Below are 54,678 nucleotides of genomic sequence, written 5' to 3'. Positions count from 1 at the left end.
GCCGGCCTCGAAGGGCGGCAGGGCGCGGTCGCGGGTGAAGGTGTCGCCGGTCTCGCACACCGGTCCGACCACGTCATAGGGGCGGGCCTCGCCCTCGCGCGGCCGGACGGCGCGGATGTCGTGATAGGCGTCATACATGGCCGGGCGCAGCAGGTCGTTCATGGCCGCATCGAGCACCAGGAAGAGTCGGCCTTCCGGGCGCTGGTGGACATGCACCACCTCGGCCAGGAGCACCCCGGCGTTGGCCGCGATCACCCGGCCGGGCTCGAAGGCGAGCTGGACGTCCAGCCCCTGCGTCGCCTGCGCCACGACCTGCGCATAGTCGCCCGGCGAGGGCGGCTCCGGCTGGTTGAAATAGGGCACGCCCAGGCCGCCCCCCAGGTCCAGCCGCTCGACGTGCAGGCCCTCGCCGCGCAGGCGGCGCACCAGGCCCGCCATCTTCTCGAAGGCCTCGGCCATGGGCGCAAGGTCGGTGATCTGGCTGCCGATGTGGCAGGCCACGCCCACGGGCTTCAGCCAGGCGCTGTTCGACGCCATGGCGTAGAGCCGCTCGGCCTCGGCGAAGGAGACGCCGAACTTGTTCTCCGACTTGCCCGTGGCGATCTTGGCGTGACCGCCGGCCGCCACGTCCGGATTGACCCGGAAGGCGATGGTCGCGCGCTTGCCCAGGCGTTCGGCGACCCTGGCGACAGCGGCCATTTCCGGCTCGGACTCGACATTGATCTCGCAGACGCCGGCCTCGAGCGCGAAGGCGATCTCGGCGGCGGTCTTGCCGACCCCCGAGAAGACGATCTTTTCCGGCGGCACCCCGGCGGCCAGGGCGCGGCGGATCTCGCCTTCGGAAACAGTGTCGGCGCCCGCGCCCTGACGGGCCAGAGTCCTGAGGACGGCGAGATTGGAATTGGCCTTGACCGCGAACGCGATCAGCGGATCGACCACGCCGGCGGCGACCAGCGCCTCGCGCAGCACCGTGTAGTGCCGCTCGAGGGTGGCGGTGGAATAGACATAGACCGGGGTCCCGACGGCCTGCGCGATCTCCGCCAGCGGCACGTCCTCGCAGAAGAGCTCGCCCCCCCGCAGCTCGAAATGGTTCATCGCGGATTGGCGTAGGGGTCGGGGAGGGCGCCTTGCGGGCCGGAGGCGGTGGGGTTCGAACCCGTGCCCTCGATGGGCAGGGTCCGCGGCGGCGCCGGATTGGTCGCGCGCACGCGGGGGTCGACCGTGTCCACCGGCTTGTTGGCGGTGGGGCGAGGACCCACGACGCGGCCCGTGGCGGGGTCGCCCCAGATCGGCGGCGGACGTTCCAGCGCGCCGGCCTTGCCGCAGCCCGCCAGGGCCAGGGCGCCCAGCAGGGCGAGGGAGAGGGGGGCCTTGGCGTTCATTTCAGCACGTCCTTCCAACGGGCGATCTGGCTGCGGACCTGATCGGGCGCCGTGCCGCCATAGCTCTTGCGGCTGGCGGCCGAGGCCGCGGGGGTCAGCACCTCATAAACGCCTTCGCCGATGCGCGGGTCCAGCGCCTTCATCTCGTCGAGCGACAGGTCGGCCAGGTCACAGCCCAGCTGCTCGGCCCGCTTCACCGCCGCGCCGGTCACGTGGTGGGCGTCGCGGAACGGCATGTCGAGGGTCCTGACCAGCCAGTCGGCGAGGTCGGTGGCCGTGGAGAAGCCGGCGCCGGCGGCCGCGGCCATGCGCCCGGCGTTGGCCGACAGATCGCCGATCATGCCGGTCATGGCGCCGATGGAGAGGTCCAGCACGTCGAAGGCCTCGAAGGTGGGGACCTTGTCCTCCTGCATGTCCTTCGAATAGGCGAGCGGCAGGCCCTTCATGACGACGGCGAGCTGGGTGAAGGCGGCCAGCATCCGCCCCGCCTTGGCCCGCACCAGTTCGGCCGCGTCCGGATTCTTCTTCTGCGGCATGATGGACGAGCCGGTGGTGAAGGCGTCCGACAGGCGGATGAAGCCGAACTGCGGCGTCATCCAGACCACGATCTCCTCGGCCAGGCGCGAGAGATGCGTGGCGCAGATGGCCCCGGCCGCCAGGGCCTCCAGGGCGAAATCGCGCGAGGAGACGCTGTCCAGCGAATTGGCGGTCGGGCGGTCGAAGCCCAGGGCGCTCGCCGTCGCATGGCGGTCGATGGGGAAGGGGGAGCCGGCCAGCGCCGCCGCGCCCAGCGGACACTCGTTCATGCGCGCGCGCGCGTCGGCGAAGCGGCCGGCGTCGCGGCCGAACATCTCCACATAGGCCATCAGGTGGTGGCCGAAGGTGACGGGCTGGGCCGGCTGCAGATGGGTGAAGCCCGGCATCAAGGTCTCGGCGTGCGCCTCGGCCTGGGCCAGCAGGGAGCGCTGCAGGGCCTGAAGCTGGCCGACCGTGCGGTCGCAGGCCTCGCGCACCCACATGCGGAAGTCGAGCGCCACCTGGTCGTTGCGCGACCGCGCCGTGTGCAGCCGTCCGGCCGCCGGTCCGATCAGTTCGCGCAGTCGGGCCTCCACGTTCATGTGGATGTCTTCGAACTCGTCGCGGAAGGGGAAGGTCCCCTCGGCGATCTCGGCTTCGATGCGCGACAGGCCGTCCTGGATCGCCGCTTCGTCGGCGGCCGACACGATGCCCTGCGCCGCCAGCATGGCCGCATGCGCGCGGGAGCCTGCGAGGTCCTGCGCCGCCAGCCGCTTGTCGAAGCCGATCGAGACGTTGATCGCCTGCATCATTTCGGCCGGCTTGGCCGAGAATCGGCCGCCCCACATGGCCTGGCCCCCGGAGGGACCCTGATCACCCCCCTGGCCAGAGGACCCGGACGTCGCCATATGGTCTGGCGTTTGCGAAGCTTTGGAGGCGTTGTCGGTCATGAGCGGTCAATCTGCGGCGAAACCCGGACCCGACCTGTTGCGGTGGCTCCTTTGGGGCGTCGCCGCGTTCGGCGTCGCCGCGGTGGTCTACATCATCGTTCAGGCAACCACCAATCCCGTTGCGCCGGGCGGTCTGGAGCGTGTGGCGAAGGGCGAGATGGCCGCGCTGCAGACGCCGGCCGAGCCGCTGCCCGCCCCGGTCACCACCATCTATGGACCCGAAGGGGAGCCCCTGCGCCTGGCCGATTTCAAGGGCGAGGTCGTGGTCCTGAACCTGTGGGCCACCTGGTGCCCGCCCTGCGTCGCCGAGATGCCGACGCTCGCCAAGCTGGCCGCCGACTACCAGGGCAAGCCCGTGCGCGTGGTGGCCGTCAGCATCGACCGCGAGGACGATCTCGAAAAGGCCCGCGCCTTCATGGCGAAGAATGCGCCGCTGGCCTTCTACAACGACCCCAACATGAAGATGGCCTTCGACCTGAAGCCCGCGGCGCCGGGCATGCCGACGACGGTGATCTATGGCCGCGACGGCGTGGAGCGGGGACGGCTGGCGGGCGGCGCCGACTGGTCCGGGCCTGACGCCAAGGCGGTCATCGACCACGTCCTGGCCGAAGGGTGAACCGCGTTTTCGATTGACCGGCGTCGGGCTGGCGGCGCAGGTTTGCGCCCGCGACAATCCGAGATTTGGGCCGAGCTACGCTGCGTTTCCCGAGGACTGCGATTGTTGACGGACGTCCGGTGCGCCCGGCGTCACGTTTCGTCAGCTAAGTCGGGAGACGACAGATTATGGCCTCTGGTACGGTCAAGTGGTTCAATACGACCAAGGGTTACGGCTTCATCCAGCCCGATGACGGCGGCAAGGACGTGTTCGTGCACATCTCCGCCGTCCAGCGTGCGGGCCTGCAGGCCCTGAACGAAGGCGACAAGGTCAGCTATCAGCTGCGCGAAGAGCGCGGCAAGACCGCCGCGGTCGACCTGCAGCCGATGTAAGGCCGCCACGGCGAACGCAAGAGGGGCGCGACGGGCAGCCGTCGCGCCCTTTTTTGCGCCCGCTGGAGCTACTCGGCCGCCCAGCGCACGTCCTCGGCGCGCTCCCGTTCGGGGCGGCGGCCGTCGTGATAGGCATAGGTCGCCACGGCCGCGGCGATGGCGGCGGGGCTCTCGGGCTCCAGCTCCGCCGGGCGGGGCCGGACGGCGCGACCGAACATCGCCTCGACGCCCTGGAAGGATCCGCAGGCCGCGAGATCCTGCGCCTCGACCTCGTAGCCGGCCGGCCCGGCGAGACCCAGGCTCTCGCGAAGATGGGCGATCTCTTCGGCGCCGGCCGAGGCGTAGACCCCGACCATCACGCCATAGGGATAGGGGGCGGGCAGGCCCGTCAGCCGCAGGTCCCAGGCGATGTTCGAGGCCAGCGGATAGAGCTTCATGTCCACCATGCCCACCAGGCGCGCCGCGCCGGCCGCGTGGGCGGTCTCCATGGCGGCGAGGAAGGTCTCGGCCACGCGCCGCCCGCCCCGGCGCGCGCGGCGATAGGCGTGGGTCGAGAAGATGCGGCTCATCTCCCAGGCGTCGGGGCCCTTCACCGCCGGCGCGCCGGGCGCGACCATGTGCGGATAGGCGTCGGCCAGGATGCAACCCTCGGTGGTCGGCCGCACCCGCAGGCCCACCTCGATACGGTCCTGCGGATCCAGTCCCAGCAGGTAGACGGCGTGTTCGTCGTCGAAGGCGTCGCGCTCGCCCGTCTCGTCCGACTGCAGGTCGGCCCAGCCGTTCTCCTCCACGAAGTGGACGCGCCGGAACTGGAACATGTCGGCCAGCTGCTCGGCGTAGAGGTGGCGGTTCTGGGCGGTGATGACGTGGATCACGGCGGGCGCTCCCGGACGGCGGATAGTCCGGAAAGCCTGACGCCCGGGCGCGTTCGGCCCTATGGGGAGATCACCCTATCGCGCCCTCAGCCGGGGTGGGGCGGGATGAGTCCCCGCGACATGGCCGCCGTCACCGCCTGCAGCCGCGTGGCGACGTCCAGCTTGCGCTTGGCGCTCTCGACGTGGTGGTTCACCGTCTTGGGCGAGATGTCGAGGATGGCCCCGATCTCCCAGTCCGTCTTGCCCAGGCCGACCCACTGCAGGCATTCCGTCTCGCGCTGCGTCAGCAGCCCGGGGCCCGGGCGGTCGGCGGCCTGCTCGTGGAGCCGCACGGCGAGGGTGGCGAAGACCACGCCGACGCTCTCCAGGAGGGGGCGGTGCTCTCCGCGGAAGCCGGCGAGGGGGCTGGTCATCCGCAGGACGATCTTCTCCGACAGCGGACCCGGCATCTGGACCACGAAGGCGTTCGCCAGGCCCTCGGCGCGGGCCTCACGCCACATGGTCTCGGCGGCGCCGGGCGCGGCGTCGCGCACGTCAGTCCAGGTGAAGCCTGTCTGGTTGGTGGCGATCCAGCGCGAGCACGGGTCCTGCTCGATATAGCGCTCTGTCCAGTAGCGGCGGTCCCAGGCCTCGAATCCGTGGCGGGAAACCACCGTGGGCGTGTCGGCGACCCGCAGGCCCGAGAGGCGGGTGCAGCAGTATCGGTCGAAACCGAACGACTCGAGCGTCCTGCGGAAGTGGGCCTCCAGCACCGGCAGGCTCCGATGCTCGGGCGCCTCGGAGAGGAACGCCCAGCTCAGGCCCTCGATGGTGCTCATCACGCCACTCCCCACACGACGGGGATCAGTTAAGCCGGTTCGCGCACCTTCGTCACCTCGAGGGCGTCGGTCTGGACCCCCATGGCGCGCAGGAAGCCGATCAGCGAGGACCGCGCCTCGGGCGTCAGCTGCTCGTAGGCGGTCAGCAGTTCGAGGGCGCCGGGCGTGCGCATGCGCGAGAGCAGGTCGAGATCGACGCTCGGCTCTTCGTCCGGCGTGTCCAGCACGTCGAGCAGGTCGGTGACGCGGCAGCGCAGGGCGCGCGCGATCTGGACGAGGCGCGAGAAGGAGATGCGGTTGGCGCCGTTCTCGTACTTCTGGATCTGCTGGAAGCTGACGCCGCACTGCTCGGCCAGCGCCTCCTGCGACATGCCGATGGTGCGCCGACGGATGCGGACCGCCGCCCCCAGGGCGATGTCCATGGGATCTGGTGTCTTGGGCGAGGATTCCGTCAAAGCCTTCTCCTTACTTGCGTGGCGGCGCAGGCCCGTTGTGCGAGCTTGGCCGCGGAAGGACGAATGCGCCGAACCCGCAGTCATTGCGAGTTGTCGCTTCGTCACACTACCCGCGTAGCGTCCGTCACGCGTGGGTTGCAAGAATGGCGTTCTACGAAAATGGGTAGATCGGGCCGCGACCGTAGGTCGCAACCGGCGGGCCGGCGCTCAACCGGGCCCGGCGTGCGCCGCAGACGCATCGGAGCCGGGGCTCGAGATCGGCGAGCCGCGCTCCGGCGAGGCCGCGCCGTTCCCACGCGGCGGTGTCGATCGGCGCGCGGGCGCCGCAGGACACGACTTCGCACCGCGCCCACAGGGCGTGGTTCGAGCCGTTCAGCTCCGAAAGGGTCATCCGCAGGTCGGCCGCCGGAGCGGGTCGGGTGTCGTCAGCCATGATCGCGCCTCCTGCGCGAACAAAAGCAGAACATTCGCAGTCCCGCGACTCCGCCCAGGCTGTATCGCCCGGCCTGGCCCGTCCTGGTCGTGGAGAATGCGTGCGAGAGGGTCGCTGATGCGGGCGACGATCCTCGACTGCCGATCCAGCCCCCTGTGACAGGGTACGCCTCGGGACGGATAGACCCTCCGAACCCCTTGAAACGATTCCGCAAATAGTCGCAGCCGCGAACTCAGGCGGCGGCGGTGACGTCTGGCTTCGCCTGGGCGTCGAGGAAGTCCAACAGGTCGGCGAGCGGCAGCGGCCTGGCGATCAGATAGCCTTGCACCAGGTCGCAGCCCAGCTCGGCAAGGGCGGCCTGGGCTTCCGGCGTTTCGACCCCTTCGCCCACCACGCTCATGCCGAGGCCATGCGCGAGTTCGATGGTCGAACGGACGATCAGGCGGTCGCGACGGCCCTGGTGGGCGGAGGCCGCAAGGCTGCGGTCGAGCTTCAGTTCGTCGGCTTCCAGGAGCTTGAGATAGGAGAGGGAGGAGAGGCCGACGCCATAGTCGTCGATGGAGATCTTCACGCCGGCCTTCCGGAAGGCGGCGATGGCCTCCACCGCGGCGGCGGGATTCTCGATCACCGCCGTCTCCGTGATCTCGAAACAGAGGTCGCCCGGCCCGCCTTCGATCGTCGCAAGGACGAAGTCGCGGAAGGCCTGGTCCCCCAGCAGCCGCCCGGAGATGTTCACCGAGACGAGGAGGCGGCGACCGGCCCACTGAAGCTGCTCGACGTCGCCGAGCGCACGGCGGATGGTCCACTCGGTGAGTTCGCGGATGGCGCCGGTTTCCTCGGCCGCGCTGATGAAGACGTCCGGAGGGATCGGGCCCCGGTCTGGATGTCGCCAGCGCAACAGCGCCTCGGCCCCAACGATGCAGCCGTCCTCGGCGCGGGCCTTCGGCTGGTAGTGCAGGCTGAGTTCGCCCCGCTCCAGGCCCTGACGCAGATCGCTCATCAGTGACAGATTCAGGTCCGGATCGGGGAAGGCCGCGGAGTCGAAGACGAGGCGCCGCCGATCGAGCCGTCGGCACTCGTCCAGCGCCGTGGTCGCCTGCTCCACCAGAGCTTCGGCGTCGAAGCCCGGCCCCTCGGCGTAGGCCACGCCGAGCCGCAGGAAGGCGTCGACGGCGAATCCCTGCACACGATAGGCCGGATTCAGCGCTTCCAGCGCTTCGACCTCGGCCTGAAGCGCGGCGAGATCGGGCCGCCGCAGGACAAGCCCCAGAACCCCCGTCGACAGATGCGCCACGCGGCTTTCCCGGCAGGTTCGGAGCAGGCGCGCGGCGATCTCCCGCACCACCTCGTTCGAGAGGCCGTAGCCGATGGCCGCACGCATGGCCGCATAGCGGTCGACGCCGAAGACGATCACCGCCACCGCGCTTGAGTCGCCCTGGCGCATGCGGGTCAGTTCGCTCAGCAGGGCGCGCCTGTTCGGCAGCTCGGTCTCGGGCTCGTGCATGGCCAGGTGGAGCAGGCCGGCTTCGCGCTCCTGGACGATGGCCGCCGCGCGGCGCCGGAGCTCCGAGCGCGCCGCCCAGGCGAGCGCGAGCGCCTGGGCGAGCAGCAGGGGGGCGATGGCGATGCTCACCGGCGTCAAGGCCTGGATCACCACCGGCAGGCCGAGCGTCAGGCCCAGGACGAGGACGTGACGGCGGCCGAGCTCGGTCAGCTGATCGGAGCGACCGCTCGGCCGGACGAAGGCGATCAGCCCCGCCGACAACAGAAAGATCGCTGGCAGGTTGAGGCCGATGAGCGCCCGGCCCTGACGGAGGCTTTCGAAGGCCAGGGCGTGGACAAGCACGCCCGGCAGGACGCCGTAGCGCGGCGTCGAGAAGTTGTCCCCGAGCTCCAGGGCCGTGGCGCCCACGAGGAGGGTCCGGCCGCGAACCGCCTCCGGATCGAAGCGGTTCTGATAGACATCTTCGAAACTCAGGCGTGGAACCTCGTCGACGCGTACGGCGTAGTCGATCCCGAACGCCTCGGTCCGTCCGTAGGGCGCTTCGGACAGCAGGGCGGCCATGGACGGCCGATATCCGTCCTGGGTCTCGAAGCCGCGGATATAGCGCCGCACGCGGCCGTCCCGGTCCACGGGCACGTTCACGCTCGCCAGCAGGGCGTCGTCGGACAGCTCCGCAATCGGCCTGTTCTCGACCAGCTCACCCGATCGGCTGTGGGTGCGAGGCTGCACGAAGGTCGGCAGGATCACGCCGCCGGGCCAGGCGGATATGGCCTGGCCGAGCCGCGCGTCGGCCTTCGGCGTCGAGCGGGCGCTGAAGTCCACGTCGAAACCGACGCTCTGCGCCCCCGCGGCTTGAAGATTGGCGATCGCGCGGGCGTAGCGCTCGCGGCTCCAGGGCCAGCGTCCCGCAGCCTCCAGGCTGGCGGCGTCAATCTCGACGACCACGACCTGGCCGGTCGCCGCACGTTCGGTCAGACGAAAGCGCTGGGCGGCCAGGGCGTCCTCGATCGGGCGCAGGGCGCCGCCCGCCCAAAGCACGACGATCAGCGCCGCCAGCAGCAGGACGGGCAACCCGCCCCTCAGACGGGCGCGCCAGGGGGCGGGCAGGGCGCGCACGACCTAGGGCCTCTGACCGCCGCCCTTGCCGTTGCCGTTCCCGGGGTTCTCGGGCGGACCGTTGCCGTTGCCGTTCCCGGGGTTCTCAGGCGGGCCATTGCCATTGCCGTTTCCGGGGTTCTCGGGAGGGCCGTTGCCGTTGCCGTTCCCGGGGTTCTCGGACGGGCCATTGCCGTTGCCGTTTCCGGGGTTCTCGGGCGGGCCGTTGCCGTTGCCGTTCCCGGGGTTCTCAGGCGGGCCATTGCCGTTGCCGTTTCCGGGGTTCTCGGGCGGGCCGTTGCCATTGCCGTTTCCGGGGTTCTCGGGCGGGCCGTTCCCGTTGCCGTTCCCAGGGTTCTCGGGCGGACCGTTGCCGTTGCCATTCCCAGGGTTCTCAGGCGGGCCATTGCCGTTGCTGCTGCCGGGGTTCTCGGGCGAACTGTTCCCGTTGCCGTTCCCGGGGCTCACAGGCGGACCATTGCCGTTCCCGTTCCCGGGGTTCTCGGGCGGGCCCTTGCCGATGCCGTTCCCAGGGTTCTCAGGGGGGGCGTTTCCGTTGCCGTCGCCTGTGAGCGGCTGACCGACCTGGGCGAGCACCGCCGCAGAGGCGCGCGCCGTGTTTACGGCGGCAAGTTCCCCCCCTGCGACAGCCGGGCCGCCGGGTTCGCCAGCGGTTCCGTTGATCGCGGGCTCGGCCGTAACCTGGGCGTTGCCGGACGACTGGGACGGACCCTGGGCGCCGCCAGCCTGAGCCACGGCCGCGACCGGCCCGGGGCCGGTCAGCAGACCGTCCGAGGCCTGGCTGTAGTCGAGGGCGGGCAGGGACTCCGCCGCCGCGACCGGGCTCGGCGCCGGGTCGGGGCGAGTCACGCCGACCTGGCCGGGCGCATCGCGCGCCACGCGTCCGGTCACCCCGGCGGGAATGTCGCTGGCTTGTCCGCTGCTGTTGGCGCGGACCTCGACCAGACCTTCGGCCACGTGAACGGAGTCGCCGGTCGGCCCCACGGCCACGGTGAAGGTGGTGCCCTTGACCACGGCGGCCAGCAGGGGAGTGTCGACGCGGAAGTGCGGCTTGCCCTTCTTGTCGACCTGGAAGAGCACCGAGCCGAGATCCTGCATCATGCGGGTCATGCCCGATCCGTCGTCGCTGGCGACGGTCATCCGGCTGTTCGGACCCAGGACGACCCTCTGGTCGCCGTTGGTCAGCACCGCACGCGCGCCGCCGGCGGTGGTCAGGTTCGCGCCTTCGGGGACCACGACTCCGCTTGCGGCGTCCGTCGCGGCCTTTCCGGGGGCCGCCAGGCGAACGCGCCCTTCGACCTCCACCAGCCGCCAGTCGGCGGCGAACGCGGCGCCGCTCAGCAGCAGAGTGCTCGCGAGCGCAGTGGCCGAAGCCAGAAGATTGAGCCGCATGTCTCAAGCCTTTCGTGTCTGAACCAAGTTCTTCGGCTCAGTTCGAACGTCGGACTTACACGCAGCAGGGCTAACCGGCCCCTAAAATGGGTACAAAATTATAGTGTTAGCGGCCTGTTCACCAAGTTGAACGATGGTCCTTAACTATGTTCATGAGTTCCGGCCGGGGCTGGCCAGAGGCAATCTCGCGCAGAGCGGCCCCCGTCCTGGCGGGCCTGGCGGCGCTGCTCGCCTGCGGGTTCGGCGGCGGTCCGGCCGATCGCGCCATCGCCCTGCAGGAGGCCGAAGGCGGCGGCTCGTCCCCGCCGGCGCAAGGCCGCGCCGTGCTCACCGCCATGACCATCGACGGCGTGACCGCCTATCCGATGGCCGAGCTGGCGCCCCTCTACGATGATCGGCTGGCCCGCGAAGCCGGACTGGACGACCTGATCCGCGTGGCCGAGGCGATCACCGCCAAATATCGCGCAGACGGTTACTTCCTGACGCGGGCGGCGGCGCCCTACGAGATCGCCGACGGCCAGGGTCGGCTTGTGGTCTATGAAGGCTATGTGGGCGAGGTCGCCTTCGAGGGGGACGCCGTTCCGGCCGTTGGGGCGCTCTTCGCCGATCTTCCCGACCGTCGTCCCCTGAAGCTGCCCGACCTCGACCGCAGGCTTTCCCTGGCCGGCGACCTGCCTGGCGTGAAGGTGACCGCGCGCCTGGAGCCGATCCTGGAAGACCCGGCCCGCCACCGCCTGGTGGTGCGCACCGACGCGCAGCGTCTGACCGCCAGCCTCTATGCCGACAACCGTGGAACGGACTCCGCCGGGCCGCTGCAGGTCTATGCCCGCGGCGCCCTGAACTCCGCAGTGGTCTCCGGCGACCAGTTCGCCGTGGGCGTGCTGACCACGCCGGAGGACGTGGAGGAATTCGCTCAGGCCGATCTCTCCTACTCGATCCCCTTGCGGGGCGGCGCGCGGGTGCGGGCGCTCGTCACCGCGTCGACGGCCGAGGGCAAGGCCGACGGCTTCAACGCCGCCCTCGGCAACGAGAGCCAGTCGGCCTCGGTCCGGCTGTCGGTTCCGGTGGTGCGCCAGCGGGATCGCTCCCTGTGGCTGGCGGCGACGGCGGAGGCGCGACGCGTCGAACAGAACTGGTCCACCGGCGATTATGAGGACGAGATCCTGGTCGCCCGCGCCTCCGTCAGCGGCGACCGCGACTGGTCGGGGGGCTACACCACCGGCTTTGCTCAGGTCTCTCACGGCTTTGGCGGCTTCGGCGGAGAGCCGCCTGACGGGCGCACCCGCTGGGACGCCGACGCGCGCTTCTGGAAGGTCAACCTCTACGGCTCGCACTACCGCGACATCGGCAGCAAGGCCGGCCTGTTCGTCGCGGCGTCCGGGCAGTGGTCGCCCGACCCCCTGCTGTCGTCGGAGGAGTTCTCGGCGGGCGGCCTGCCGGTGGGGCGCGCCTACGACTATGGCGAGGTCATGGGCGACCGCGGTCTGGCGGGGCAGGCGGAGCTCCGCATCGGCTGGGATCCGCACCTGCGGCCGCTGACCTTCTTCCAGACCTACGCCTTCTTCGACGGAGCCAAGGTGTGGAACTACAACGCCGCGCCCGGCTGGAAGTCGGCGGCGCTCACCTCGGCCGGCGCCGGCCTGCGGCTGGTCTTCGACGACGTGGCGCTCCGCCTGGAGCTGGCCAAGCCGCTCACACGGACGCCCTACACGCAGGGCGACCGAGGGCTCCGCGGCTTCGTATCCCTGTCGGCGAACTTCTGAGCGTCCGGGAACAGCGGGGGGCGGCCGCCCGTTCCCGCGCCATGCTGAAAGCCACCGATCACGCTGCGCCGGAGCGGCGACGCTTCAAGGGCCGGGTCGCCGTCGTCACCGGCGCCTCGGCCGGCGTGGGCCGCGCCACGGCGCTGGCCCTTGGCCGCGAGGGCGCGCGGGTGGGCCTCATCGCCCGCAACGCCCAGGCGCTGGAGGCGGTCGCCCGTCAGATCCGCGCCGCCGGCGGCGAGGCCCTGGCCCTGCCGCTGGACGTGGCCGATGCGGCGGCCGTGGAGGCGGCGGCCGAGCAGGTCGAAAGCCGCTTCGGCCCGCTCGACCTGTGGGTGAATGCGGCCATGGTGACGGTCTTCTCGCCCGTCTCCGAACTCGAACCCGACGAGGTGCGGCGGGTGACCGAGGTCACCTATCTCGGTTCGGTTCATGGCGTCCTCGCCGCCCTGCGGCGAATGCGGCGGCGCGGACGCGGGACGATCGTGCAGGTGGGATCGGCGCTCGCCTTCCGGGGCATTCCCCTGCAGTCGCCCTACTGCGCGGCCAAGCACGCCATCCGCGGCTTCGTCTCCTCGCTTCGGGCCGAACTGAAGCACGAGCGGAGCCGGATCCGCCTCACCGAAGTCCACCTGCCGGGGGTGAATACGCCCCAGTTCGGCTGGGCGCGCACCAAGATCCCGCAGCAGCCGCGGCCTGTGGGCCAGCCCTGCCGGCCGGAGGTGGCGGCCGACGCCATCCTCCATGCGGCGCGCCACCCCAACCGCGACTGGTGGCTGGGCTCGGCGACCGCCCAGACGGTGCTCGGCCAGGCCGTCGCCCCGGCGCTGATGGACAGGATCATGGCCGCCAAGGCCTGGGAGGGTCAGTTCACCGGCCAGCCGGGCGAGGCCCGCCCGGGAAACCTCTTCGAGACCGTCGCCGAAGGCCATGCCGTCTCCGGGCCCTTCGCCGCCGAGGCGAAGGGCGAGGCGATGCTCACCGAAGGCCCGATCACGCGCATGGCCGCCGTGGCCGCAGGCGCTCTCGGCTTCATGCTGCTTGGCGCCCTGCTCGCGCGCCGGTGATCGCCTCAGTCGCGGGTGCGGCGCTCCTCGGCCGGCCCGCGCGTCCGGGAGAGGTTGTAGGCGGCGTCCACCAGCGAGAGGTGAGACAGGCCCTGGGGAAAGTTGCCGAGGAAGGCGCCGGTGCGCGGGTCAACCTCCTCGGGCAGCAGTCCGACGTCGTTGGTGAAGGACAGCAGGCGCTCGAACAGGGCCTCGGCCTCCTCGCGCCGGCCCTGCATGGTGTAGGCGTCGACGAGCCAGAAGCTGCAGGCCAGGAAAGCCCCTTCGCCCGGCGGCAGGCCGTCGTCGTTCGTGGCCGTGTCGTAGCGGCGGATCAGGCCGTTCCAGGACAGATCCTGCTCGATCGCCTCGACGGTGGCGAGCATCCGCGGATCGTCGGGGGCCACGAAGCCGACCTGCGGCAGGAGGAGGAGGCTGGCGTCCACCTCCGCCGAACCGAAGGCGCGGGTGAAGCCGCCCCGCTCAGGGTCGAGGCCGTCCCGCAGGATGGCCTGCCGGACCTCCTCGCGGCATGTGCGCCAGAGCTCGGCGTCGCCGCGCAGCCCCTGCTGCTCCACCGCCTGCACGCCGACGTCGAAGGCGACCCAGGCCATGACCTTCGAATGGGTGAAGTGCTGCGGCGGGCCGCGGACCTCCCAGATGCCGGCGTCCGGCTCGCGCCAGCGCTCCACCAGATGGTCGATGAAGGCGCGCTGGAGCGGCCAGCTGGGGTCCTGAGGCGCCTGGCCGTGGCGGCGCGCCTGGTGCAGGGCGTCCAGCACCTCGCCGAAGACGTCGAGCTGGCTCTGCCGGAAGGCGGCGTTGCCGATGCGCACCGGCTGGGCGCCGTTGAAGCCGGGAAGGCCGGGCTCGATCCACTCGATCAGGCGCTGCTCGCCGGCCACGCCATAGACCGGCTGCACCGCCCCCGGTTCGCCGGCCACAGCCCGCACCAGCCAGTCGCGCCAGGCGCGCGCCTCCTCGAACAGGCCGGACTCCATGAAGGTGAGCAGCGTGAAGGTCGCGTCGCGCAGCCAGCAGTAACGGTAGTCCCAGTTGCGCTCGCCGCCGGGATGTTCGGGCAGGGAGGTGGTGGGCGCCGCGACCATGCCCCCCGTCGGGCGATAGGTGAGCCCCTTCAGCACCACGAGCGAGCGCCGCACATCCTCGGCGTAGGGGCCGCTGTAGTCGCAGCGCGAAATCCAGTCCCGCCACCAGTCGAGGGTGGCGCTCAGCGCCGCGTGCGGGTCGATCGGCCGGCGCGCCCGCTCATGTGAGGGCGAATAGGTGAGCACGAAGGCGCGCCGCTCGCCCTCGGCGATGGCGAAACGCGCTGTGGCCCCGCCTTCGGCCGGGCGCAGCTCGGCGTCGGCGGTGAGCTCCGCCGCGTGGGGCCCGGCCACCGCACGCAGGCTGTTCGGCGTCGCCGACTGAATCCAGGGGCGGCAGCGGCCATAGTCGAAGCGGAGGTCCAGCCGCATCTCCATGGGAACCCGGCCGGCGCGTCCCTCCACGATCCGCACCAGGTCGGAGGCGGCGCCGCGGACCGGCATGAAGTCGGTGACGGCCACGGCGCCGGAAGCGGTTTCGAAGACCGTTTCGAGGATCAGGCTGCCGTCCAGATAGCGGCGGCGGACATGGGCGAAGCCTTCCGCCGGACGCAGGCTCCAGCAGCCGTGGCGCTCGTCGCCCAGGAGCCGCGCGAAACAGGCTTCGGAGTCGAACCTCGGCCAGCAGAGCCAGTCGATCGCGCCGTCCCGCCCGACGAGGGCCGCGGTCTCGCAGTCGCCGATCAGGGCGTAGTCGCGCAGGTCGCGGGCGGCGGAGGACGGGCCGGACATGCGGAGGCAATTCGCCGTGGCCCCGCCGGTTCCCGACGACCCGGCTCAGGCGGCCGCGGGGCTCACCTCCTGCAGGACGGCGAACAGCCGGGCGGCGTCGATCGGCTTGGGCATGTGCAGATCGGCCCCGGCCTGGAGGCTGGCGTCCTGGTGCTCGGGCAGGGTGTTGGCGGTCAGCATGATGATGGGCGTGCGGCGGCGCTCGGCCCGCTGTTCGCGCTCGCGGATGGTGCGGATGGCGGTGAGCCCGTCCATCACCGGCATCTGCATGTCCATGAAGACCAGGTCGAACGGGCGGGCGTCGAAGGCCTGGCAGGCTTCGAGGCCGTTCTCCGCCAGCACCAGTTCGACGTCGAACTCCGACAGCAGCACTTCCAGGACGCGCCGGTTGGTCGGGTGATCGTCGGCGACGAGGATGCGCAGCGGGCCCTGGTCCTCGGCGTCGGCCGGCTGGTCGGCGTTCGCCGGGGCCTGGACGACGGCGAGCGGCAGGCGCACCCAGAACCGGGCGCCCTGGCCCGGCGTGCTGTCGGCGTCGATCTGGCCGCCCATCAGCTCCGTCAGCTCGCGGCAGATCGACAGGCCCAGGCCCATGCCGCCGTACTGCCGGCTGACGGAGGCGTCGCCCTGCTGGAACTTGCGGAACAGACGCGCCTTCTCGTCCGGATCGAAGCCGATGCCGGTGTCCTCGATCTCGAAGCGCCAGGCGTCCGGACCGTCCGCCGTCACGCGCAGGGTGATCTGTCCGGTCTCCGTGAACTTGACTGCGTTGGTGGCCAGATTGCTCAGGACCTGCTTGATGCGCACGGGATCGCCGATCACCGTCGCCTCGGCGGCCGGGTCGATCTCGATCCGCAGGGGCAGGCCCTTGGCCTCGGCGCGCGGCGACACCAGGGTCGCGACGGCGCGGACCGCATCGGCCAGGTGGAAGGCCTCCGGAGTGATCTGGACCGCGCCGGTCTCCATGCGGGAGACGTCGAGCAGGTCCGACAGCAGCCGTTCGAGCGTCACGCCCGAGGTGCGGATCAGGTCGACCATCTCGCGCTGGGCCGGCGTCAGGGGCGTGCGCTCCAGCGCCGCGGCCACGGCGCAGACGCCGTTCAGCGGCGTGCGGATCTCGTGGCTCATATTGGCGAGGAATTCGGCCTGGGTCCGCTGGGCGGCCACCAGCTGCAGATGCGCCCGGCGCGCGCGGGCCACCATGACGAGGGCCACGCCGCCAAAGGCGAGGAGCACCAGCGCCACGACCGGCGCCGACTGCCGCAGAAGCGCAAGGCCGGGCTTGTGCGGCGTCCAGGTGAGGGTGAGGGAGGGCGCATCCCCGAGTGTGTCGATGCGCACCTGGGCCTCACCCGGTTTCGCCGCCTCCTCGAGCCCGCTGCGCAGGCCCTCGAGCATGAAGCGGTCCTTGAGCAGTTCGATCGAGACCTGCTCGATCGGCAGGACGGTGAGCAGGACGGGCGCCCGGGCTCCGCGGATCGTGACACGGCCCTCGTCGGGCTGGACGAGGCTCGCCGTCAGCACATGGACACGCTCGCCTTCGACGACGAAGCGGCTCACCTGCAAGGGCGGCGGCGCGCCAAGGCGTGTCGGACGCCGGCGGGTCTCGAGCGCGCGCAGCTCGGCCAGCACGCGCCGCGTTCCGGCGGGCAGGACCGCCTCGCTGGTCGGCCGCGACGTGCGGCCGTGGCGGACATAGATCGGCCGGTCCTGGGCGTCGAGAACCAGCAGGTGCTCGAAGTCGAAGCCGAGGGCATAGAAATCGTTGAGGTTTTCGTCCGCCCACGCGGTGTTGAAGGCGTGGTCGAGATGGACCACCGCCTCGTCCCAGCGGGTCTCGGGGAGGATCGCCGCCTCGATCTCGGCGAGGCTTGCGCGCACCCCGTCCCGCACAAGCGCCTCCTCGCGTTCACGAGCGCTGGCGTCGACGTGGCGGCTCCAGAGCGCCAGGCTGAGGACGAACACGACCATTGCGGCGATCGCCAGCGCAATGGCGGGAGCAAGCAAGGCTCTTTCGCCGAGGCTGCGCATCCTGACCCTCCGCATGACCGAGCGAGGATGGCCGCGTCGTCCTTAAGCTTCGGTATATCGGCGTTCGTCCAAGCTGCGACTCCTGGCCGCAGGGTCAGAGCCGGCGGTCGTCCCGGTCGGAGCGCACCTTGACCGGCGCGGGGGCGGGCCAGACCCGCACGGCGACGGCGGCCGTGATCGACCCCAGCACGGCGGCCAGGGCGCCGGCGGCCTGGACGTCGTTCATGCCGGTGGCGATGAGGCGGCCGGCCATGGCGCCCGAAACGAAGACGAGGGAGGCGGTCCCCCACTCGGCCATACCTTGCGAAAACAGCGCTTTGAGCATCGGGCGGACCCCACTTCTGCGGACGCGGACATCCTGCCGGGGCGCCCTTAGCCAAGTCTTACAATCGCGGGCCTGCGTCATCGGGGCGCACGTGGCGGAACGACGAAGGCCCGGGCGTCGTCGCCCGGGCCTTGCCTGCATCTGCGGCGAAGGCGCCCGTCAGAAGGTCATCGGCTCTTGTTCGGCCGCCGGGGCGGCGGGCCCGCTCGGCTCCGTCTGGGCCGAAGGAATGTCGAGCGGCGTCGTGTTGATCGTCGGGGCCGGCGCGCTCGACTGGGCCGCGGCCGAGTAGGGGATGGGCGCCTCGGGCAGTTCCGCGGCGACGTCGGCGCCGGAGTCGAGCGCGCTCGGCGCGGCCGGCGCGGCGGCCGGTTCCGAAGCCGGCCGCGCCGGGGCGCGGCGCGCCGCCGGGGCAGGTTCGACGGCCGCTTCGGGCGCCGGTTCGACCGCAGGCGTCGCGATCTCCGTCTCGGGCGCGGCGAGCGTGTTGGCGGCCAGGGCCGTCGGGGCGGCCTGCGAGGTCAGCTCCGCCTGCGGCGCAGCCTCCGGCGCGGCCGTCTGCGGCGTCCCGGAGCCGGTCATCAGGGCCAGCCCGCCCAGCAGGGCGACGCCCACCACCGGGGCGACATAGAGGGCCGGCGGAACGCCCTTGCGCTTCCGCGCCTCGCGGCGGGCATAGACCGGTTCGGGAATGAAGGCCGCTTCGGCGGCGGGATGAGAAGTCTCGCCGCGGCGGACGAAGGGCTCGTCGCCGGCGGCGGGGATGGAGCGTTCAGTCATGGCATCCTCACATTGGCGTGATATCGAGGAATGAAACGGCTCCGGTTGGTGCAGGTTCCAGAAATTGTGGACTGAAAACTTGCGGAGTCTGTGGAAGACTTGCGTATCAAGGGAAATTCGGGTGTGAGGATGACGTATCCGCAGGAGCGGCCTTGGCGAATGTTGACGAAATCTTGCCGAATTGCTGTCGGGTTTCGCCTTTATCGCGCCATGATCGTCCGTGGGAGCGATCTTGCCGCGCCGAGGGATCGGATCGGGCGCTGACGCGTCTTTGACCAGCTTCACCGGCGCGGCGTCTTGACCCATCCGCGAACGGACCGCCAAGGTGGGGCGCAGTGGGAGGGTGTGTATGCGCTTGAAAGCCCGGCTGGAACGTGAGTGGCGGTTCCTGCGCAGTCTCAGACGCACCCTTGGGCGCGTGAAGTCCATCGCCACCGATTCTCCGAACCTGATCTGCGACGATCTCCAGGCGGCGGTGGAGAAGTGGCGCGACCGTCCGGCCATGACCTTCGAAGGCCGCACGGTCAGCTATGGCGAACTGGACGCCATCGCCAACCGATACGCCCATTGGGGCAAGGGGCTGAACCTGCGGCGGGGCCAGGCCGTGGCCCTCTTCATGCCCAACCGCATCGAGTATTTCTGCGCCTGGTACGGGCTGTCGAAGATCGGGGTCGTCACGGCCCTGATCAACAATCAGCTGACCGGCGCGCCGCTGGCTCACTGTCTGAACATCTCCGGCGCCTCGCACTGCATCGTCGACGCCGAGACCGCCCCGGCCTTCGAGGAGGTGAAGGCGGAGCTCGAGAGCCCGATGCATGAGTGGATCCTGGGCGACGCGCGCGGCGAACAGCGCGATCTGGTCCAGGCGCTCAAGAGCTGCAGCCAGTTGCCGCCCGACCGGGAGGTGCGCGCCGGCATGACCGCCCGCGACACCTGCCTCTACATCTTCACCAGCGGCACGACCGGCCTGCCCAAGGCGGCCCGCATCACCCATGTGCGGGCCCAGCTCTACATGCGGGGGTTCGCCGGCTCGACCGGCGCGCGGGCGGACGACCGGATCTATGTCGCCCTGCCGCTCTATCACGCCACCGGCGGGCTCTGCGCCCTGGGCGCGGCCCTGCTGAACGGCGGCTCGGTGGTGCTGAAGAAGAAGTTCTCCGCCAGCAACTTCTGGGAGGACGTCGTCGCCCAGGACTGCACCATGTTCGTCTATATCGGCGAACTGTGCCGCTACCTGGTCAACCAGCCCGAGCACGAGGCGGAGACGCGGCACAAGATCCGGATGGCCTTCGGCAACGGACTGCGGCCCGACGTCTGGGCCCAGCTCAAGCGGCGCTTCCGCATCCCCGACATCCTGGAGTTCTACGGCTCCACCGAAGGCAATGTGTCGATGTTCAACTTCGACGGCCGCGAAGGGGCGATCGGGCGTGTGCCGCGCTATCTGCGCAAGCGCTTCAACATCCGCCTCGTGCAGTTCGACGTGGAGACCGAGACGCCGATCCGCGGACCGAACGGCTTCTGCATCGAGTGCGGCCCCGGCCAGATCGGCGAGTGCATCGGCAAGATAGGCGGCGACGCCCGCGCCGAATACACCGGCTATGTCGACAAGGCGGCCAGCGACAAGAAGGTGCTGCGCGACGTCTTCGAGAAGGGCGACGCCTGGTTCCGCACCGGCGACCTGATGAAGCAGGACGCCGAAGGCTACTTCTACTTCGTCGACCGCATCGGCGACACCTTCCGCTGGAAGGGCGAGAACGTCTCCACCAACGAGGTGGCCGCCCGCCTGCAGGAGGCGCCCGGGGTGCAGGAGGCGAACGTCTATGGGGTGGAGGTGCCGGGCGCCGACGGCCGCGCCGGCATGGCCGCCCTGGTCACGGACGAGGCCTTCGACCTGGCGGCCTTCGGCGAACACGTGGCCAGGGAGCTTCCCAGCTACGCCCAGCCGCTCTTCCTGCGCATGATGCCCGCCATGGAGACCACGGGGACCTTCAAGCAGCGCAAGGTCGACCTGGTTCGCGAGGGCTTCGACCCCGGCCAGGTGAAGACGCCGCTGTACTTCCGCGATCCCGACAAGGGCTATGTGAAGATCACCAAGACGGTGTTCAACAAGATCACCGCCGGCGGCTACAAGATCTAGGCGGCGGCTTCGGCGGCGTCCTGCACGCGAAGGCGGACGCTCAGTCGGCAGCGCAGGCCCTGGGGCGCGAAGTCGAGATCGGCCTGGCCGTCGATGTCGCCCTTCAGGCTGCGCTCGATCAGCCGCGACCCGAATCCCTGGCGCTGCGGCGGCGTCACCGTCGGGCCGCCTTCCTCCGTCCAGCTCAGTTCCAGCCGCGGCCGCGCGCCGTCGTCGTGCAGGCTCCAGCTCACGCGAACGCAGCCTTCCTGCGAAGAGAGGGCGCCGTACTTCGCGGCGTTGGTGGCGAGCTCGTGGAAGACCAGGCCGAGGGTGAGCGCTTCGGCCGGCGAGAGCGCCACCGACGGTCCCCGGACGGTGTAGCGGTCCGAGCCGTGCGGGCGCAGCTCCAGCATGATGACGTCATTCAGATCCGCGCCGCGCCAGACCGACTGGGTCAGCAGATCGTGGGTCGCCGACAGGGCCATCAGCCGCGCTTCGAAGGCCGCCTTGAAGGCTTCCGGATCCGCGCTGGTGCGCAGGGTCTGGGCGGCGATCGACTGCACCGTGGCCAGGGTGTTCTTCACCCGGTGATTCAGTTCGTCCAGCAGGAGCTTCTGCTGCTCCTCGGCCCGGATCCGATCGGTGACGTCGCTGCCTTCGACGAAGACGCCCCACGGCGCGCCGCGGGCGTCGAAGATCGGCTGGAAGATGAAGTCGACGAAGCGTTCCTCGGCTGCGGCGTCCGGCGCACGCTGCAGCATGACGCTGGCCGCGGCGCCGATATAGGCCTGTCCCGTCCGCATCACCTCGGCGAGGATGTCGGGGAAGGGCTGTCCGTGGAGTTCGGGCACGGCCTCCATCAGCGGCCTGCCGATCAGGGGGCGGTGGCCGACCAGCTGCTGGTAGGCGTTGTTCACCAGCCGGAAGGTGTAGTCCGGGCCCAGCAGGACGGCCATGAAGCTCGGCGCCTGCATGAAGAGGTTGCGGAGCTGGTTGGTCTCCTCGACCAGGACGAGGTTGGTCTCCTGCAGTTCCTGGGCGCGCTGGAGGAGCTGGGTGGCGCCCTCCACCGGCGGCTGGGGCGCCGGTTCGCCGCCGGGGCCATAGGCCATGTCCTTCAGGCGCTGGATGTCGGTCACGTCGACCGTGTTCTGCAGGAGGAAGGCGACCTCGCCCGCCTCGTCGAAGAGGGGCGTGTGGACGGCCGACCAGTAGCGCATCTCGAACCCGCCGCCGAGCGAACGGGGCAGGGGGATGGCGTAGGGAATGAGGGCCAGGGTGTCCGGCTGGCCGGTGGCGAACACCCGCTCGAAGGATTCGCGAAGCTGGCGGCCGCTGGGGCCCTCGTTGGGAAACAGCTCGAACATGCCGCGGCCGAGCAGTTCCTCGCGGCTGCGCTCCGTCACCGCCTGATAGGCCAGATTGGCTTCCACGAAGCGGAATCCCCGGTCCAGCACCACGTGCGGACTGGGCAGATTCTCGAAAAGGGTGCGGAAATCGATCTGCGGCAAAGCTTACCCCCAGTCGCGTAACGCTTTGACGAGCCAAGCGATCCACCAGAACGAAAGTCGAATAGCGGCCGTCCGGCGGCGCATCAAGCTCTCCCGCGGCGACGAAGGCGCGCACCTGTCTGAACCTGCGCAAACCGCCTATATCGGGCCCATGGTCGATACCGCCGCCGCGCCGTTGACGGGCGCCGCCCTCATCAAGGACGAAGTCAAGCGCCTGCCCGACGCGCCGGGCGTCTATCGCATGATCGGCGAGGACGGCGAGGTCCTCTATGTCGGCAAGGCGCGTTCGCTGAAGAAGCGGGTGACCCAGTACGCGCAAGGGCGCTTCCACACCCAGCGCATCGCCCTGATGGTCGACCTGACCCGGTCGATGGAGTTCGTCACCACGCGGACGGAGACCGACGCCCTGCTGCTCGAGATCAACCTGATCAAGCAGCTCAAGCCGCGCTTCAACGTCCTGCTGCGGGACGACAAGAGCTTCCCCGAGATCGTCATCCGCCGCGACCACGAGGCGCCGCAGCTGCGCAAGCACCGCGGGGCCCACACCATCAAGGGCGACTATTTCGGCCCCTTCGCCAGCGCCTGGGCGGTGAACCGGACGCTGAACACCCTGCAGAAGGCCTTCCTGCTGCGGTCCTGCTCCGACAGCGTCTACGAGACGCGGACCCGGCCCTGCATGCTGCACCAGATCAAGCGGTGCGCCGCCCCGTGCACGGGACTGGTCTCCATCGAGGACTACGGCGCCCTGGTCGAGGAGGCCGAGGCCTTCCTGCGGGGCAAGAGCCGGGCGGTGATGGCGCGCATGTCGGCCGAGATGCAGGCGGCCTCCGACGACATGGAGTTCGAGCGCGCCGCGCGCCTGCGCGACCGCATCCGGGCGCTCGCCTCCGTCGCCCAGGAGACGCAGATCAATCCCGAGAGCCTGGAGGAGGGCGACGTCATCGCCCTGCACGGCGAGGGCGGCCAGGCCTGCGTCCAGGTCTTCTTCTTCCGCGCCGGCCAGAACTGGGGCAACCGCGCCTACTTCCCGCGCGTGGACAAGAGCGACGAGGAGGCCGACGTGATGGCCGCCTTCCTCGGCCAGTTCTACGAGGACAAGCCCATCCCCCGCCTGATCCTGACCAATGTGGAGCCGGCCGATTGCGATCTGCTGTCGGAGGCGTTCGCGCTCAAGGCCGGGCGCAAGGTGGAGATCCTCAAGCCCCAGCGGGGCGAGAAGCGCCAGCTGGTCGACCACGCCCTGACCAACGCCCGCGAGGCGCTCGGCCGCAAGATGGCCGAGAGCTCGGCCCAGTCGAAACTGCTGGCCGGCGTCTGCGAGGCCTTCGGTCTGGAGGCGAGTCCGGAGCGGATCGAGGTCTATGACAACAGCCACATCATGGGGACCAACGCCGTCGGCGGCATGATCGTGGCCGGCCCCGAAGGCTTCCTGAAGAGTCAGTACCGCAAGTTCAACATCAAGGGGACGGAGCTCACCCCGGGCGACGACTACGGCATGATGCGCGAGGTGCTGCGCCGCCGCTTCGGCCGTCTGGTCAAGGAGGAGGAGGCCGGCGAGAGCCCGCCCCGGCCCGATCTCGTCCTCATCGACGGCGGCGCCGGACAGCTCGCCGCGGCGCTGGAGATCATGGCCGATCTCGGCGTCGACGACATCGCCGTCGTCGGCGTGGCCAAGGGGCCGGACCGGGACGCCGGGCTGGAGCGCTTCTTCATGGAGGGGCGCGAGCCCTTCATGCTCGAGCCCAAGTCGCCCGTGCTCTACTACCTCCAGCGCCTGCGCGACGAGGCCCACCGCTTCGCCATCGGCAGCCACCGCACGCGCCGGGCCATCGACATGAAGAAGAACCCCCTGGACGAAATCGAGGGGGTGGGGCCGGGGCGCAAGCGCGCCCTTCTGCACGCCTTCGGCTCAGCCCGGGGCGTCAGCCGCGCCTCGGTGGAGGACCTGGCCAAGGTCGAGGGCGTGAGTCAGGCGCTCGCCCAGCGGATCCACGCCTTCTTCCGCAAATAGCGCTCCGAAGAGCGGGCCTGTGCGTTATGGTCGGCCCGAAACCAAGGAGACGCCCATGCTGCTTCGCCTCGCCCTCGCCGCCTCTGTCCTGGCCGCCATTCCGGCCGCCGCCGGCGCCAGTTCGCCCGACGCCTGGAACGAATTCCGCGCGGAGGTGCGCAGCGCCTGCCTGGCCGCCGGCCAGGCCCAGGGCATGAGCAACCCGACCATCGTGGTCCATCCGTTCGGCACCGAATCCTATGGCGTTGCGGTGCTGCGCCAGGGCGAGGAGCGGAAGATCTGCGTGTTTAACAAGCAGACCAAGGCCGTGGAGCTCACCTGATCGACGCGGAGCCCTGAGCGATGAAAGCCCTGCCGAACATCCTGACCTCGCTGCGTCTGATTCTGGCGCTCTTCATGTTCGTGGCCCTGGCGACCGCGGCCGGGGGCGCGCCATGGCTCAGCGAGCGCCTGACCATGGAGGACCAGTTCGCCCTGCAGCGCTGGGCCTTCTGGGCCTTCGTGATCGCCGCGACCACAGACTGGTTCGACGGCTGGCTGGCGCGGAAGTTCGACGCGGTCACCGTCTGGGGCGCCATCCTCGACCCCATCGGCGACAAGGTGCTGGTCTGCGGCGCCATCCTCGGCCTCATGTCGCTCGGTCCCCAGCCGATGGTCTTCCTGCCGGCGGGCCTGATCCTCTTCCGGGAATTCACGGTCAGCGCGCTTCGCGAGGTGGGGGCCGGCAAGGGGGTGAAGCTGCCGGTCACCCTGCTGGCCAAGTGGAAGACCGCGCTGCAGCTCACCGCACTCGGCGCCGAGCTGCTGGTCGCCTCCTGGGGCGCGTTCGGCCTGCCGATGACGCCGGAGACCCTGGGTCCCGTCACCCTGGTGGCGCACGGCCTCTTCTGGCTGGCCGCGGTGGTGACCGTGATCACCGGCGCCCAGTACTGGGAGCAGACGCGGAAGGCGCTGGCGGAGTAGCCGGCGCGGACCCCGCCGGCCGCCGCGGGCGCGATCCCGGCGGCCGGTCGGCCTGCATCAGACGCACCAGCATCGCGTCGCCCGCCATGCGCAGCATCATCGGATCTCTCCCTTCGCCTCCGTCGCGCCGGTGTAAGAAGATAATGCGAATGAATCGCAAATCTGGTCAAGGCTTCGTGCGCAGCGGAGCCTATGGGACAGCCGGGGCGTTGTGGGGGCAGACACGTGAGGAGCAGACTATGCGCTATGTAACGCTTCCCGTGGCCGTCGCCGCCGTGGCGCTGGCCACCGTCCCGGCCCCCGTCGCCGCCCAGACCGGCGGGACGTCCCTGGGCAACTTCTTCAACTGCGAGGCCTCCGGCCAGCGCCAGGAGACGGGCGCCCTGCTGGGCGGCGTGGCCGGCGCCCTGCTGGGCAGTCAGGTCAGCAAGAACGAGCGGGCGCTTGGCGCCGTGCTGGGCGCGGGCCTGGGCGCAGCGGCCGGCTCCTGGATCGGCTGCAACATGCAGGTCAGCGAGCAGGCCCGCGCCCGCAACGCCTTCGAGACCGCCCTGAACACCAATCGCACCCAGACCTGGCAGGATCCGACCACCGGCGTCAGCGGCCGGGTGGAGATCATCGACGCCAATGTCGGCGGCGCGGCCTCGGCGGTCAGCTACGGCCAGCCGGCCTCGTCCACCAGCCTGCGCTACGGCTCTCGCGTGCAGCCGCTGCGCGTGGCCTTCGAGCCGACCAACGCCCAGTTCACCACCAGCAACGCCGTGAACCTGCGCGCCGCCCCGACGACCAGTTCGGCGGTGGTCGGCCAGCTTCGCGCCGGTGAGACGTTCAACGTCGCCGGTCGCGTCTCGGGCGACCGCTGGCTGCTGGTGGAGCAGAACGGCTATGTGACCGGCTATGTGGCCGAGTGGGTGGTCCAGCCGGCCCGCACCGGCGGCTACGCCCAGGCCAACTGCAAGGTCGTGCAGCAGACCATGTATCCCCGCGTCGGTCGGGCCCAGACCGAACGCTACACCGCCTGTCCCGCCGCCGGCGGCGGCTGGCGGCTCAGCGCGGCCTGAGGGCGCGAGCCATTGCAGGACCTGCGAGGGCGGTCGGCGCAAGCCGGCCGCCCTTCGCATATGGGCCCGTCAGGACATGGGATTGGCTTCCGGCGGCGGGTCGCCGGGCAGGGGGATGAACTCCTCATCGTCGGCGTCGGGCAGCTTCATGCGGCCGGCGCGCCAGTCGGCCTTGGCCTGCTCGATCCGCGCCTTGGACGAGGAGACGAAGTTCCACTCAATGAACCGCTCGCCGATCGGCTCCCCGCCGAGCAGCATGACGATGGCGTCGGTCGCCGCGGTGAGCACCACCGGCTGACCGGGAGCGAAGACCAGCATCTCGCCGGCCCCGAAGGTGCGGCCGTCCACCTCCACACCGCCGCGGGCGACATAGGCCGCGCGCTCCGGGTATTCGGCGGGAAGCTCGCCCCGCGCCCCGGCTTTCATGGTCCAGTGGACGTAGAACATGGGCGAGCGCACCGGCACCGGCGCCTTGGCCCCAAAGGCCGCCCCGGCGATCAGCCGCGCGGTCAGGCCCTCGGCCTCGTAGGCCGGCAGGTCGGAAACGTCGAAATGGGCGAAGCTGGGGTCGATCTCCTCCTCGCCGTTCGGCAGGGCGATCCAGGTCTGGATGCCGTCCATGGTCCCGCCGTGGCTGCGCAGGTGCTCGAAGCGTTCGGAATGGGTGACGCCGCTTCCGGCCGTCATCCAGTTCACCTCGCCGGGCTTGATCTCCTGGTGGGCGCCCACGCTGTCGCGGTGGGTCATCTGGCCCTCGTAGAGATAGGAGAGGGTCGAAAGTCCGATATGCGGATGGGGCCGCACGTCGACGGTGCGCGGGAAGCCGGCCGTGAAGCTCGCCGGCCCCATATGGTCGAAGAAGATGAAGGGCCCGACCATCCGCCGTTTGGCGAAGGGCAGCACCCGCCCCACCTCGAATCCGCCCAGGTCGCGCCTGCGCTGCGAAATTACCAGATCGATCATGGTCCGCCCTCTGTCGCCTCGGTCCAGCGCCAATATAGGGTGGCGCGGCCGCCCTGGCCTGCATCGCCTTGTGCGGCGTCGAAGGAGTTTGCTTGCAGACCTACCGTCCGCCCCGCCACCTGCTGATCGTCGCCGCGCTGGCCCTCCTCGTCGGCGGAATGTCCCTCGTGCGCGAGGTGACGCGCCAGAACGACGGCTCGGACCTGAAGGTGGCGGAAGATCTGCCGCCGGCGGTCCGCGCCGACCTGCTGGACGCCGCCCAGACCGCCTACGGCCTCTTCGATACGCCGCAGTTCGCGCAAGCCCTGGCCGCCGGCGCGGGCGGCCAGCCCATCTATATCTCCCGCGACCGCCGCGCAGGCAGCGTCGCCGAGGTGCTCGAACGCCTGCGGAGCGAGGGCCGCTTCCTGCCCGTGCGCCTCGTCCTGATGACGCAGGGCGAGGCCAACGCCGCCTGGCACTACGCCGCCGGCGGCGGGGTGGGCTATTTCACCCAGGACGGCGAGATCCATCTGCCGCCGGAGGTGGCCGCCCAGTGGCGCGCCGAGGACCCTGTGGTCCGCTCCTGCGCGCTGAACACCCTGGCTCACGAGATCGCCCACACCGTCTCGGTCTCGCCCTTCGTCTTCACGCCGGCCTTCACCGACACCTCCCTGGACGCGCCCACCATCCCCGGCCGCCGCCCCGGCGAAAGCCCCATCGGCTCCTACCTGATCGGCTCGGCGGCCCAATGCGCCTGGCTGGCGCGCCAGGGCCGCATCGAAGACGCCGAACTCGGCGCCTGCGTCGAGGTCTTCGGCGCCGCCGGCTTCAACGACCGCTGCGCGGCGTTCGGGGGAGGGGAGCCGGTACGCGAGCGGGCAGGCCTGCCGCCGCCGATGCCGGGGTTGTGAGGGGGTGGCGGCGCCTCGCTGATGCGCGTATCCTATGCGCATGGATAACGCACGTATCTCGGCGCGTCAGCGCTTGAACCTGACGCTCTCGGCGCCCCTCGTCGAGGAGGCCAAGGCGCTCGGCCTCAACCTTTCGCGGGCCTGCGAGAGCGGCCTGGAGATGGCGGTCGCCGCCGAGCGCGCCCGGCGCTGGCAGGCCGAGAACCGCCCCTTCTTCGACTGGTACAATGAAAAGGTGGAGCAGGACGGTCTCCTGCTGGGCCGCTACCGCCAGTTCTGATGAAGAACGGCGTCTACAGGCTGCCCAGCGGCGTGCTCGTCGTGGACGTGCAATCCGATCTCCTGAACCCCACGGCCACCCGCGTGGTCGTTCCGCTCATCGCAGCGGCGGATCTGAAAGGCGCCCAGCCGAGTCGGCTGACGCCGCACTTCGAGGTCGAAGGGGCGGAGTTCATGCTCCTGCCCCTGCAGATGGCCGCCGTCCCGCTCCGCGAACTCGGCCGGCAGCCCGTCCGTATGCTGTCGGACGCCGAAGCCTACGCGGTCAGCGGCGCGCTCGGTGTGCTGTTCGAGGGGGTGTGATTGCGCCACGGTGAACGATGGCGTGGATGCCGGGGCTTCAGATCGGCTGGTGCGCAATCCCGGTCCTGCGGCTTGCCATCGCCCCGCTTTCCCGCGTTCTAGGGCCATGGGCCGACACGAACCGCCGCGCGACCGTCTGAACCGCCGCTTCCGCACGGTGCGCTGAGCCGATGGTGCGTCGCGCGTCGAGCGGAAAGAAGACCCTGTCAGAGGCCAATCTGGCCGCCCTGGGCGCCGAACGGCTGGCCGCGATCCTGGTGGAGACGGCCAGTCCCGCCCTGACGCGTCGCCTGCGCATGGAGCTGGCCGCCGAGGTGGGCGCCGCCGACCTGGCCTTCGAACTGGACAAGCGCCTGGCCGCGCTGGAGGCCAGCCGGACGCGGGTCTCCTGGCGCAAGCGGCCGGAGCTGCTGGCCGAACTGAAGACCCTGCTGAGCATGATCGTCGGGCGGCTGGCGGAGATGGAGCCGGCGCTGGCGCTGGACCGACTGGTGGCCTGGTTCGATCTCTATCCCGGCCTCACCCGCCGCGTGCAGGACCCGAAGGGCGAGCTGGCCCAGATCTTCGACGCCGCCGCTCACGACCTGGCCGCGCTCGCCTCGCGGCTGGGGCCGGAGATCGCAGCCCCGGTCCTCAGCGAGCCCCTGACCACCCGGCTGTCGGACTGGGCGGTGTGGATCGGCCGTTGCGCAGGCGAGCTGAGCCCGGCGCTCGCGCAGGCGCTGCTGCGCGACCTCACCGAAGGCCGCCCGCCGCCCACGGGACGCCTGGCCCTTGTGGTGCGCCGGCTGGCCGACCGGGCCGGCGACCTGGACCTCTGGATCGCCTCCCTCTCCGAGGCCGACCGGAAGAAGCCCGACATGGGCGCCGAGATCGCCCGGCGCCTGGCGCTGGCCGGCCGGGCCGAGCCCGCGCGGGCGGCGCTGGAGGCGGCGCGGGTGTCCAGCCCCGCCGCGCGGCCGGCGCGGGGCCGGGCCGCCGCTGGACCAGAGCCGCAGTCGGAGGCCTGGTGCGTCGCCGAGATCGCTGTGCTGGAGGCCGAAGGCGACGCGGCCGCCGCCGACGCCGCGCGCTGGGCGCTGTTCGAGCGAACGCTCTCAGTCGACACGCTGCGGGCCTTGCTCGCCAAGCTGCCGGACTTCGAGGACGTGGTGGCTCTGGACCGCGCCTTCGCCATCGCCGCGGCGTACGGGGACCTGATGCGGGCGCTCGCCTTCCTGATGGCATGGCCGGCTCACCGGGAGGCCGCGACCCTGATCGCCGCGCGCAGGGGCGAGCTGCGCGGCGCGTGGAACGACCTGCCCCAATGGGCCGAACAGCTTTCGGCGCGCCATCCGGTCGCCGCCCTCCTGCTGGTCCGCGCCCGCGCCGCCGCCCTCCTGCGCCTCGGCGCCGGCTTCACCGACGAGGTCCGGCGCCTGATCGACGAAGCCGAAGCCCTGGCGGTGGGGCTGAACGACCCCAGCGTGCCGACGCACGAAGCCTTTGTGGCCGAGTTGTCCAGGCCTGCGAGCGGGCCCGCGGCGCGCTATCGTTGAGAGCGGCGCCTAGGCGGGGGAGCGATAGTCCATTCCGGCTTCGAACGCCCGCGACAGCGTCGCCACCGTGTCCCGCAGCATCGTCTCGATCGGGGCGTCCGCCGTGATGAGCTGTGCGACCAAGGCCGGATGAATGAATATGGTCACGGCGTCTCGAACCACACCTGAAGCGATGTCGACGTCATCGACCTTCCACTCGCCGCGCTCGACCCCTTGCGCGATGAGTCGCGCGATGAGCGCCGTCATACGCTCGGTGTAGGCGGCGATCATGTCGGGGCGCTCGACCAGAATCCGCCGATAGAGGTCGTGGATCTCGCGATCGCCGATGAAACGCTCGCGCTTGCGGCGGTGGAGATCGAGAAGCATGGCCAGCAACCGGTCGGCGGCGGGGCCGTCGCCTGCGACATGCGCGACGGCTAGGGCCTCCTCGTCGCGCATCGCTTCTTCGACGATCGCATCCATGATCGCCCCCTTCGACCGATAGAGGCGGTAGAGCGCGGCGTGGCTGACCCCCAAGGCGCGGCCAATGTCGACCATGTTTGTCTTCGTCTCGCCAAAGCGGCGGACCAGCGCCTTCGCGGCTTCCAGGATGGATGAGGCTGTGAGCGCGTTGGAGGGCGAAGGGGGCATGGCCCCCGGATAGGCTCCGCCCAACCTGTATGCAACAGGATCAAGATTACAAAAATAGTAGATTGTAATTCGGATTCGTCCGGCGCATACCGATGGGTGTCTTAAGGAGGCGCCCCAATGGCGATCGCGTTCGTGACCGGAGGGACCGGGCTGCTGGGCGGCAGGCTCGTGGAAACGCTGCTCCGCGACGGCTGGACCGTCAGAGCGCTGTATCGATCGCCCAAAGACGCCGACCGTCTCCTGGCGCTCGGCGCCGAGCCGGTCCAGGGCGACCTCGGCGACATCTCCTCGCTTCGCCCCGGTGTGGCGGGTGCGGATGCGGTTTTCCATTGCGCTGCGCTCTTCACGATGTGGGCACCCCCGGCGGAGTTCGAACGTGTGAATGTGGAGGGCACTCGCAACCTGCTCGCCGCAGCCTCAGACGCGGGGGTCAAACGCTTCGTCCAAATCGCGGCCGCCGGCGTCGTGATGGGAAGGCGGCGCGCAATGACGGGCGTGACGGAAGATGCGCCGCTCGCCTATCCCGCCTGGGCCCCCTATCTGGCCAGCAAGGCTCGGGCGATGAGGCTTGTGGTCCAGGCCGACGCGCCTCGGGGGATGAGAACGACAGTGATCATGCCGCCGCTCATCTGGGGGCCAGGCATGCCCATGTTGGAGGAGGTCGCGAGGGACGTCGCAGCGGGCCGTTTCGCATGGCCCGGCGGCGGGCGGCAGATGATGTCGACCGCACATGTCGACAACGTGTGTCATTGCGCGATCCTTGCGGCCGCACGATCTCCGGGCGGCCGGGCCTACTTCGTCACCGACGGTGAAGACCGCACAATGCGAGAGGTCATGACCGCCTTGCTCGCCAGCCGCGGCGTCAAGGTGGACGCCCGGGACGTCCCGATCGGAGCGGCGTGGCTGATCGCGACCTTGATGGAAGGCGCCTGGCGCATCTTGCGTCTGAAGGGTCATCCGCCGCTCACGCGGCAGATGCTGCGGCTGGTCGGCTACGATTTCACGATCTCGGACCGGCGCGCCCGTTCAGAACTCGGCTATGCGCCGGTCGTGAGCTGGCAAGATGGCCTGACGGCGATGCAAGCGGCGTCGGCTTGACCTGGCGCATGTCCGCGGCCGCCTGGTCCGAGAGCTCATGGCGAGACAAAGCGGTATGACCTGGGCGCCTGGTGTCAATTGGGCGCTACGGTTCGCCTAGGCCTCGCCGAGGCAACCCTGCCGTACACAGAAGAGGAGGTGATCGAGACCGTGCCGATCGTGAGGCCGGTGCTTGAGCAGATCGCCCACAAGTGGTCGATCCTGGTTCTCACCTTTCTCTGCGAGGAACCCAAGCGCTTCAATGCACTCAAGCGGCGCCTCGACGGCGTCACCCAGAAGGCGCTCACCGACACGTTGCGACGGCTTGAGCGTAACGGGCTCATCGACCGGCAGGTTCTTACCGCCTCGCCCATCGCCGTCGTCTATTCGATCACGCCGCTGGGCAGGACGCTTAAGAACCCGCTCCTCGCGCTTTACGACTGGGCCCTCCGGCACGAAGGCGACCTGCAACGCGCCAACGAGCGGTTCGACCGGAAGCAAGGGGCGAAACCGCCGCCCGAGCCATGAGGGAGGGGCGGGTTCTGGCGGCCTGATGTCGTGGCCCCAGCCTAACCCTGCGCGCTCACATAGGGGCTCACCAGGCCGAGCGGGGCCGCCGTGGTGTTCTTCACGCTGCGGATGACGATGCGGCTTTCGATGTTGGAGACGAGGCCGAGCGACAGGATCTGGTCGCGCAGGAAGTTGTCGAAGGCGTGCATGTCGCGGGTGACGATGCGCAGCTCGTAGTCGGCCGCGCCGGTGACAGTGGCGCACTGGACCACCTCCGGCAGCTTGCCGATGGCCTGTTCGAAGGCGTCGAGATTGTCGCGCGTCGGCAGGGACAGCTTGACGGTGCAATAGACTTCGAAGCCCAGGCCGAGGCGCTCGCGGTCCAGGATGGTGACCCGGCGCTGGATGACGCCTGCATCCTCCAGCCGCTTGATGCGCCGCCAGCAGGGGCTGGAGGACAATCCGACCCTCTCGGCGATCTCGGCGACGGACAGACCTGCGTCGTGCTGGATCAGGTCGAGAATCTTGGCATCGACCGCATCGAGAGTCTCGGACACGTTTTTCTCCCGCTTTATGCCCACTCGCGCCCACTTCGTGCCCCGGAACCGAACGGTGGGGGCACGCCTTTGGTAAGCAATTGCGGCCTTCTTATATGATCTTCTAATCAATTAGGGAGCCCCAAAGGGAAAGATTTTGCGATGCGCCACAACGAAGTGACGCTGGACGACAAGTTTCTGCTCACCGAGGGTCGCGTCTTCATCACCGGTGTGCAGGCCCTCGTCCGGGTGCTGCTCGACCAGCACAGGCTCGACCAGGCCGCAGGACTGAATACGGCGGGCTTTCTGTCCGGCTATCGCGGCTCGCCGCTGGGCGGGCTCGACCAGCAGGCCCATCGCGCGGGCAAGCACCTGTCGGCCGCCCATGTCGTGTTCAAGGAAGGCCTGAACGAGGACCTGGCCGCCACCGCCGTCTGGGGCAGCCAGCAGGCGAACCTGTTCGCCGGCCCCAAGTACGACGGCGTCTTCGGCATGTGGTACGGCAAGGCGCCGGGCGTGGACCGCACGGGCGACGCCTTCAAGCACGCCAACTTCGCCGGGACCTGGCCCAAGGGCGGCGTGGTCGCCGTGGCCGGCGACGACCACAACTGCAAGTCCTCCACCCTGCCGTCCCAGTCGGAGTTCGCCTTCCAGGACTTCGAGATGCCGGTCCTGTCGCCGGCCGACGTGCAGGAGGTGCTGGACTACGGCCTGATGGGCTATGCCCTGTCGCGCTTCTCCGGCCTGTGGGTGGGGCTGATCGCGCTCGCCGACACGATGGATTCGGGCATGACGATCGACGCCTCGCTGGCGCGTCACCAGTTCGTCCTGCCGAAGTTCGACATGCCCGCGGGGGGCCTGGGCATCCGGCTGAAGGACCAGCCGATGGAGAAGGAGCAGCGGCTCCGCACCTACAAGATCCCCGCCGCCCTGGCGTTCGCCCGCGCCAACCGGATCGACCGCGTGACGCTCGCCTCGCCCCGCCCGCGGCTGGGCGTCGTCTGCCAGGGCCAGGCCTACAAGGACGTGGTCGAGGCCTTCGCGGCCATGGGGATCAGCGCCGCCCAGGCCGCCGACCTCGGCGTCTCCATCTACAAGGTGGGCATGCCCTGGCCCCTGGAGCCCACCGGCCTGCGCGCCTTCGCCGCCGGGCTCGAAACCCTGATGGTCATCGAGCACAAGCGCCCCCTGATCGAGGGGCAGGCCCGCGCGGCGCTTTACGACCTGCCGGCCCAGGCGCGGCCGAAGATCATCGGCAAGGCCGACGAGCAGGGCCATCCGCTGCTCTCGGAGCTGGGCGCCCTGTCGGTGGCCGAGATCGCGCTCGCCATCGCCGACCGCCTGCCGCCGGGTCCGCACATGGACGGTGTCTATGACTATCTGAACCGCGTCTCGGCCGCGGGCGTGGCCGCCGTCAGCCTGTCCTCGGACCAGCAGCGCAAACCCTTCTTCTGCTCGGGCTGCCCGCACAACACATCGACCCGCCTGCCGGAAGGCTCCAAGGCGCTCGCCGGCATCGGCTGCCACTACATGGCGAGCTTCTCCGACCCCAACACCGACCTGAACAGCCATATGGGCGGCGAGGGGCTGAGCTGGGTGGGGGCCGCGCCCTTCACCTCGGAGAAGCACGTCTTCGTCAATCTGGGCGACGGCACCTACAACCACTCCGGCTCGCTCGCCATCCGGGCCGCCGTCGCGGCCGGCGCCAACGTCACCTACAAGCTGCTGTTCAACGACGCCGTCGCCATGACGGGCGGACAGGCGGCCGAAAGCGGCTTCACGCCGGCGCAGATCACCCGCCAGCTCGCCGCCGAGGGCGTGGTCCGCACGGTGATCGTGGCCGACGATCCCGACCGCTACAAAGGCGTCACCGACCTGGCCCCCGGCGTTGAGGTCAAGCCGCGGTCCGATCTGATGGCCGTGCAGCGCCAGCTTCGCGATACGGATGGCGTCACCGTCCTCCTCTACGATCAGGTCTGCGCCACCGAGAAGCGCCGCCGGCGCAAGCGCGGGACCATGGCCAAGGCCGAGCAGCGGGTGATGATCAATCCGCTGGTCTGCGAGGGCTGCGGCGACTGCTCGCGCGCCTCGAACTGCGTGTCGGTCGAGCCGCTGAACACCGAGTTCGGCCGCAAGCGGAAGATCAACCAGTCGACCTGCAATCAGGACTATTCCTGCCTCGACGGCTTCTGCCCCTCCTTCATCACGCTCGAGGGGGCGGAGAATCCGCACGCGGCCAGGCTGCCGGCCCTGACGGCCGACTCCACGCCCCTGCCCAACTTCGAGCCGTCGGCGGGCGTCAAGAACATCGTCTTCACCGGCGTCGGCGGCACGGGCGTGACGACCACGGCCTCCATCCTGGCCATGGCCGCGCACGTGGACGGCAAGGCCGCCTCCGTCGTCGACATGACCGGCCTCGCCCAGAAGGGCGGGGCGGTCTTCAGCCACGTCCGCATCGGCGATGGCGAACACAGCGTGGTGGGCGGCCGCACGCCGGCGGCGAGCGCCCATGTGCTGATCGCCTGCGACGTCATGGTGGCGGCCGGCGCCGACGCGCTCGCCCTCTACGCCAAGGACCGCACCCTGGGCTTCGGCAACGCCGACCTGTCGCCCACCGCCGACTTCGTCACCGACCGCGACGTGCGCTTCGATTCCGGCGGCATGGCCCGGCGCATCTCGGCCGCGGTGAAGGCCTATGACGAGACGCCGGCCCAGCACATGGCCGAGACCGAGCTGGGCGACGCCATCTTCGCCAATATGATCATGCTGGGCTTCGCCTGGCAGAAGGGCGTCATCCCCGTCTCCAGCCGCGCCCTCTACCGGGCCATCCGCCTGAACGGGGTGGCGGCCGAGGCGAACCTGCAGGCCTTCGAAATGGGCCGGCGCGCCGCCCATGACCCGCAGAGCCGCGGCCGGCGCGAGGCCGACGTGGCCACGCCCGAGACCCTGCCGCTGGCCGAACTGATCGCCCATCGCACGCGCGAACTGGCCGCCTATCAGAACGGCGCCTATGCCCGCCGCTATTCCGACCGGGTGGCGGCTGTCGCCCGGGCGGAGGCGCCCTTCGGCTCCGAGGCCCTGACCCGCGCGGTCGCCATCAACCTCTACAAGCTGATGGCCTACAAGGACGAGTACGAGGTCGCCCGCCTCTATACGGACGGCCGCTTCGACGCCTATCGCGCCGGGACCTTCAAGGGCGGCAAGGCCAAGGTCTGGCTCGCCCCGCCGATCCTGGCGCCCAAGGACGACCGCGGAAATCCGAAGAAGATCGCCTTCGGCGGCTGGATGCTGGACGCCGCCTTCCCGGTCCTGGCCAAGATGAAGGGGCTGCGGGGCACGGCCTTCGACCCCTTCGGCCGCACCGAGGAGCGGAAGATGGAGCGCCAGCTGATCGCCGACTACGAGGCCGACCTCGACCGGCTGACCGCCGAACTCTCGGCCGATCGTCTGCCGCTGGCCGTCGAGATCGCCGAGGTCCCGCAGGACATCCGAGGCTTCGGCCACATCAAGGAAGCCTCGGTCGGCCCGGCCAAGGCGAAGGCCAAGGCGCTGTGGGCGAAGTGGGAGCGGGCGGAGACGCCGGTGGCGGCCTGAGCCGGGGTCAGACTGAGCGTCTGAACCCCCGCCGTCGTCACCCTCGGCCTGCGCCGAGAGGGCCTCTCGCGCTCTCGCCCGCCCGCGGCGGGGACCCCCGGGGCCAAGCCCGGGGGTTGACGCTCTTGCGGGAGCGGCGCGGCGGCTGTCTTCACGCCGCCAGCACGACGCCCCGCCCCGGCGCCAGGGGATTGGCCGCCGCCCGCTCGGCCCGCAGCGCCCGCTCCAGGCTCTGATCGCCGCCGCGACGGGCGGCTTCGATGAGCGTCAGGTCGAAGACGTCCCGCTGGGCGTGGCTGCCGCCGAACCGCTGCAGCCGGTGGCGCACGCCCCGCAGCAGGTCGCTCGCCCTGGCGTAGTCGCCCTGACCGAAGGCGAAGAGCGCCTCGCAGACCGGCCGGCCCACCTCGGCGGCGAACAGGGCGTTGTCCCCCGGCCCGGCCGCCGCGGCGGCTTGCGCCTCCAGCACGGCCTTGGCGTCGTCCGCCCGCCCGGCGCCCACGAAGGCCATCATGGCGTGGGCGTCGTCGAAGGCGTACTGGCCGCGCGACGTGCCGGCATAGACCTCGGCCAGGCGCGCCCAGCGGTCGCCCGCCTCGACGCCCATCAGCTTCAGCCGCCAGAGCAGGGCGGCGGCGTCCACCATGTCGAAGGTCATGTCCGACGGGGTCCCGTAGATGGGCCCGTCATAGAGGGCGAGGACGGAGTCCACGTCCCCCAGGCCGAGGTGGAAGAGGGCGAGGTGCCACCAGTTGTGGACGGCCAGCATGCTCTCCGGCGCCCAGGCGGCGTTCTCCGTCCGCATCCAGGCGATCCCGTCGGCCCGGCGGTCCTGCATCTCCAGCACGTGGGCCACGGCGTGCTGAGCCCAGTTGTTGCGGGGCTCCAGCTCGACGGCCCGGCGGCCGGCCGCCTCGGCGCGGTCATAGAGCGCGGTCTCCTCCAGCCCGAAGGCGTGCATGCCCAGGACGGCGTGGTGGTCGGGCATGCCTTCGGACCAGGCGGGCAGGGCGCGGCCGATCCGGTCGCGCAGATTGCGGCTGTCTCCGACCAGGAAGTCCATGAGCTGGCCCGCCTGGAGGGCCAGCACGTCGCGGGGAAATTCCAGGCTCACATCCTCCAGAATGCGTCCGGCGGCCCGGATCTCGCCGGCCAGGAGGCTGCCGATCGCCGCCAGATGCCCCTGCTCGCGCCGCGTGGCCGGCAAGTCTTTGGCCGCGGCGAAGGCTTCGGACCCAATGACGGCGGTCGCGGCGCTGCCGCCCAGAAGCGTCATGTAGGCCTTCAGCACATGGGCCATGACGAAGTCCGGACTGTCGGCCAGGGCCGCCTCCAGCGGCGCGAAGGGCTCGCCGGCATAGCAATGGTAGGCATGGACGGCCTGTCGGTACGCATCTGCCGAAAACCGGCTCGCTCCAGACAATTCCAGCCCCTGATGATCTCGAATCTGCACGTTTCTGTCTCCTCGTTCAGGCCGAGAGGAGTAGAGCTCCGGCGGTTCAACCTCTAGCAGGTGCGCGGTCGGTTCGGCGAACGCTGGAATTTTAGTTGGAATTCAAGTATCTGCAGCGCCAGCGAGAAGAAGGAGCCTGGCCGTGGCCAGCCCGAGCCTCACCAAAACTGCACCTGCGGTACGGTCCCCTGCGGCTCAAAAGCCCAAGGGCGAGCGCACGCGCGATCGGATTCTGGATTTCGCCTATGACAGCGTAATCCGCAAAGGATTCGCCGCCACCTCGATCGAGGAGCTGGTCGAGGCGGCCGGCATCACCAAGAGCGGCTTCTTCTACCATTTCAAGGACAAGACCGATCTCGCCCGGCAGTTGATCGCCCGCTATACCAGCGAGAACGCCAGCTTTCTCGACGACATGGCCGAGCGGGCGCGGGAACTCTCCGACGATCCGCTACACAGCTTCCTCATCTTCCTAAAACTCTATGCCGAAGCGATGGAGGACATCCCCGACTCTCATCCCGGCTGCTTCGTCGCCACCGTCACTTTCCAGGACCAATCCTTCGACCGCGAGATGCGGCGGCTCACCGTCGACAGCGTCATCGACTGGCGCGAGCGCTTTGTCGGCTGGCTGGAGGAGATCGCCGCGGTCTATCCGCCACGGGGCAAGCTCGCCATGGTGGACCTGGCGGACTCCATTCTCGCCTTCACCTATGGCGGCATGACGCTGGCCAAGGCGCTGGACGACAACAGCGCCATCAGCCGCCAGGCGATGATGTTCCGTGAGACGGTGCGCCTCTACTTCCAGCCCGACTGAGGCTTCCGCCGGCACGCGAGCCGGGCTAGGGCTTGCCCATGGCCGATTTCGATTTCGACGCCCTGGTGGTGGGCGCGGGCGCCGTGGGGCTCGCCTGCGGATATGCGCTGACCCGGCGGGGCCTCACCGTCGTGGTGCTCGAGCAGGATGTGGCCATCGGCCAGGGCGTCTCCTCGCGCAATTCCGAGGTGATCCACGGCGGGCTCTACTATCCGACGGGCTCGCTGAAGGCGCGGCTCTGCGTGCAGGGGCGGCGGATGCTCTATCCGTTCCTGGAGGCCCGCAACATCGCCTTCGACCGCTGCGGCAAGCTGGTGGTGGCCAACGGGGCCGACGAGGTCGCACGGCTCGAGCCGATCCTGGAGCAGGCGCGCATCAACGACGTGGAGGGCATGGAGCTGCTCTCCAAGGCCCAGGCGCTGGCCCTGGAGCCGGAGCTGTCCTGTGACGCCGCCCTGATCTCGCCGCAGAGCGGGGTCTTCGACAGCCACGGCTACATGCTGGCCTTGCAGGGCGAGATCGAGGCCGGCGGCGGGGCCGTCGTGCTCTCCACCCCTTTCGAAGGCGCCGAGCCGCTGCCGGGCGGCGGCTGGCGCATTCGGGCCGGCGGGGCGGAGCCGACGAGCCTCAGCGCGCGCCTGCTGGTCACCGCGCCCGGCCTCTCGGCCCAGGCCGTGGCCGGCGCGATCGAGGGCTTCCCGCGGGAGGAAATCCCCGAAGGCCACTACGGCAAGGGCCGCTATTTCCGCCTGCAGGGCAAGGCGCCCTTCGCCCGCCTGATCTATCCGCCGCCCATCCCCGGCGCGCTCGGCACCCACTATCGGCGCGACCTGGGCGGCCAGGCCGTGTTCGGGCCCGACCTGATCTTCGTCGACGAACTGGACTACAGCGTCGATCCCGACGCGGCGGCGGGCTTCTACGCCTATGTGCGCAAGTTCTGGCCGGCCCTGCCCGACGACTCCCTCTCCCCCGACTATGCCGGCATCCGGCCCAAGCTGCACGGCCCGGGCGAGCCGCATCCCGACTTCCGCATCGACGGCCCGGAGGCGCATGGCCTGCAGGGGCTCGTCGCCCTCTTCGGCATCGAAAGCCCGGGCCTCACCTCGTCCCTGGCGATCGGGGAGGAGGTGGCGGGGCGGTTGGGTCTGGCGGAGGCCTGAGGGGCCGCAGACCCTGTAGGCAGACACATGGTCCTGGAGTGGCTGGGATGACCTGGAATGACCCTGAACATCATGGGACGGGGCCTTGTGAATCAAGGCTCGGGGGCGCGTCGGGCGGGGCTGGAGGCCGGCAGGGCTGTGTCCAGGGATATCGGGCGGATCGGGCGATCTGGCGCGATTTAGACAGTCAAAACCGGAGTGGCGGTTAGACATTCGAGGCGGCGCGTAGGGGCCTTCGAGGGCGGCGCGGCCGTTGGGCCGCCGGCCCTTATGAATCAAGGTCGGAACGGGTTTGAAGGTCGCTCGAAGGGTGTTCGAGGCGTGGGTGAACAGAGGCCTCAGCGCGGGCCAGGCCTCGCCGGATCTGGGAAACGAACTGGGAAATGTCCTTCCCAGTTTCGCCGGGCGTTCCCAGTTCCGAAAACGCTAAGAAAGACAAATGGATAAGAATCGGTCGGGCCGATCTGGCCGGGCCGAAGTCGAACTCGAACTGGGAAGGCGGTCTGGGCCGCCGGTCTGGCCAGGATCATCGTTCCACGGTGGAACGATGATCCTGGATCTGGCGATCATCGCCCCACCGTGGGGCGATGATCCGCTGGGTTTTCGCCACCGTGGCGAAAACCCCTTCAGCGTGGCCGTACTGGGTCGCCAGGGCGACGTGCGCCACCGTGGCGCGCCCTATGGTGGGGCACGTCTGCATCGGCCCCGCGATCTGCGGCGCCAATCCGATCATCGCTTCAATCTGAAGCGATGATCCGCTGGGGGTTTGCCCCACGGTGGGGCAAACCTATGACGCGCGGCGGAGGGTCAGGGAGCCCAGGATGCGGCCGATCGGGGAGACGTCGACTGGGGGTTTGCCGCACCGTGCGGCAAACCCCCTATGGCGCACGCCTGCATTCCGGCGCTCGACCTAGCCGCCACCGCTCACCAAGAGGCTGGCGATCCGCTCGATCTCATCGGCGAAGTCCGTCTTGAGGATCTGGATCACCCGATCGCAGTCAGCCGCGTCGCGGCAAAGTTCCTGCTTAAGGCCGACGTTCGTGGCCGTGATTGCGAGCCCCATAAGCTGCATCATTGCCTGCTCAACATTGTCGAGGAAGACGGCGTCAACGTTCGCCTCTTTCATCTCATCGAAGGGAAAGACTGCGAGGGCGGCGCGCAACCAATATGCCGCCTCGACGCGACCGAATATGTGCAGTCGCAGGGCGGCGTCGAGCGCGCGCCCGTAATCGGCGGCTGCTGGGCTAACCAATAGCTGCAAATACTTATTCGGCACTGCGCCGCGGTCGCGCCACTGCGAAATAGCGGAGCGATTTACGCCCAACTGACGAGCTAGCTCGGAGTCGTTCTTTGCGTTCAGCGCGACCCGCAACGCCTCGATGTCGTCCGCCACAGCCATTTAATTGTTTACACGTGAACGCTTGTCGCTAGAGTGTTCACGCGTGAACATCCATTGCACGTGAGCGACGTTAACAATCATGACCCCGAGCCCAGGCCCCGATCTGCTGCGCGAGGTGCGCATCGGCTTCATTCGACAAGGTTCCTCTCTGAGGGCGTGGTCGGCGGAGAACAGCGTCAGCGCCAGCTACCTGATCCAGGTCCTTCGCGGCCGCACAAATGGCCCCTGCGCCCAGGAGTGGCGTAAGCGGCTGATCTCCGATGCAGGAATTAGCGCGGAAACCGCATCCACCCAACGTCCAAAAGCGCGGGGCTGCTAGACATGCGCCCCCTGGCGATATCCGACCTGTACGTGATGGCCGCAGAGCCGCGGGTGCGCGACCTGGAATTGGGGGAGCGCCTCGGATTCGAGCGCGTCAGCAATGTTCGAAACCTGATCCGCAGGAACGCCGACGAACTCGCGGACCTAGGGGTTCTCGCCACCGTGGCGAAAACCTCGGGTAAGGCCGGCGGGCGCCCGACTACCGAATATCTCCTGAACGAAGCGCAGGCCCTGCTGGTCTGCATGTTCGCCCGGACGCCGGAGGCGGCCGAGGTGCGCCGCCAGGTGATCGAGGTCTTCATGGCCTGGCGTCGCGGGGAGCTTCAGGCGGCGCCCCGAGGCGACGTGACGCCCATCGCGGCCGGCGACCCCGTCGCCGCCCAGCTCGCGCGTCTCACCGAACGGCTCGATGCGCTGGAGGGGCTGGGGCAGCGGCTGCGCGACGGCGATCACGGCGCACGCGCCCTGGCGCTGACGCACGCCGATGTGTGGGCGGAACTTCGGCCCGGACGACGCCCAGCCCTCTTCGGGGATGTGGAGGTCCGGCAGCACATTCTGGCGACCCATCGTCAAGGCCGGATCGATGACGTCCTGGCGGGGATGAGGGAGCGGTTCGGTCCCGCAAGGACGCCAAGCCGCAGCACCTTGCATCGCTGGTGGCTTCGGCTGGACGAGTTGAAGCGCGCGCGGGGGGGCGGTCTCTGATGGCCTCCGCAGCGCCTGTTGACCTGCCGATTTCGATGATCAGCGTCGGCCCGCGGCTTCGCCCGGTCGATCCCGCCGCCGTCCAGAACCTGCAGGTCGCCATCCAGGAGACGGTGTTCTTCGGATCCATTCTGGTCCGCCCCATCGCAGGCGAGGAGGGCGAGCAGCGGTACGAGCTGGTCGCCGGCGCCCACCGCCTGGCCGCCATGCGCGGCCTGGGCCGGGCCACCATCCCAGCGACGATCCGGCCGCTGAGCGACGACGAAGCGCGTCAGATCGAGATCGACGAGAACCTGGTCCGTCGCGGCCTCACGCCGCTCGAGCGGGCGGAGATGCTCGAGGCGCGGTTCGCCGTTTGGAGCCGCCGGTTTCCGGACCGGATCAGCGTTGAGGAAGGGACCCTCCAGCGCAAACGGGGCCGCCCGAAAAAAGAGGTAAACATTACCCAATTTACGGGCGGGGCGCCCCAGACCATGGGCTTCGCCGTCGATACGGCGGGCGAGGTCGGCCTGTCAGAGTCCACGGTGAAGCGCGCCTGGGCGACCATTAATGGCCTCTCCCCCGAGCTTCGCGCCCGCATACACGGGACCTGGATTGCGAAGGCTGAGGGGGTTCTCTGGGGCCTCGCCGGCCTCGGCGATCCGGCCCTACAGGCCGCGGCGCTGGAGCCGCTGCTGGCCGGCCAGACGAAGAACGTCTCGGCGGCGGTGGCGATCGCGGCTGGGAAGCCGCCGCCGGCCGCCAAGGCCAAGGCGCGCGACATCCCCGGCGAGTTCGAGAAGCTCTGGAAGGTCGCCACGCCCAGTCAGCGCCGAGCGGTCCTGGACCGGCTAGCGGGGCTTTCCCTGCCCAAGGGCTGGGCGGTGATCCCGACGGATGCGCCGGAGTACGGCGCCTATCAGGCGCGCGTGGCGCCCAAGGCGGTCGAAGAGGTCGAGACCGACCTGCTGGGAGGCGACGATGCGTGAGCGCCTTTCGCCATCCATCCGTCGCGCTTTAGCAGGTCTTCTAGGTCCGGTGCGCCAGTGGGTCGGTCCGCGGCGCTTCAATCGTTGGCTGGCGCCCAAGGTTGACCCGGTCCCGCATGAGTTTCCCATGGGGGCGGACGAGCGAGATCGATATCTTGCCAGGAAAGAGCGGTACTTAGCTTCCGTTCGAGGTCGTCGTGAGCTGCGACCTCAAGATTCATGTTCACGCTCTGCGCCCGGAGACTCTCAATGAGCTTCCGCTGCGCCGCGAGCGCGTCCTCGACATGGATCACCGAAATCGCGTTGTGGCGTACGAGCGCCGCCACGATTGCGGCGAGAAACGCTGTGTTGGCGGTCGCCGCTGGTACGGCGTCGCCGGAAATGGCCTCCACGAGGGCTTCCAGTGAGCCCAAGCGGTCCAAGATTTCGTCCAACGCCGCGCCCTCCCGGAGATTCGCCCGTCGCAGGATAACGGCGCGAGGTGCGGTTGCACCCCTGCGGCGGCGGCCAACCGGGACGGAGGTCGCCCATGGCTAAGGCCAAGGGGGACAATCGGACGGGCGATCTGTTCGACGTCGAGCGGGTCTGGCCGGTGCGGGCGCCGCAGAGCCTGCCCAAGGCGCTCGACATGAAGCGCCAGATCTCCATGTCGATGATGGAGGCCGTCCGCGAGAGCGGGAAGACGGTTCCGGTCATCGCCGCCGAGATGACCGAGCTGCTGGGCGACGACGAGGTCACGCCGCAGCAGCTCTACGCCTACACCGCACCGTCCAAGACCACCCACAACATCAGCCTGGTCCGCTTCATCGCCTTCGTGCGGGCGACCGGCTGCCTGTGGCTCTGGGACGTGTGCCTGCAGGACGAAGGCCTGCTGCTGCTGCAGGGCGAAGAGGCCCGCCACGCCCAGGCGAGCCTGACCTTCGGGCCGGAACTCCAGGCGGCCAAGGCGCTCGTGGACGAGTGCCTGCTGGACTGGTCGTCGGAGACCGGCGCTGAGCTGCGCACCATCGTCCAGAACGCCTTCAACGTGGACAAGCAGAACGACGTCTCGCCGGCCCGAATGTTCTCGCTGCTGCGCTACCGCATCGAGGACGAGCGCTGGAAGCGCGCCATGAAGGCGGTCACCGACAGCATCCGCCCGATCGGGACCAAGGAGTATTTCCGGTTCCATCGTCGCGCGAGCACCAGCGCTCCCTGGCAGCTGGTCACCATCGATCTGGCGGCGGCGTGATGGAACGGCCCGCCATCTCCCAGGCCATCGGCCTGGCCGTGGACGCCCACGGCCTGGTCCACCTGCGCCTGCTGAACAGCCAGGGGGGCAAGCTCGCCATCCTGGTCATGGCGCCCGAGCAGGCCCGCAAGGTCGCCGCCACCCTGAATCAGGTCGCCGACAAGGCCGCCCAGGTGGCCGCCACCCCGATGACGGAGGTCCACTGATGCTCCGCGATCCCGAAGTGCTGGACATCATCTCCTCGGGCGTCCTGCTCGGCCGGGCGGCCGAGGCGCTGTCGCCCTTTGAGGCCGAGACGGTGGCCGAGATCGGCCAGCGGTTCGTCACCTATCGCCGCGAAGCCGTGGTCACCGAGGCCGAGTGGCAGGTGCTGCGCACCGCGCTGGAGGCCATGCGCCGCGCCATGGCGGAGCGCCTGGCCCAGGGCGAGGCGGAGGCGGCGTGACATGCTGACGCCCCGCAAGGTCCGCATCGCCGAGGTGGTCGCCGCTGTAGCCGAGCAGGCCGGCATTACCGTCGAAGCCATGCGGGCCGACCGTGCGCCTCGCGGCGCGGCGGTCGAGGCGCGCCAGCGGGCTGCGATGCTGGCCCGGGCGCTGCGGCCGGACCGCTCATGGATCCAGCTCTGTGAGGCGCTCGGCCTGACTCTTGTGGGCGCTTACGAGGCTGCCGGCGCCGCCTCGGTTCGTTGCCGCCGTGGGGAGGCGTCTGAGCTGACCGCTGTCGAGGAGATCTGCCGGGAGATCCTCGGCGTGCCTGTCCCCGACCTCAACCTGCCATCGCCGCAACGGCGCCACCTGACCCGCGCCCTTCGCCAGGCCCGCCGCAGCGCGGCGGCGGCGGAGAAGGCAGCGGCCAGCGCTCTGGCGAACCGTGAACAGTGGGCGGCGCGGGTGCAGGCGCTCTCTCGCGAAGTCGAACAACTCGGCGGTGGCTCATGAGCTTCCCAATCCGCCACATCGTTCGCGTCACCGATCACGCCGTCATCCGCTGGCTGGAGCGGGTCGAGGGCCAGAACGTCGAGCGCGCCCGGCAAGCGATCCTGGCCTGCGACCCGCAGGGATGGATCGCCAAGGGCGCGGCCGGCCTGCAGCTGCCCAGCCTCGGTGTCCGGCTGGTCGCGCGCCAGGGGACCATCGTCTCCGTCATCCCGCTTCACGAGGAGCCGCGCTGATGGCTCGCCGCAAGATCTCGCGCCGGCCGGCGCGTCAGACAAAAGTGGTGGCCTGGAGCCCGGCCATCGAAGGGCTCTTTCGCATGGCGGCGGTCGGTTGGACGCCGCCGGCGACGGTCCGTGTGAGCCAGGGCGGCGCCAGCATGACCTGGTCGGCCGACTTTTCGGACGAAAAGGGCCAGCCTTTCACGCTGAAGGTGCGCCTGCGCCGCGCGAAGGATGGCTGGAAGCTCGCCGAAGAGACGCTGCAGACGCGCCTGATCTATCGGGCGGGAGCAAGCGCATGAAGCCCGGACGCATCCCCTGCGAGGTGCTGACCTGCCGTCGCACGGCGCCTGCCGATCGCTACGAGCCCGGCACCAGGATCATCTGCGGCAAGTGCGCCCGCTTGGCGACCCCGGAAGCGCGGAAGGCCTACAGCGTGGCCGCCCGGGCGGTGCGCCGTCTCGGCGACGACGGGCTGTTCGCGTCTCCCAACCAGCTGGACCAGGCGCACCGCGCGAAGCACCTCGCCTGGGAGCGCCTGGTCGCGGAGGCGAACGAAGCCAAGGCGGGGCTGTCATGACCGCCGCCCGCGCCTTCAGCGGCCGCCACGCCATGCTGGCCAAGATCCATCTGGCGGCCAAGGAGCTGGCCCTGGACGAGGACGCCCGCCGCGACGTGATCGAGCGGGTGACCGGCGGCCATCGCTCGGCCGGCGATTGCACCGACGCCCAGCTCGATGCCGTGCTGGCCGAGTTCAAGCGGCTGGGATGGAGGCCGAAGCCCGCCGCCCGGGCGAGAACGGGTACGGCGCCCGTTTCCCGCCGCAAGGCCGCGACCCATCCGGTCGCCCTGAAGGCGCGAGCCATGTGGATCTCGCTCTGGAACCTGGGCGTGGTTCGCTCGTCCACCGAGGCCAGCCTGGAAGCCTTCGCCAAGCGCCAGCTGGGCGTCGATCGGCTGCAGTGGGCCGACCAGGCGCAGGGCTACCGCCTGATCGAGGCGCTGAAGGCCATGGCCGAGCGCGCCGGCTGGAGCCAGGATCTGTCGCTGATCAAACCGGACCGGCAAGTCTGGACGCTGAAGGCCCGCCTGCATAACGCCCAGCTGCGCCAGCTCGGGGAGCCGCCGGCGCGCCTGCAGGGCGTCAGCGAAGGCGAGCTGGACAAGATGATCGCGGCCGCCGGCGAGCTGCTGCGGGCGAGCCTTGCCGCGGGCGAAGGTGGCTCTGAATGACCGGGAGCTGGTTCCAACTGTCCCGCGATGTGATCCAGCGGGTGCATGATCGGCTCGCCCGCTCGATCTACCTGAAGCACTTCTTCATCGGCCCTGAGCTGTGGAGCCTGCCGCGTCCCTATGACGCCGCCATGTTCGACCAGGCGGTCAACGGCGGCACGACGGCGGCGATCAAGATCCTGCAGCGCGCGTTGAACCGGCAGGGCAAGCCGTTCCTGAAGGTCGACGGCCAGCTCGGCTGGTCGGCTGAAACGGCCCGCACCGTCCGTGCGCAGATCCTGGGCGTGCGCATCGACCAGGTCAGCGAGGCCGTGTCGCCGACAACGCCGACGGCCGGCCCATGAGCGAGCTGCAGGACGAGTCCCAAGCGCGTGAGGCTCGCGCCGCCGAGGTGGCGGCGACAGCCTCGAACGTCGCCCTGTCGGTTGTCGAGGCGGTGCAGCTGCTGGGCGTGGAAGGCGTCTTCCACGAGTACCAGAAGAAGGCCGTCGCCCTATCGCACCAGCACGAGCTGGTCGTCATCGAGAAGAGCCGCCGGGTCGGGATCACCTGGGCCTTCGCCGGCGATGACGTGATCACGTCCGCCACCGATCGGAGCGCGGGCGGCGAGGACACGCTCTACATCTCCTACAGCCAGGACATGGCGCGGGAGTACATCCAGGCCTGCGCCGGCTTCGCCAAGGCCTTCATGGGCATCGACGCCGCGGTCGGCGAGATGATGTTCGAGGACGAGGTGCCCGGTCAGGACGAGACGAAGCAGATCAAGGCCTTCCGGATCGACTTCGCCTCCGGCTTCAGCATCCAGGCGCTCTCCAGCGCGCCGCGTTCTCTGCGGGGCAAGCAGGGCCGGGTCCGCATCGACGAGGGCGCCTTCGTCAACAGCCTGGACGACCTGGTGAAGGCCGCCATGGCGCTGGTCATGCTCGGCGGCTCGGTCGTCATCATGTCCTCGCATCACGGGGTGGACAGCGACTTCAACAAGCTGATCCAGAGGATCCACGCTGGCGAGCAGGAAGGCGTCGTCCAGCGCATCACCTTCGCCGACGCCGTGGCCGACGGCATGTACGAACGGGTGGCGAAGATCCGCGGCCTGCCGCTGACGGCCGAGGGACGGGAGGCGTGGGTCGCGAAGATCCGCAAGCTCTACGGGGTCCACGCCGCCGAGGAGCTGGACTGCATCCCATCCAAGGGCACCGGCTCGTGGCTCACCTTCGATGAGATCGAGCGGGCCGAGGACCCGGCGATCCCGGTCCTTCGCCTGGCTTGCGAAGACGCCTTCACCTTCCAGCCGGACCACCTGCGGCAGGCCTTCATCCGGGAGTGGTGCGAGGCGCACCTGCTGCCCGAGATCCGCAAGTTCGGCGCGCACGACATCGTCAGCGTCGGCGGCGACTTCGCCCGGCGTTCCGACCTCTCGGTCATCTGGCCGCTGGTCGAGGAGCCGGACCGATCGCTGCGGACGCCCTTCGTCGTCGAGATGCGCAACGTGCCTTTCACCGAGCAGGAGTACCTCTGGAAGTACCTGCTCCATCGCCTGCGGCGATGGCGGGCGGCGATCGATGGCCAAGGCAACGGCCTCTATCTGGCCGAGCGCCTCGTCCAGGCCTTTGGCGCCCGCGTCCTGGCGGTGCTGAACACCAACACCGCCTGGTGGCGCGAGCATGGTCCGCCGGTGAAGCAGCGCTTCGAGGACAGCCGCTTCAAGATCCCCCGCGACCGGGACACCAGCGCCGACCTGCGGGCCGTCAAGGTTCAGGGCGGCGTGCCGACGATTCCGGAAGAGCGCGCCACATCAAAGGGCGAGGACGCCGCGCTCTCGAAAGCCTCGGCGGACCTCAAGCGCCACGCCGACGCCGCCGTCGCCCTGGTGATGTCCGTCTTCGCCCTGCGCCAGGGCGTCGCCGGCGAGATCGACTTCGCAAGCACCGGCTCCGTCCTGCCGAGCGATCCGGTGCTGGTCGAGAGCCGCGGCTTCGGCGTCGCGGCCTCCGAACTCCTGCTCCACGGGTACTGACATGGCCGACGAAGAGCCCGCAGCCGCGCGGCCCGATCTCCAGGAGATCGCCACCTCCCAGGACGGCCGCGACATCACGCGCCCTTTCTTCGGTCCGTTGCTCGACCACGAGGACAGCGTCCTGCGGGGTCTCGGCTCTCGCTGGGACCTCTATCGGGAGATCCGCCGCGACGGCCAGGTCCACGCGACCTTCCAGCAGCGGCGCCTCGCCGTCGTCGCCCGTCCGCTGGTGGTCGAGCCTGGCGCCAAGGATGCGCGTAGCGTGGCGGGCGGTGGGAGCGGTTCATGCGCTCGGCCTCGACGCGGCCGTACGCCACCTACCACCACACCCCGCAGGAGCACCCGCGCGAGCACCACAAGGCCTGGGACAAGATAACCCTGCCGGTGACCCATCCCTTCTGGAAGACGCACTACACGCCCAACGGCTGGGGCTGTAAGTGCTACGTCACCTCAAGCCGGCGGGCGGAGGCGGTCACCTCGGAGGCCGAGCTGAAGGCGGCCGGCGCCTACGACCAGGTCCCCTGGACCAACCGCCGCACGGGCGAGACCTCGCTGGTCCCCAAGGGCATCGACAAGGGCTTCGACTACAATGTGGGCGAGGCGCGGCTCGCCGGCCTGGCGCCGCCGGCGATGCCGGAGCCGCAGCGGGCCTATGTGGCGGGCGATCGCCGGCCCCGCGCGCTTCCACCGCCGCCCGCGCCGCGCCCATTGCCGCCCGACGTAAAGGTCCGCCCGGATCTGCCCGCCGATCCTCAAGCGGTCTTCGAAGCCATGTCCAAGGTGGTGGGCAAAGGAGAAGGCGAGGTCTTCATCGACCGCGCCCAACTGCCCGTCGTGCTGGGTCAGCGCATGTTCGAGCGCCACGATCCGGCCGGCGCCAGCGTCGGCGCAAAGCCTGGTCTCGCCTCGCGCGCCGAGCTGGCGGAGATCTTCGGCGCCGTGCTGCGCGACCCCGACGAGATCTGGGTCTCCCTTCAGGCGCGGGACGACGGCTCATCTGTGATGGTGCGGACCTATGTCGGAGCGTTCGACGCCATGGGCGAGACCGGCCGCCGCCTGTTCGTCCTGGCCTTCCACGAGGGCGCGGCGCGCGGCGTCTGGATGGGGGCGACGGCCTTCGGCCCCGGCAAGCGAGACAAGCCCGCGACCCAGGAGGCGGCGACCAGTCAGGGCTTCCGGGTCGGCACCCTCGTCTATCGACGGAAATGAAAGAGGCCCGCGAGGGGCGACCTCCGGGCCTCAGTGGCGCTGCTCTGGAGCCCGTCGCCGGGGGCGACAGCGCCTCCCAAATATGTGCCTCGAAGGCTCCGAATGCAACGCTCGCCAGAAGCGCCCCAGGAACGCCCGAGACCCCTTGGACGCTCCGAAGGCCGCTGACACCCCCTGAACGGGGCTCTCAGGCCGTTCGAGGGCGTTCGAGGCGCGTTCGAGATCGGAAGGAGGGTCGCCGGCCGCAGGTGGGTTGAGGACCGCAGGGGCGGACAATTGTCCGGGCTACGGCGCGGCCGGCGCGATCCACAGTGACGCTCAATGCAGCGGTCGTCCAGCGGCGACCGCGGATCTGTCTGAAGAGTCGTCACGCCCATGCTCCAATCGATCCAGGCCTTCAAACCCGGCAAGCACCGGGCCGTGGACGGCAAGGTCTACGAGTTCAGCGAAGCCCAGGTCGCCGAGATCGCCGCCAGCTATGACCCGGCCCTGTCGGCTGCGCCGATCGTGCTCGGCCATCCGAAGATGGACGATCCCGCCTGGGGCTGGGTGAAGGGCCTGCGGGTCGATGAGGCCGGCGCGCTGGTGCCGGAGTACGAGAAGGTCGATCCCGCCTTCGCCGAGGGCGTCGAGGCCGGCCGCTACCGCTACACCTCGGCCGCCTTCTATGCGCCGGACGACTCCCGGAACCCCAAGCCCGGGACCTGGTATCTGCGCCACATCGGCTATCTCGGCGCCACCCCGCCGTCCGTGAAGGGCCTGCGGGCCGCCTTCTCCGAGGAAGAGGCCGGCTTCGTCGCCTTCGGCGCGGCCGACGGCTACTGGGTGAAGGACATCCTGCGCGGCGTCCGCGACTTCTTCATCGAGAAGTTCGGCCTCGAGGACGCCGACCGCGTCATCCCGAGCTACGCCATCGACAACATCGAGCGTGAGCCCGCCCAGCCCGGCTTCGCCGAGGGCGGCCAGGAGCCGACCACGGGCCAGGAGACGACGCCGGCGATCTCGGCGAGCGCAAGCGAGGGCGGTGAGCCCGGCGCCGATGCGCCGCAGGCGGACGCCGATCGCGAAGCCGCGCTGGCCGCACGTGAGGCCGATGTCGCCAAGCGTGAGGCGGCCTTCGCCGAAGCCGACCGCGCCGCCGCGCGCGCCGAGGACGGCGTCTTCCTGGACGGCCTGGTGAGCGAGGGTCGGCTTCCGCCGGCGCAGCGCGACCGCGCCGCGGCCCTGTTCGCCCGCCTTGGCGGCGACACGACCGTGGAGTTCGCCGAGGCTGGCGCCGATCCGCGCGCCGAGCTGCGCGAGCTGCTGGACGGCCTGGGCGTGAGCATCCAGTTCGCCGAGTTCGCCCGGCCCGACGGGTTCGACCCCGCCGACGCCATGGCGGCCCCGCAGATCGCCTCGCGCATCCGCGAGCTGATCGCCGAGGCTGCCGCCCGCGGCGAGCACCTCTCCCCCTCACAAGCCGCCGCGCGCCTCTAGGCCCGCGCAAGGAAAGACCATGCGCAATCTTCCCGCTTCCCCCTTCACCGCCGGCGCCGCGATCGCGGGGCGCCGTTTCGTCAAGTTCAGCGCCGAAGGCACGGTCGTGCAGGCCACCGCCTCGACCGACGCGATCATCGGCGTCTCCGACAGTCTGGGCGCCAAGGCCGCCGGCGACATCGTCGACGTCTACCAGCTCGGCACGCACATCGAGGTCGAGGCTGGCGGCAATCTGACCCGGGGCCTGGAGATCACCTCCGACGCCAACGGCAAGGCGGTCACCGCCGCGCCGGCCGCCGGCGCCAGCTGCCGGACCGCCGGCATCGTCCAGGGCTCCTACGTCGCCGGCGACGTCGCCGAGTACCTGGCCTCGCCCGGCTCGAAGACCACGCCCGCCTAAGGCGCGCCCGCTCCCACTCCTTCAACGATCCAGGATCTCGCCGCCATGGCCCGCCCCTTCCCCGTCAACCCCACCCTGACCGGCATCGCTCTCGCCTACACCAACGAGGAGATGATCGCCGACCAGGTGCTGCCTTACGCCTCGCCGGTGAAGACGGAGGAGTTCACCTACCTCCGCTACGCCGAGGGCGAGGGCCAGACCGTGCCCGACACCCGCATCGGCCGCCGCTCCGAGGCGAACACGATCGAGGTCAGCGCGACCGAGGAGACCTCCAAGGTCGTTCCCCACGCGCTCTCCGACCTGATCCCGATGTCGGACCTCGACAATGCGCCCCAGGGTTACGACCCCAAGGCGCACGCCACCGAGACCGTCACCGAGCTGATGGTGCTGCGGCGCGAGGTGGACGTCGCCGGCCTGGTGCATGCGCCGGCCTCCTACGCCGCCGGCCATAAGACCCAGCTGGCCGGCGCCGATCAGTGGTCCGACCCGGACTCCGATCCCTTCCAGGCCATGTGGGACGCGCTGGACATCCCGCTGATGCGCCCGAACATGGGCGTGATGGGTCGGTCGGTGTGGAACAAGATCGCCACCCATCCGAAGCTGATCACCAAGCTCTACGGGGCGGCGTCCACGGTGGGTAAGGCCCGCCTGCAGGACCTGGCCGACATGCTGGAGATCAAGAAGATCCTGATCGGCTCGGCGCGCGTGAACACCGCCAAGAAGGGCCAGCCGGTCAACCTGCAGCGCGCCTGGGGCAACCACGCGGCCTTCCTGTACATCAACCCGCTCGCCAACAACGAGCGCGGCATGACGTTCGGCATGACCGTGCCGATGGGCCAGCGGTTCGCCACCCGCGAAATCCCGGAGCCGAAGATCGGCATCGAGGGCTCGCTGCGCGTCCAGGTCGAAGATCGCCGCAAGGAGCTGATCACCGCTCCCAACTGCGGCTACCTCTTCCAAGACGCGATCGCCGCGGCCTGATCGATGCAGATCCGTCTTCTCCACATCGGCCTGACCTTCGGCGGCGTGACGCACGCCGAGGGCGCGGTTCTGACCGCCGGCCCCGAGGGCGACATTCCCCTCGAGCTGGCGAACGCCCGACTCGCCGCCCGGACGGCCGAGCGGGCCGATGTGGCGGAGACGCCGCCCGCCCTGGCGGCGGCCCTCGCCCACGTCGAAGAGGGTCTGATCGGCCTTCAGCCTGTCCTCGAAGCGGTCTTGATCACCGTCGAGAGCGAGGCCGACGCCGTCGCCGCCCTCGTCCATGAGCGGCTGCGGGCCGCCTTCGCGGGCCTGGAGAGCCTCGGCGGCCGGCTTCACGAGCTGACGCTCCGCGCCTGGGCTATCGCCGGCGGCGACAATTCCAGCGGGGTAGAGCAGCTGGCAGCTCACCTGGCTCATAACCAGGAGGTCGCGGGTTCGAGTCCCGCCCCCGCTCCCAACTTTTCCGAAGGGACCGCGGACGCGCCGGCGTCCGGGAGTGCGGCTGAGCCGCTTGGTCCCCAGGCGGCCGACAACGTCGCCGCCTCGGACGGCTCGGCCGCCGGCATCACGGCCGAGCCGGACGCTTCACCTGCGGAGGCGCAGGTGGGTGCGGCGGAGCCGGAGGCGAAGGCCTCCGGCGCTTCCAAGCCCAAGGCGGCCAAGGGGCGTCGGAACGCCTGACCATGGCCTACGCCACCGTCCAGCAGTTCGTGGAGAGCGTCAGCGAGGCCGAAGCCGTCGCGCTGGTCCGCGCCGCGCCTCCGGAAACCGGCTACGATGCCGGCCGGATCGGCCAGGCGTTGGACGACGCCTCGGACGAACTCGACACCTATTTCGCGTCCCGCTACTCCACGCCGCTCACGCCCGCGCCGGCGACGGCGACCCAGGCCGCGATCGCGCTGGCCCGCGAGGCGCTCGACCGGCAGGGCCGTGACCAGGTGAAGGCGGCGGCGTCCCGTTGGCGCGCCTGGGCGCGCGACGTGGCCAAGGGCGTCGCCGTGCTGGGCGGCGGTGTGGTGGGCGAGGACGTCCCGGCGCAGACGACCAGCTCGGGCGTGCAGCATGCCGGTCCCTCGCGGATCTTCGACGACGCCGGCCTCTCTAGCTATCTCGGGCGCGGCCGATGAGCGGCGTCGCCATAGAGATCCAACTCGAGGACGCCGGCGCGGGCGCGGCCCTGCGGGCGCTGCGCGAACTGGGGGCCAACCTGCGCCCGGTCATGGACGACATCGGGGCCGAGCTGGAAAGCTCCACCCTCGACCGCTTCGAGACCAACATCGCCCCGGACGGCTCGGCCTGGCCGCAGTCTCTGGCCTCCAAGCTCACGGGCAAGCCGACGCTTGTGCGCAACGCCTACCTGCGCGACAGCGTCCACTACCGCCTGGACGGCGACTCCGCCGTCGAGATCGGCGCGGGCGGCATCGCGGCCGACTATGCCGCCATCCACCAGACCGGCGGCGTGATCACGGCCAAGGGCGAGGCGCTTAACTTCACCCTGGCCAGTGGCGCCTTCGTCCAGGTGCAGAGCGTGACCATCCCGGCGCGGCCCTATCTCGGCCTCTCCGACGCTGACCGCCTGGCGATCGGCGACATCGTGGGCGACCACCTGGCGCGCGCCGCCGCGTCGGGAGCAGCCTGATGGAGGGGTTCTACAAGGCCGTCGCCGAGCGCCTTCGCCTGCGCTGCCCGGCCCTGATCCAGGTTGAGACCGGCACCGATGCGCGCCAGGCCGCCGAGATGCTGGCGCTGGGGCCGGACGTCACGGCCCTGGTGACGCCGCTCGCCGACCGCGCCGACCCGGTCACCGAGGCCAGCTTCATGGTCAGTCAGACGGAGCGCTGGCGCTTCGCCGTGACGCTGGCCCTGACCTTTCCTGGCGGTTTCGAGCAGTTCGAGCCCGCGCGCGACCAGCTGAAGGCCGCCCTGCGAGGCTGGAGCCCGCCGGAGGCG

The 54,678-nt window shown here is 70.1% G+C and carries 58 protein-coding genes, 1 tRNA gene and 1 pseudogene (2 of these 60 cut by a window edge); 40 read left to right on the top strand and 20 right to left on the bottom strand.

Annotated elements, in window-relative coordinates:
- The 3 genes in view from lysA to argH are tightly spaced (each overlapping or abutting the next) and all read right to left on the bottom strand, a layout consistent with a single transcriptional unit that may run on beyond the window.
- Positions 1–1,095, bottom strand: the 5' portion of a protein-coding gene (gene lysA / locus H2041_RS01635; RefSeq protein ID WP_293408731.1) for a diaminopimelate decarboxylase. It extends 174 nt beyond the left edge of the window; 1,095 of the gene's 1,269 nt are visible here — the first part of the coding sequence; it begins with the start codon at positions 1,093–1,095; its stop codon lies beyond the left edge, outside the window.
- A complete protein-coding gene (locus tag H2041_RS01630) occupies positions 1,092–1,382 on the bottom strand; it encodes a hypothetical protein (protein WP_293408729.1) in 291 nt (96 codons plus the stop codon). The genes lysA and H2041_RS01630 overlap by 4 nt, the downstream gene beginning before the upstream one ends.
- On the bottom strand, positions 1,379–2,806 hold the full coding sequence (argH, locus tag H2041_RS01625; RefSeq protein WP_293408792.1) for an argininosuccinate lyase: 1,428 nt from the start codon (positions 2,804–2,806) through the stop codon (positions 1,379–1,381). Before argH ends, H2041_RS01630 begins: the two co-directional genes overlap by 4 nt.
- Before the next feature lie 40 nt (positions 2,807–2,846).
- On the opposite strand from argH, the gene H2041_RS01620 reads away from it, so the two are divergent.
- Complete coding sequence (locus H2041_RS01620) at positions 2,847–3,464, top strand: TlpA disulfide reductase family protein (protein ID WP_293408727.1); 618 nt, start codon at positions 2,847–2,849, stop codon at positions 3,462–3,464.
- Positions 3,465–3,631: 167 nt separating this feature from the next.
- Complete coding sequence (locus H2041_RS01615; protein ID WP_293408725.1) at positions 3,632–3,835, top strand: cold-shock protein; 204 nt, start codon at positions 3,632–3,634, stop codon at positions 3,833–3,835.
- A gap of 68 nt (positions 3,836–3,903) precedes the next feature.
- Here the strand turns inward: H2041_RS01615 and H2041_RS01610 are convergent, their stop codons facing one another.
- The 6 genes from H2041_RS01610 to H2041_RS01585 all read right to left on the bottom strand — a co-directional run bounded on the left by H2041_RS01610 (position 3,904) and on the right by H2041_RS01585 (position 10,428).
- Positions 3,904–4,710 (bottom strand): acyl-homoserine-lactone synthase, encoded by an 807-nt coding sequence (locus tag H2041_RS01610; RefSeq protein ID WP_293408723.1) that lies wholly within the window; start codon positions 4,708–4,710, stop codon positions 3,904–3,906.
- Positions 4,711–4,796: 86 nt separating this feature from the next.
- On the bottom strand, positions 4,797–5,528 hold the full coding sequence (locus tag H2041_RS01605; protein WP_293408721.1) for a LuxR family transcriptional regulator: 732 nt from the start codon (positions 5,526–5,528) through the stop codon (positions 4,797–4,799).
- A 29-nt stretch (positions 5,529–5,557) separates the two neighbouring features.
- Complete coding sequence (locus H2041_RS01600) at positions 5,558–5,983, bottom strand: helix-turn-helix domain-containing protein (protein ID WP_293408719.1); 426 nt, start codon at positions 5,981–5,983, stop codon at positions 5,558–5,560.
- A 151-nt stretch (positions 5,984–6,134) separates the two neighbouring features.
- Positions 6,135–6,416 carry a hypothetical protein gene (locus H2041_RS01595; RefSeq protein ID WP_293408717.1) on the bottom strand — a complete coding sequence of 94 codons (282 nt, stop codon included), beginning with the start codon at positions 6,414–6,416 and terminating at the stop codon, positions 6,135–6,137.
- Positions 6,417–6,648: 232 nt separating this feature from the next.
- Positions 6,649–9,036, bottom strand: a complete 2,388-nt coding sequence (locus tag H2041_RS01590; protein ID WP_293408716.1) for an EAL domain-containing protein — start codon at positions 9,034–9,036, stop codon at positions 6,649–6,651.
- Between the two features lie 3 nt (positions 9,037–9,039).
- A complete protein-coding gene (locus H2041_RS01585) occupies positions 9,040–10,428 on the bottom strand; it encodes a FecR family protein (RefSeq protein WP_293408715.1) in 1,389 nt (462 codons plus the stop codon).
- Between the two features lie 146 nt (positions 10,429–10,574).
- On the opposite strand from H2041_RS01585, the gene H2041_RS01580 reads away from it, so the two are divergent.
- Together H2041_RS01580 and H2041_RS01575 are read left to right on the top strand one after the other, a co-directional pair.
- Positions 10,575–12,191: a ShlB/FhaC/HecB family hemolysin secretion/activation protein gene (locus H2041_RS01580; protein ID WP_293408713.1), complete on the top strand. Its 1,617-nt coding sequence runs from the start codon at positions 10,575–10,577 to the stop codon at positions 12,189–12,191.
- 41 nt (positions 12,192–12,232) lie between these two features.
- Entirely contained in the window at positions 12,233–13,258 is a 1,026-nt protein-coding gene (locus H2041_RS01575) for an SDR family oxidoreductase (protein WP_293408711.1), read from the top strand.
- Between the two features lie 5 nt (positions 13,259–13,263).
- Here the strand turns inward: H2041_RS01575 and H2041_RS01570 are convergent, their stop codons facing one another.
- The 4 genes from H2041_RS01570 to H2041_RS01555 all read right to left on the bottom strand — a co-directional run bounded on the left by H2041_RS01570 (position 13,264) and on the right by H2041_RS01555 (position 18,214).
- Positions 13,264–15,078, bottom strand: coding sequence for a glycoside hydrolase family 15 protein (locus H2041_RS01570; RefSeq protein ID WP_293408709.1), 1,815 nt, complete (start codon positions 15,076–15,078; stop codon positions 13,264–13,266).
- A 45-nt stretch (positions 15,079–15,123) separates the two neighbouring features.
- The gene (locus tag H2041_RS01565) at positions 15,124–17,085 is read right to left on the bottom strand and encodes an ATP-binding protein (protein WP_293408707.1); all 1,962 of its coding nucleotides are present in this window, start codon (positions 17,083–17,085) and stop codon (positions 15,124–15,126) included.
- Between the two features lie 118 nt (positions 17,086–17,203).
- Complete coding sequence (locus H2041_RS01560; RefSeq protein ID WP_293408705.1) at positions 17,204–17,434, bottom strand: hypothetical protein; 231 nt, start codon at positions 17,432–17,434, stop codon at positions 17,204–17,206.
- Positions 17,435–17,593: 159 nt separating this feature from the next.
- On the bottom strand, positions 17,594–18,214 hold the full coding sequence (locus H2041_RS01555; protein WP_293408703.1) for a hypothetical protein: 621 nt from the start codon (positions 18,212–18,214) through the stop codon (positions 17,594–17,596).
- A gap of 349 nt (positions 18,215–18,563) precedes the next feature.
- Between H2041_RS01555 and H2041_RS01550 the strand changes: the two genes are divergently transcribed.
- On the top strand, positions 18,564–20,351 hold the full coding sequence (locus tag H2041_RS01550; protein WP_293408702.1) for a long-chain-acyl-CoA synthetase: 1,788 nt from the start codon (positions 18,564–18,566) through the stop codon (positions 20,349–20,351).
- Here the strand turns inward: H2041_RS01550 and H2041_RS01545 are convergent.
- Positions 20,348–21,844: an HWE histidine kinase domain-containing protein gene (locus H2041_RS01545; protein WP_293408700.1), complete on the bottom strand. Its 1,497-nt coding sequence runs from the start codon at positions 21,842–21,844 to the stop codon at positions 20,348–20,350. The genes H2041_RS01550 and H2041_RS01545 overlap by 4 nt on opposite strands.
- A 151-nt stretch (positions 21,845–21,995) precedes the next feature.
- Between H2041_RS01545 and uvrC the strand changes: the two genes are divergently transcribed.
- The 4 genes from uvrC (at position 21,996) to H2041_RS01525 (ending at position 25,879) form a co-directional block, all read left to right on the top strand.
- Positions 21,996–23,855 carry an excinuclease ABC subunit UvrC gene (gene uvrC / locus H2041_RS01540; protein ID WP_293408698.1) on the top strand — a complete coding sequence of 620 codons (1,860 nt, stop codon included), beginning with the start codon at positions 21,996–21,998 and terminating at the stop codon, positions 23,853–23,855.
- A gap of 55 nt (positions 23,856–23,910) precedes the next feature.
- Positions 23,911–24,177, top strand: coding sequence for a hypothetical protein (locus H2041_RS01535; RefSeq protein WP_293408697.1), 267 nt, complete (start codon positions 23,911–23,913; stop codon positions 24,175–24,177).
- A gap of 20 nt (positions 24,178–24,197) precedes the next feature.
- Positions 24,198–24,818, top strand: coding sequence for a CDP-diacylglycerol--glycerol-3-phosphate 3-phosphatidyltransferase (pgsA, locus tag H2041_RS01530; protein WP_293408695.1), 621 nt, complete (start codon positions 24,198–24,200; stop codon positions 24,816–24,818).
- 239 nt (positions 24,819–25,057) lie between these two features.
- Positions 25,058–25,879 carry an SH3 domain-containing protein gene (locus tag H2041_RS01525; protein ID WP_293408693.1) on the top strand — a complete coding sequence of 274 codons (822 nt, stop codon included), beginning with the start codon at positions 25,058–25,060 and terminating at the stop codon, positions 25,877–25,879.
- Between the two features lie 69 nt (positions 25,880–25,948).
- On the opposite strand, the gene H2041_RS01520 is transcribed toward H2041_RS01525, so the two are convergent.
- Complete coding sequence (locus H2041_RS01520; RefSeq protein ID WP_293408692.1) at positions 25,949–26,842, bottom strand: pirin family protein; 894 nt, start codon at positions 26,840–26,842, stop codon at positions 25,949–25,951.
- Between the two features lie 92 nt (positions 26,843–26,934).
- On the opposite strand from H2041_RS01520, the gene H2041_RS01515 reads away from it, so the two are divergent.
- The 4 genes from H2041_RS01515 (at position 26,935) to H2041_RS01500 (ending at position 29,855) form a co-directional block, all read left to right on the top strand.
- Positions 26,935–27,735 (top strand): hypothetical protein, encoded by an 801-nt coding sequence (locus H2041_RS01515; RefSeq protein WP_293408690.1) that lies wholly within the window; start codon positions 26,935–26,937, stop codon positions 27,733–27,735.
- 73 nt (positions 27,736–27,808) lie between these two features.
- Positions 27,809–28,015: a type II toxin-antitoxin system CcdA family antitoxin gene (locus H2041_RS01510; RefSeq protein WP_293408688.1), complete on the top strand. Its 207-nt coding sequence runs from the start codon at positions 27,809–27,811 to the stop codon at positions 28,013–28,015.
- Positions 28,015–28,317, top strand: a complete 303-nt coding sequence (locus tag H2041_RS01505) for a CcdB family protein (RefSeq protein ID WP_293408685.1) — start codon at positions 28,015–28,017, stop codon at positions 28,315–28,317. Before H2041_RS01510 ends, H2041_RS01505 begins: the two co-directional genes overlap by 1 nt.
- Positions 28,318–28,487: 170 nt before the next feature.
- A complete protein-coding gene (locus H2041_RS01500) occupies positions 28,488–29,855 on the top strand; it encodes a DUF6880 family protein (protein ID WP_293408683.1) in 1,368 nt (455 codons plus the stop codon).
- Positions 29,856–29,864: 9 nt separating this feature from the next.
- Here the strand turns inward: H2041_RS01500 and H2041_RS01495 are convergent, their stop codons facing one another.
- Positions 29,865–30,485, bottom strand: a complete 621-nt coding sequence (locus H2041_RS01495; protein ID WP_293408681.1) for a TetR/AcrR family transcriptional regulator — start codon at positions 30,483–30,485, stop codon at positions 29,865–29,867.
- 117 nt (positions 30,486–30,602) lie between these two features.
- Here H2041_RS01495 and H2041_RS01490 point away from each other — a divergent pair, with 117 nt between their 5' ends.
- Positions 30,603–31,583, top strand: a complete 981-nt coding sequence (locus tag H2041_RS01490) for an NAD(P)-dependent oxidoreductase (protein ID WP_293408679.1) — start codon at positions 30,603–30,605, stop codon at positions 31,581–31,583.
- Between the two features lie 138 nt (positions 31,584–31,721).
- Positions 31,722–32,090: a helix-turn-helix domain-containing protein gene (locus H2041_RS01485; protein ID WP_293408677.1), complete on the top strand. Its 369-nt coding sequence runs from the start codon at positions 31,722–31,724 to the stop codon at positions 32,088–32,090.
- Between the two features lie 41 nt (positions 32,091–32,131).
- Here the strand turns inward: H2041_RS01485 and H2041_RS01480 are convergent, their stop codons facing one another.
- A complete protein-coding gene (locus tag H2041_RS01480; RefSeq protein WP_293408675.1) occupies positions 32,132–32,629 on the bottom strand; it encodes an Lrp/AsnC family transcriptional regulator in 498 nt (165 codons plus the stop codon).
- Between the two features lie 141 nt (positions 32,630–32,770).
- Here H2041_RS01480 and H2041_RS01475 point away from each other — a divergent pair, with 141 nt between their 5' ends.
- Complete coding sequence (locus H2041_RS01475) at positions 32,771–36,202, top strand: indolepyruvate ferredoxin oxidoreductase family protein (RefSeq protein ID WP_293408672.1); 3,432 nt, start codon at positions 32,771–32,773, stop codon at positions 36,200–36,202.
- Between the two features lie 151 nt (positions 36,203–36,353).
- On the opposite strand, the gene H2041_RS01470 is transcribed toward H2041_RS01475, so the two are convergent.
- A complete protein-coding gene (locus H2041_RS01470) occupies positions 36,354–37,655 on the bottom strand; it encodes a tetratricopeptide repeat protein (RefSeq protein ID WP_293408669.1) in 1,302 nt (433 codons plus the stop codon).
- A gap of 142 nt (positions 37,656–37,797) precedes the next feature.
- Between H2041_RS01470 and H2041_RS01465 the strand changes: the two genes are divergently transcribed.
- From H2041_RS01465 to H2041_RS01455, 3 genes are all read left to right on the top strand, one after another.
- Entirely contained in the window at positions 37,798–38,466 is a 669-nt protein-coding gene (locus H2041_RS01465) for a TetR/AcrR family transcriptional regulator (protein WP_293408666.1), read from the top strand.
- 38 nt (positions 38,467–38,504) lie between these two features.
- On the top strand, positions 38,505–39,626 hold the full coding sequence (locus H2041_RS01460) for an NAD(P)/FAD-dependent oxidoreductase (protein ID WP_293408664.1): 1,122 nt from the start codon (positions 38,505–38,507) through the stop codon (positions 39,624–39,626).
- A gap of 547 nt (positions 39,627–40,173) precedes the next feature.
- Entirely contained in the window at positions 40,174–40,380 is a 207-nt protein-coding gene (locus H2041_RS01455) for a hypothetical protein (protein ID WP_293408662.1), read from the top strand.
- 156 nt (positions 40,381–40,536) lie between these two features.
- Here the strand turns inward: H2041_RS01455 and H2041_RS01450 are convergent, their stop codons facing one another.
- A complete protein-coding gene (locus H2041_RS01450) occupies positions 40,537–41,019 on the bottom strand; it encodes a helix-turn-helix domain-containing protein (protein ID WP_293408660.1) in 483 nt (160 codons plus the stop codon).
- A gap of 327 nt (positions 41,020–41,346) precedes the next feature.
- On the opposite strand from H2041_RS01450, the gene H2041_RS01445 reads away from it, so the two are divergent.
- Both H2041_RS01445 and H2041_RS01440 read left to right on the top strand, forming a co-directional pair.
- On the top strand, positions 41,347–42,051 hold the full coding sequence (locus H2041_RS01445) for a hypothetical protein (protein WP_293408658.1): 705 nt from the start codon (positions 41,347–41,349) through the stop codon (positions 42,049–42,051).
- Positions 42,051–43,019 (top strand): ParB/RepB/Spo0J family partition protein, encoded by a 969-nt coding sequence (locus H2041_RS01440; RefSeq protein WP_293408656.1) that lies wholly within the window; start codon positions 42,051–42,053, stop codon positions 43,017–43,019. Before H2041_RS01445 ends, H2041_RS01440 begins: the two co-directional genes overlap by 1 nt.
- Before the next feature lie 77 nt (positions 43,020–43,096).
- Here the strand turns inward: H2041_RS01440 and H2041_RS01435 are convergent, their stop codons facing one another.
- A complete protein-coding gene (locus H2041_RS01435; protein WP_293408654.1) occupies positions 43,097–43,453 on the bottom strand; it encodes a hypothetical protein in 357 nt (118 codons plus the stop codon).
- Between the two features lie 95 nt (positions 43,454–43,548).
- Here H2041_RS01435 and H2041_RS01430 point away from each other — a divergent pair, with 95 nt between their 5' ends.
- The 19 genes and pseudogenes from H2041_RS01430 to H2041_RS01340 all read left to right on the top strand — a co-directional run.
- Complete coding sequence (locus H2041_RS01430; RefSeq protein WP_293408652.1) at positions 43,549–44,250, top strand: DUF3164 family protein; 702 nt, start codon at positions 43,549–43,551, stop codon at positions 44,248–44,250.
- Positions 44,250–44,456: a hypothetical protein gene (locus H2041_RS01425; RefSeq protein ID WP_293408649.1), complete on the top strand. Its 207-nt coding sequence runs from the start codon at positions 44,250–44,252 to the stop codon at positions 44,454–44,456. Before H2041_RS01430 ends, H2041_RS01425 begins: the two co-directional genes overlap by 1 nt.
- Positions 44,456–44,695: a hypothetical protein gene (locus tag H2041_RS01420; protein WP_293408647.1), complete on the top strand. Its 240-nt coding sequence runs from the start codon at positions 44,456–44,458 to the stop codon at positions 44,693–44,695. The genes H2041_RS01425 and H2041_RS01420 overlap by 1 nt, the downstream gene beginning before the upstream one ends.
- Position 44,696: 1 nt before the next feature.
- Entirely contained in the window at positions 44,697–45,191 is a 495-nt protein-coding gene (locus H2041_RS01415; protein WP_293408645.1) for a hypothetical protein, read from the top strand.
- On the top strand, positions 45,188–45,424 hold the full coding sequence (locus H2041_RS01410) for a hypothetical protein (RefSeq protein ID WP_293408643.1): 237 nt from the start codon (positions 45,188–45,190) through the stop codon (positions 45,422–45,424). Before H2041_RS01415 ends, H2041_RS01410 begins: the two co-directional genes overlap by 4 nt.
- Positions 45,424–45,711 carry a hypothetical protein gene (locus tag H2041_RS01405; protein ID WP_293408641.1) on the top strand — a complete coding sequence of 96 codons (288 nt, stop codon included), beginning with the start codon at positions 45,424–45,426 and terminating at the stop codon, positions 45,709–45,711. Before H2041_RS01410 ends, H2041_RS01405 begins: the two co-directional genes overlap by 1 nt.
- A complete protein-coding gene (locus H2041_RS01400; RefSeq protein WP_293408639.1) occupies positions 45,708–45,989 on the top strand; it encodes a hypothetical protein in 282 nt (93 codons plus the stop codon). Before H2041_RS01405 ends, H2041_RS01400 begins: the two co-directional genes overlap by 4 nt.
- Positions 45,986–46,642, top strand: coding sequence for a gp16 family protein (locus tag H2041_RS01395; protein ID WP_293408637.1), 657 nt, complete (start codon positions 45,986–45,988; stop codon positions 46,640–46,642). Before H2041_RS01400 ends, H2041_RS01395 begins: the two co-directional genes overlap by 4 nt.
- Complete coding sequence (locus H2041_RS01390) at positions 46,639–46,986, top strand: hypothetical protein (protein WP_293408634.1); 348 nt, start codon at positions 46,639–46,641, stop codon at positions 46,984–46,986. The genes H2041_RS01395 and H2041_RS01390 overlap by 4 nt, the downstream gene beginning before the upstream one ends.
- On the top strand, positions 46,983–48,656 hold the full coding sequence (locus tag H2041_RS01385; protein WP_293408632.1) for a hypothetical protein: 1,674 nt from the start codon (positions 46,983–46,985) through the stop codon (positions 48,654–48,656). Before H2041_RS01390 ends, H2041_RS01385 begins: the two co-directional genes overlap by 4 nt.
- Before the next feature lie 279 nt (positions 48,657–48,935).
- Positions 48,936–49,091 (top strand): annotated as a pseudogene (locus H2041_RS01380) (hypothetical protein); the annotation flags it as partial.
- 195 nt (positions 49,092–49,286) lie between these two features.
- Entirely contained in the window at positions 49,287–49,865 is a 579-nt protein-coding gene (locus H2041_RS01375) for a PBECR2 nuclease fold domain-containing protein (protein WP_367132413.1), read from the top strand.
- 375 nt (positions 49,866–50,240) lie between these two features.
- Positions 50,241–51,344: a hypothetical protein gene (locus tag H2041_RS01370; protein WP_293408630.1), complete on the top strand. Its 1,104-nt coding sequence runs from the start codon at positions 50,241–50,243 to the stop codon at positions 51,342–51,344.
- A gap of 19 nt (positions 51,345–51,363) precedes the next feature.
- Positions 51,364–51,744, top strand: a complete 381-nt coding sequence (locus H2041_RS01365) for a capsid cement protein (RefSeq protein ID WP_293408628.1) — start codon at positions 51,364–51,366, stop codon at positions 51,742–51,744.
- 45 nt (positions 51,745–51,789) lie between these two features.
- Positions 51,790–52,725, top strand: coding sequence for a hypothetical protein (locus H2041_RS01360; RefSeq protein ID WP_293408626.1), 936 nt, complete (start codon positions 51,790–51,792; stop codon positions 52,723–52,725).
- 384 nt (positions 52,726–53,109) lie between these two features.
- Positions 53,110–53,185, top strand: a tRNA-Met gene (locus H2041_RS01355).
- A 226-nt stretch (positions 53,186–53,411) separates the two neighbouring features.
- On the top strand, positions 53,412–53,855 hold the full coding sequence (locus tag H2041_RS01350; RefSeq protein WP_293408624.1) for a phage protein Gp36 family protein: 444 nt from the start codon (positions 53,412–53,414) through the stop codon (positions 53,853–53,855).
- On the top strand, positions 53,852–54,367 hold the full coding sequence (locus H2041_RS01345; RefSeq protein WP_293408621.1) for a phage virion morphogenesis protein: 516 nt from the start codon (positions 53,852–53,854) through the stop codon (positions 54,365–54,367). The genes H2041_RS01350 and H2041_RS01345 overlap by 4 nt, the downstream gene beginning before the upstream one ends.
- Positions 54,367–54,678: the 5' portion of a hypothetical protein gene (locus tag H2041_RS01340; RefSeq protein WP_293408618.1), read on the top strand. Its footprint extends 126 nt past the window's final position; the window shows 312 of its 438 coding nt (coding positions 1–312); its start codon is at positions 54,367–54,369; the stop codon falls past the right edge of the window. Before H2041_RS01345 ends, H2041_RS01340 begins: the two co-directional genes overlap by 1 nt.

It is taken from the genome of Phenylobacterium sp., assembly GCF_013911965.1.
Lineage (GTDB): Bacteria > Pseudomonadota > Alphaproteobacteria > Caulobacterales > Caulobacteraceae > Phenylobacterium.
Note: the sequence above shows the minus strand (reverse complement) of the source record. Positions and strands in the feature narration are given on the sequence as shown.

Coding starts and splice junctions, on each gene's coding strand:
- H2041_RS01620 (WP_293408727.1), top strand. CDS start 2,847: ATGAGCGGTCAATCTGCGGCGAAACCCGGACCCGACCTGTTGCGGTGG.
- H2041_RS01350 (WP_293408624.1), top strand. CDS start 53,412: ATGGCCTACGCCACCGTCCAGCAGTTCGTGGAGAGCGTCAGCGAGGCC.
- H2041_RS01605 (WP_293408721.1), bottom strand. CDS start 5,528: ATGAGCACCATCGAGGGCCTGAGCTGGGCGTTCCTCTCCGAGGCGCCC.
- H2041_RS01460 (WP_293408664.1), top strand. CDS start 38,505: ATGGCCGATTTCGATTTCGACGCCCTGGTGGTGGGCGCGGGCGCCGTG.
- H2041_RS01345 (WP_293408621.1), top strand. CDS start 53,852: ATGAGCGGCGTCGCCATAGAGATCCAACTCGAGGACGCCGGCGCGGGC.
- argH (WP_293408792.1), bottom strand. CDS start 2,806: ATGGCGACGTCCGGGTCCTCTGGCCAGGGGGGTGATCAGGGTCCCTCC.
- H2041_RS01430 (WP_293408652.1), top strand. CDS start 43,549: ATGGCTAAGGCCAAGGGGGACAATCGGACGGGCGATCTGTTCGACGTC.
- H2041_RS01575 (WP_293408711.1), top strand. CDS start 12,233: ATGCTGAAAGCCACCGATCACGCTGCGCCGGAGCGGCGACGCTTCAAG.
- H2041_RS01390 (WP_293408634.1), top strand. CDS start 46,639: ATGACCGGGAGCTGGTTCCAACTGTCCCGCGATGTGATCCAGCGGGTG.
- H2041_RS01455 (WP_293408662.1), top strand. CDS start 40,174: ATGATCCTGGATCTGGCGATCATCGCCCCACCGTGGGGCGATGATCCG.
- H2041_RS01415 (WP_293408645.1), top strand. CDS start 44,697: ATGCTGACGCCCCGCAAGGTCCGCATCGCCGAGGTGGTCGCCGCTGTA.
- pgsA (WP_293408695.1), top strand. CDS start 24,198: ATGAAAGCCCTGCCGAACATCCTGACCTCGCTGCGTCTGATTCTGGCG.
- H2041_RS01385 (WP_293408632.1), top strand. CDS start 46,983: ATGAGCGAGCTGCAGGACGAGTCCCAAGCGCGTGAGGCTCGCGCCGCC.
- H2041_RS01420 (WP_293408647.1), top strand. CDS start 44,456: ATGCTCCGCGATCCCGAAGTGCTGGACATCATCTCCTCGGGCGTCCTG.
- H2041_RS01505 (WP_293408685.1), top strand. CDS start 28,015: ATGAAGAACGGCGTCTACAGGCTGCCCAGCGGCGTGCTCGTCGTGGAC.
- H2041_RS01615 (WP_293408725.1), top strand. CDS start 3,632: ATGGCCTCTGGTACGGTCAAGTGGTTCAATACGACCAAGGGTTACGGC.
- H2041_RS01490 (WP_293408679.1), top strand. CDS start 30,603: ATGGCGATCGCGTTCGTGACCGGAGGGACCGGGCTGCTGGGCGGCAGG.
- H2041_RS01560 (WP_293408705.1), bottom strand. CDS start 17,434: ATGCTCAAAGCGCTGTTTTCGCAAGGTATGGCCGAGTGGGGGACCGCC.
- H2041_RS01365 (WP_293408628.1), top strand. CDS start 51,364: ATGCGCAATCTTCCCGCTTCCCCCTTCACCGCCGGCGCCGCGATCGCG.
- H2041_RS01360 (WP_293408626.1), top strand. CDS start 51,790: ATGGCCCGCCCCTTCCCCGTCAACCCCACCCTGACCGGCATCGCTCTC.
- H2041_RS01425 (WP_293408649.1), top strand. CDS start 44,250: ATGGAACGGCCCGCCATCTCCCAGGCCATCGGCCTGGCCGTGGACGCC.
- H2041_RS01595 (WP_293408717.1), bottom strand. CDS start 6,416: ATGGCTGACGACACCCGACCCGCTCCGGCGGCCGACCTGCGGATGACC.
- H2041_RS01495 (WP_293408681.1), bottom strand. CDS start 30,485: ATGCCCCCTTCGCCCTCCAACGCGCTCACAGCCTCATCCATCCTGGAA.
- H2041_RS01535 (WP_293408697.1), top strand. CDS start 23,911: ATGCTGCTTCGCCTCGCCCTCGCCGCCTCTGTCCTGGCCGCCATTCCG.
- H2041_RS01405 (WP_293408641.1), top strand. CDS start 45,424: ATGGCTCGCCGCAAGATCTCGCGCCGGCCGGCGCGTCAGACAAAAGTG.
- uvrC (WP_293408698.1), top strand. CDS start 21,996: ATGGTCGATACCGCCGCCGCGCCGTTGACGGGCGCCGCCCTCATCAAG.
- H2041_RS01370 (WP_293408630.1), top strand. CDS start 50,241: ATGCTCCAATCGATCCAGGCCTTCAAACCCGGCAAGCACCGGGCCGTG.
- H2041_RS01550 (WP_293408702.1), top strand. CDS start 18,564: ATGCGCTTGAAAGCCCGGCTGGAACGTGAGTGGCGGTTCCTGCGCAGT.
- H2041_RS01500 (WP_293408683.1), top strand. CDS start 28,488: ATGGTGCGTCGCGCGTCGAGCGGAAAGAAGACCCTGTCAGAGGCCAAT.
- H2041_RS01570 (WP_293408709.1), bottom strand. CDS start 15,078: ATGTCCGGCCCGTCCTCCGCCGCCCGCGACCTGCGCGACTACGCCCTG.
- H2041_RS01445 (WP_293408658.1), top strand. CDS start 41,347: ATGCGCCCCCTGGCGATATCCGACCTGTACGTGATGGCCGCAGAGCCG.
- H2041_RS01375 (WP_367132413.1), top strand. CDS start 49,287: ATGCCGGAGCCGCAGCGGGCCTATGTGGCGGGCGATCGCCGGCCCCGC.
- H2041_RS01400 (WP_293408639.1), top strand. CDS start 45,708: ATGAAGCCCGGACGCATCCCCTGCGAGGTGCTGACCTGCCGTCGCACG.
- H2041_RS01585 (WP_293408715.1), bottom strand. CDS start 10,428: ATGCGGCTCAATCTTCTGGCTTCGGCCACTGCGCTCGCGAGCACTCTG.
- H2041_RS01475 (WP_293408672.1), top strand. CDS start 32,771: ATGCGCCACAACGAAGTGACGCTGGACGACAAGTTTCTGCTCACCGAG.
- H2041_RS01395 (WP_293408637.1), top strand. CDS start 45,986: ATGACCGCCGCCCGCGCCTTCAGCGGCCGCCACGCCATGCTGGCCAAG.
- H2041_RS01410 (WP_293408643.1), top strand. CDS start 45,188: ATGAGCTTCCCAATCCGCCACATCGTTCGCGTCACCGATCACGCCGTC.
- H2041_RS01630 (WP_293408729.1), bottom strand. CDS start 1,382: ATGAACGCCAAGGCCCCCCTCTCCCTCGCCCTGCTGGGCGCCCTGGCC.
- H2041_RS01580 (WP_293408713.1), top strand. CDS start 10,575: ATGTTCATGAGTTCCGGCCGGGGCTGGCCAGAGGCAATCTCGCGCAGA.
- H2041_RS01525 (WP_293408693.1), top strand. CDS start 25,058: ATGCGCTATGTAACGCTTCCCGTGGCCGTCGCCGCCGTGGCGCTGGCC.
- H2041_RS01520 (WP_293408692.1), bottom strand. CDS start 26,842: ATGATCGATCTGGTAATTTCGCAGCGCAGGCGCGACCTGGGCGGATTC.
- H2041_RS01555 (WP_293408703.1), bottom strand. CDS start 18,214: ATGACTGAACGCTCCATCCCCGCCGCCGGCGACGAGCCCTTCGTCCGC.
- H2041_RS01440 (WP_293408656.1), top strand. CDS start 42,051: ATGGCCTCCGCAGCGCCTGTTGACCTGCCGATTTCGATGATCAGCGTC.